The organism is Arthrobacter sp. 210 2 (assembly GCF_059093025.1).
Genome location: NZ_JBNHIE010000011.1, coordinates 114,446 through 170,700 on the forward strand (window position 1 = coordinate 114,446; position 56,255 = coordinate 170,700).

49 protein-coding genes, 1 pseudogene and 3 riboswitches (1 of these 53 cut by a window edge) are annotated in these 56,255 nt (G+C 65.6%); of the genes and pseudogenes, 17 read left to right on the top strand and 33 right to left on the bottom strand.

What is annotated here, in order from left to right:
• A protein-coding gene (locus AC5RWA_RS18360) for an ABC transporter ATP-binding protein (RefSeq protein WP_494058596.1) crosses the window boundary here: on the bottom strand, positions 1–186 show its 5' portion. Its footprint begins 1,728 nt before the window's first position; the window shows 186 of its 1,914 coding nt (coding positions 1–186); the start codon lies at positions 184–186; its stop codon lies beyond the left edge, outside the window.
• A gap of 46 nt (positions 187–232) precedes the next feature.
• Positions 233–1,888 carry an ABC-F family ATP-binding cassette domain-containing protein gene (locus AC5RWA_RS18365; RefSeq protein ID WP_494058597.1) on the bottom strand — a complete coding sequence of 552 codons (1,656 nt, stop codon included), beginning with the start codon at positions 1,886–1,888 and terminating at the stop codon, positions 233–235.
• A 251-nt stretch (positions 1,889–2,139) separates the two neighbouring features.
• Between AC5RWA_RS18365 and AC5RWA_RS18370 the strand changes: the two genes are divergently transcribed.
• Both AC5RWA_RS18370 and AC5RWA_RS18375 read left to right on the top strand, forming a co-directional pair.
• Positions 2,140–2,877, top strand: a complete 738-nt coding sequence (locus AC5RWA_RS18370) for a hypothetical protein (protein ID WP_494058598.1) — start codon at positions 2,140–2,142, stop codon at positions 2,875–2,877.
• Positions 2,874–3,611: a hypothetical protein gene (locus tag AC5RWA_RS18375; RefSeq protein ID WP_494058599.1), complete on the top strand. Its 738-nt coding sequence runs from the start codon at positions 2,874–2,876 to the stop codon at positions 3,609–3,611. The genes AC5RWA_RS18370 and AC5RWA_RS18375 overlap by 4 nt, the downstream gene beginning before the upstream one ends.
• Before the next feature lie 202 nt (positions 3,612–3,813).
• On the opposite strand, the pseudogene AC5RWA_RS18380 reads toward AC5RWA_RS18375, so the two are convergent.
• The 11 genes and pseudogenes from AC5RWA_RS18380 to AC5RWA_RS18430 all read right to left on the bottom strand — a co-directional run bounded on the left by AC5RWA_RS18380 (position 3,814) and on the right by AC5RWA_RS18430 (position 16,158).
• Positions 3,814–4,949: pseudogene (locus AC5RWA_RS18380) on the bottom strand (LLM class flavin-dependent oxidoreductase).
• 22 nt (positions 4,950–4,971) lie between these two features.
• Entirely contained in the window at positions 4,972–8,004 is a 3,033-nt protein-coding gene (locus AC5RWA_RS18385) for an alpha-mannosidase (RefSeq protein ID WP_494058600.1), read from the bottom strand.
• Positions 8,005–8,128: 124 nt separating this feature from the next.
• A complete protein-coding gene (gene fdhD / locus AC5RWA_RS18390; RefSeq protein WP_079597832.1) occupies positions 8,129–9,007 on the bottom strand; it encodes a formate dehydrogenase accessory sulfurtransferase FdhD in 879 nt (292 codons plus the stop codon).
• A 111-nt stretch (positions 9,008–9,118) separates the two neighbouring features.
• A complete protein-coding gene (locus AC5RWA_RS18395; protein ID WP_494058601.1) occupies positions 9,119–10,495 on the bottom strand; it encodes a molybdopterin molybdotransferase MoeA in 1,377 nt (458 codons plus the stop codon).
• Positions 10,492–10,785, bottom strand: a complete 294-nt coding sequence (locus AC5RWA_RS18400) for a DUF6457 domain-containing protein (RefSeq protein WP_176156879.1) — start codon at positions 10,783–10,785, stop codon at positions 10,492–10,494. The genes AC5RWA_RS18395 and AC5RWA_RS18400 overlap by 4 nt, the downstream gene beginning before the upstream one ends.
• A 15-nt stretch (positions 10,786–10,800) precedes the next feature.
• Positions 10,801–11,460, bottom strand: coding sequence for a molybdenum cofactor guanylyltransferase (mobA, locus tag AC5RWA_RS18405; RefSeq protein WP_494058602.1), 660 nt, complete (start codon positions 11,458–11,460; stop codon positions 10,801–10,803).
• 49 nt (positions 11,461–11,509) lie between these two features.
• Positions 11,510–12,010 carry an HNH endonuclease gene (locus AC5RWA_RS18410; RefSeq protein ID WP_079597834.1) on the bottom strand — a complete coding sequence of 167 codons (501 nt, stop codon included), beginning with the start codon at positions 12,008–12,010 and terminating at the stop codon, positions 11,510–11,512.
• Between the two features lie 284 nt (positions 12,011–12,294).
• Positions 12,295–13,056 (bottom strand): NlpC/P60 family protein, encoded by a 762-nt coding sequence (locus AC5RWA_RS18415; RefSeq protein WP_079597835.1) that lies wholly within the window; start codon positions 13,054–13,056, stop codon positions 12,295–12,297.
• Between the two features lie 159 nt (positions 13,057–13,215).
• Complete coding sequence (locus tag AC5RWA_RS18420; RefSeq protein WP_494058603.1) at positions 13,216–13,896, bottom strand: C40 family peptidase; 681 nt, start codon at positions 13,894–13,896, stop codon at positions 13,216–13,218.
• Between the two features lie 70 nt (positions 13,897–13,966).
• Positions 13,967–14,137, bottom strand: a riboswitch (cyclic di-AMP (ydaO/yuaA leader).
• Positions 14,138–14,273: 136 nt separating this feature from the next.
• The gene (locus AC5RWA_RS18425) at positions 14,274–15,092 is read right to left on the bottom strand and encodes a M23 family metallopeptidase (protein ID WP_494058639.1); all 819 of its coding nucleotides are present in this window, start codon (positions 15,090–15,092) and stop codon (positions 14,274–14,276) included.
• Positions 15,093–15,102: 10 nt separating this feature from the next.
• A riboswitch (cyclic di-AMP (ydaO/yuaA leader) is annotated at positions 15,103–15,315 on the bottom strand.
• Between the two features lie 147 nt (positions 15,316–15,462).
• Positions 15,463–16,158, bottom strand: a complete 696-nt coding sequence (locus AC5RWA_RS18430) for an iron-dependent transcriptional repressor DtxR (protein ID WP_494058604.1) — start codon at positions 16,156–16,158, stop codon at positions 15,463–15,465.
• A 282-nt stretch (positions 16,159–16,440) separates the two neighbouring features.
• Here AC5RWA_RS18430 and serC point away from each other — a divergent pair, with 282 nt between their 5' ends.
• Complete coding sequence (serC, locus tag AC5RWA_RS18435) at positions 16,441–17,571, top strand: phosphoserine transaminase (RefSeq protein ID WP_494058605.1); 1,131 nt, start codon at positions 16,441–16,443, stop codon at positions 17,569–17,571.
• A 106-nt stretch (positions 17,572–17,677) separates the two neighbouring features.
• Here serC and AC5RWA_RS18440 read toward each other — a convergent pair whose 3' ends face one another.
• Both AC5RWA_RS18440 and AC5RWA_RS18445 read right to left on the bottom strand, forming a co-directional pair.
• Entirely contained in the window at positions 17,678–18,334 is a 657-nt protein-coding gene (locus AC5RWA_RS18440; RefSeq protein ID WP_494058606.1) for a DUF3027 domain-containing protein, read from the bottom strand.
• Between the two features lie 6 nt (positions 18,335–18,340).
• Positions 18,341–18,724 (bottom strand): cold-shock protein, encoded by a 384-nt coding sequence (locus AC5RWA_RS18445; RefSeq protein ID WP_009358151.1) that lies wholly within the window; start codon positions 18,722–18,724, stop codon positions 18,341–18,343.
• A 207-nt stretch (positions 18,725–18,931) separates the two neighbouring features.
• Between AC5RWA_RS18445 and AC5RWA_RS18450 the strand changes: the two genes are divergently transcribed.
• The 8 genes from AC5RWA_RS18450 (at position 18,932) to AC5RWA_RS18485 (ending at position 29,076) form a co-directional block, all read left to right on the top strand.
• Positions 18,932–19,165: a hypothetical protein gene (locus tag AC5RWA_RS18450; protein WP_079597841.1), complete on the top strand. Its 234-nt coding sequence runs from the start codon at positions 18,932–18,934 to the stop codon at positions 19,163–19,165.
• 10 nt (positions 19,166–19,175) lie between these two features.
• Entirely contained in the window at positions 19,176–21,674 is a 2,499-nt protein-coding gene (locus AC5RWA_RS18455) for a helicase-associated domain-containing protein (RefSeq protein WP_494058607.1), read from the top strand.
• Between the two features lie 13 nt (positions 21,675–21,687).
• Positions 21,688–23,334 (top strand): DNA repair helicase XPB, encoded by a 1,647-nt coding sequence (locus tag AC5RWA_RS18460; RefSeq protein ID WP_494058608.1) that lies wholly within the window; start codon positions 21,688–21,690, stop codon positions 23,332–23,334.
• Between the two features lie 50 nt (positions 23,335–23,384).
• The gene (locus AC5RWA_RS18465; RefSeq protein WP_494058609.1) at positions 23,385–23,885 is read left to right on the top strand and encodes a DUF427 domain-containing protein; all 501 of its coding nucleotides are present in this window, start codon (positions 23,385–23,387) and stop codon (positions 23,883–23,885) included.
• A gap of 449 nt (positions 23,886–24,334) precedes the next feature.
• Positions 24,335–26,302: an MSCRAMM family protein gene (locus AC5RWA_RS18470; protein WP_494058610.1), complete on the top strand. Its 1,968-nt coding sequence runs from the start codon at positions 24,335–24,337 to the stop codon at positions 26,300–26,302.
• Between the two features lie 186 nt (positions 26,303–26,488).
• Complete coding sequence (locus tag AC5RWA_RS18475; protein ID WP_079597846.1) at positions 26,489–27,199, top strand: response regulator transcription factor; 711 nt, start codon at positions 26,489–26,491, stop codon at positions 27,197–27,199.
• Positions 27,200–27,201: 2 nt separating this feature from the next.
• Entirely contained in the window at positions 27,202–28,680 is a 1,479-nt protein-coding gene (locus AC5RWA_RS18480; RefSeq protein ID WP_494058611.1) for a sensor histidine kinase, read from the top strand.
• A 108-nt stretch (positions 28,681–28,788) separates the two neighbouring features.
• Positions 28,789–29,076, top strand: a complete 288-nt coding sequence (locus tag AC5RWA_RS18485) for a WXG100 family type VII secretion target (protein WP_079597847.1) — start codon at positions 28,789–28,791, stop codon at positions 29,074–29,076.
• Positions 29,077–29,189: 113 nt separating this feature from the next.
• Here AC5RWA_RS18485 and AC5RWA_RS18490 read toward each other — a convergent pair whose 3' ends face one another.
• The gene (locus AC5RWA_RS18490) at positions 29,190–30,239 is read right to left on the bottom strand and encodes an RNase H family protein (RefSeq protein WP_494058612.1); all 1,050 of its coding nucleotides are present in this window, start codon (positions 30,237–30,239) and stop codon (positions 29,190–29,192) included.
• Positions 30,240–30,486: 247 nt separating this feature from the next.
• Between AC5RWA_RS18490 and AC5RWA_RS18495 the strand changes: the two genes are divergently transcribed.
• Entirely contained in the window at positions 30,487–31,806 is a 1,320-nt protein-coding gene (locus tag AC5RWA_RS18495) for an ABC transporter substrate-binding protein (RefSeq protein WP_494058613.1), read from the top strand.
• A 145-nt stretch (positions 31,807–31,951) separates the two neighbouring features.
• Here AC5RWA_RS18495 and groL read toward each other — a convergent pair whose 3' ends face one another.
• The 5 genes from groL to AC5RWA_RS18520 all read right to left on the bottom strand — a co-directional run bounded on the left by groL (position 31,952) and on the right by AC5RWA_RS18520 (position 36,561).
• Positions 31,952–33,580, bottom strand: a complete 1,629-nt coding sequence (gene groL / locus AC5RWA_RS18500; RefSeq protein ID WP_079597850.1) for a chaperonin GroEL — start codon at positions 33,578–33,580, stop codon at positions 31,952–31,954.
• A 288-nt stretch (positions 33,581–33,868) separates the two neighbouring features.
• Entirely contained in the window at positions 33,869–35,140 is a 1,272-nt protein-coding gene (locus tag AC5RWA_RS18505; protein ID WP_494058614.1) for an ABC transporter substrate-binding protein, read from the bottom strand.
• Complete coding sequence (locus AC5RWA_RS18510) at positions 35,137–35,343, bottom strand: cold-shock protein (protein WP_015936110.1); 207 nt, start codon at positions 35,341–35,343, stop codon at positions 35,137–35,139. The genes AC5RWA_RS18505 and AC5RWA_RS18510 overlap by 4 nt, the downstream gene beginning before the upstream one ends.
• Positions 35,344–35,512: 169 nt before the next feature.
• Positions 35,513–36,172: a LytR C-terminal domain-containing protein gene (locus AC5RWA_RS18515; protein ID WP_494058615.1), complete on the bottom strand. Its 660-nt coding sequence runs from the start codon at positions 36,170–36,172 to the stop codon at positions 35,513–35,515.
• A 47-nt stretch (positions 36,173–36,219) separates the two neighbouring features.
• Positions 36,220–36,561, bottom strand: coding sequence for a DUF3263 domain-containing protein (locus AC5RWA_RS18520; protein WP_079597854.1), 342 nt, complete (start codon positions 36,559–36,561; stop codon positions 36,220–36,222).
• Between the two features lie 140 nt (positions 36,562–36,701).
• Between AC5RWA_RS18520 and AC5RWA_RS18525 the strand changes: the two genes are divergently transcribed.
• Positions 36,702–37,472: a uracil-DNA glycosylase gene (locus tag AC5RWA_RS18525; protein WP_494058616.1), complete on the top strand. Its 771-nt coding sequence runs from the start codon at positions 36,702–36,704 to the stop codon at positions 37,470–37,472.
• A 14-nt stretch (positions 37,473–37,486) separates the two neighbouring features.
• Positions 37,487–38,326 carry a siderophore-interacting protein gene (locus AC5RWA_RS18530; protein ID WP_494058617.1) on the top strand — a complete coding sequence of 280 codons (840 nt, stop codon included), beginning with the start codon at positions 37,487–37,489 and terminating at the stop codon, positions 38,324–38,326.
• Between the two features lie 53 nt (positions 38,327–38,379).
• Here the strand turns inward: AC5RWA_RS18530 and AC5RWA_RS18535 are convergent, their stop codons facing one another.
• From AC5RWA_RS18535 to AC5RWA_RS18545, 3 genes are all read right to left on the bottom strand, one after another.
• Positions 38,380–39,882: a threonine/serine exporter family protein gene (locus AC5RWA_RS18535; RefSeq protein WP_494058618.1), complete on the bottom strand. Its 1,503-nt coding sequence runs from the start codon at positions 39,880–39,882 to the stop codon at positions 38,380–38,382.
• A 67-nt stretch (positions 39,883–39,949) separates the two neighbouring features.
• The gene (locus tag AC5RWA_RS18540; protein WP_494058619.1) at positions 39,950–41,266 is read right to left on the bottom strand and encodes a peptidoglycan bridge formation glycyltransferase FemA/FemB family protein; all 1,317 of its coding nucleotides are present in this window, start codon (positions 41,264–41,266) and stop codon (positions 39,950–39,952) included.
• 123 nt (positions 41,267–41,389) lie between these two features.
• On the bottom strand, positions 41,390–42,523 hold the full coding sequence (locus AC5RWA_RS18545) for a lipid II:glycine glycyltransferase FemX (protein WP_494058620.1): 1,134 nt from the start codon (positions 42,521–42,523) through the stop codon (positions 41,390–41,392).
• 148 nt (positions 42,524–42,671) lie between these two features.
• Between AC5RWA_RS18545 and AC5RWA_RS18550 the strand changes: the two genes are divergently transcribed.
• The gene (locus AC5RWA_RS18550; RefSeq protein WP_494058621.1) at positions 42,672–43,193 is read left to right on the top strand and encodes a TspO/MBR family protein; all 522 of its coding nucleotides are present in this window, start codon (positions 42,672–42,674) and stop codon (positions 43,191–43,193) included.
• Between the two features lie 33 nt (positions 43,194–43,226).
• On the opposite strand, the gene AC5RWA_RS18555 is transcribed toward AC5RWA_RS18550, so the two are convergent.
• From AC5RWA_RS18555 to AC5RWA_RS18575, 5 genes are all read right to left on the bottom strand, one after another.
• Entirely contained in the window at positions 43,227–44,669 is a 1,443-nt protein-coding gene (locus AC5RWA_RS18555) for an L-serine ammonia-lyase (protein WP_494058622.1), read from the bottom strand.
• A 63-nt stretch (positions 44,670–44,732) separates the two neighbouring features.
• Positions 44,733–45,143, bottom strand: coding sequence for a glycine cleavage system protein GcvH (gene gcvH / locus AC5RWA_RS18560; protein ID WP_494058623.1), 411 nt, complete (start codon positions 45,141–45,143; stop codon positions 44,733–44,735).
• 594 nt (positions 45,144–45,737) lie between these two features.
• On the bottom strand, positions 45,738–46,886 hold the full coding sequence (gene gcvT / locus AC5RWA_RS18565) for a glycine cleavage system aminomethyltransferase GcvT (RefSeq protein WP_494058624.1): 1,149 nt from the start codon (positions 46,884–46,886) through the stop codon (positions 45,738–45,740).
• Between the two features lie 8 nt (positions 46,887–46,894).
• Positions 46,895–49,771 carry an aminomethyl-transferring glycine dehydrogenase gene (gcvP, locus tag AC5RWA_RS18570; RefSeq protein ID WP_494058625.1) on the bottom strand — a complete coding sequence of 959 codons (2,877 nt, stop codon included), beginning with the start codon at positions 49,769–49,771 and terminating at the stop codon, positions 46,895–46,897.
• Between the two features lie 184 nt (positions 49,772–49,955).
• Positions 49,956–50,053, bottom strand: a riboswitch (glycine riboswitch).
• A gap of 92 nt (positions 50,054–50,145) precedes the next feature.
• Positions 50,146–50,682 (bottom strand): TetR/AcrR family transcriptional regulator, encoded by a 537-nt coding sequence (locus AC5RWA_RS18575; protein WP_115524189.1) that lies wholly within the window; start codon positions 50,680–50,682, stop codon positions 50,146–50,148.
• A gap of 83 nt (positions 50,683–50,765) precedes the next feature.
• Here AC5RWA_RS18575 and AC5RWA_RS18580 point away from each other — a divergent pair, with 83 nt between their 5' ends.
• The gene (locus AC5RWA_RS18580) at positions 50,766–52,331 is read left to right on the top strand and encodes an MFS transporter (protein ID WP_494058626.1); all 1,566 of its coding nucleotides are present in this window, start codon (positions 50,766–50,768) and stop codon (positions 52,329–52,331) included.
• A gap of 99 nt (positions 52,332–52,430) precedes the next feature.
• Here AC5RWA_RS18580 and AC5RWA_RS18585 read toward each other — a convergent pair whose 3' ends face one another.
• Positions 52,431–52,910, bottom strand: coding sequence for a Dps family protein (locus AC5RWA_RS18585; protein WP_079597866.1), 480 nt, complete (start codon positions 52,908–52,910; stop codon positions 52,431–52,433).
• Between the two features lie 223 nt (positions 52,911–53,133).
• Here AC5RWA_RS18585 and AC5RWA_RS18590 point away from each other — a divergent pair, with 223 nt between their 5' ends.
• Positions 53,134–54,687, top strand: a complete 1,554-nt coding sequence (locus tag AC5RWA_RS18590; RefSeq protein ID WP_494058627.1) for an APC family permease — start codon at positions 53,134–53,136, stop codon at positions 54,685–54,687.
• A 107-nt stretch (positions 54,688–54,794) separates the two neighbouring features.
• Here the strand turns inward: AC5RWA_RS18590 and AC5RWA_RS18595 are convergent, their stop codons facing one another.
• The 3 genes from AC5RWA_RS18595 to AC5RWA_RS18605 form a co-directional block, all read right to left on the bottom strand.
• Positions 54,795–55,346 carry an AMIN-like domain-containing (lipo)protein gene (locus AC5RWA_RS18595; protein WP_115524187.1) on the bottom strand — a complete coding sequence of 184 codons (552 nt, stop codon included), beginning with the start codon at positions 55,344–55,346 and terminating at the stop codon, positions 54,795–54,797.
• A gap of 273 nt (positions 55,347–55,619) precedes the next feature.
• Positions 55,620–55,922 carry a DUF4193 domain-containing protein gene (locus tag AC5RWA_RS18600; protein ID WP_079597890.1) on the bottom strand — a complete coding sequence of 101 codons (303 nt, stop codon included), beginning with the start codon at positions 55,920–55,922 and terminating at the stop codon, positions 55,620–55,622.
• 113 nt (positions 55,923–56,035) lie between these two features.
• Positions 56,036–56,218, bottom strand: coding sequence for a hypothetical protein (locus tag AC5RWA_RS18605; RefSeq protein WP_494058628.1), 183 nt, complete (start codon positions 56,216–56,218; stop codon positions 56,036–56,038).
• Between the last annotated feature and the right edge of the window lie 37 nt (positions 56,219–56,255).

Below are 56,255 nucleotides of genomic sequence, written 5' to 3' on the forward strand. Positions count from 1 at the left end.
GACAGGAGTGGCCACGGCCAGGAAAGCCATCACGATCGAGAGCGCCACGAAGGCCAGCAGCTTGCCGCGGTGCGGGCGGGCGAAGGCCAGGACCCGTTTCAGGGTGTCTTTGGAGAACGGCTTGGAACCGCTCTTGGCCCGGGTGATCTTGTACAGGGAGTTCCAGGCGACGCCTTCCATGCTCATAGCTGCTGCTCCGCGCTCACATTACTGCCCATACCGTCGTTTCCGTTCAAATACTGCTGCCGATGCGCTGCTCGGTGACCGTCCCGCTGTCCACATCCCAACGTACATCCAGGCGCACGTTCTCCAGCAGCCGCCGGTCGTGGGTTACCAGGAGCAGTGCGCCGTCGTAGCTGTCCAGTGCCTCTTCGAGCTGCTCGATGGCCGGCAGGTCCAAGTGGTTGGTGGGTTCGTCAAGGACCAGGAGGTTCACACCGCGCGCCTGGAGCAGGGCCAATGCGGCGCGGGTCCGTTCTCCCGGCGAGAGGGAGTCAACCGCCCTGGCCGTGTGATCCGCCTTCAGGCCGAATTTCGCCAGGAGGGTACGGACCTCCGCCGGGGTCTGGTCCACCAGGACGGCCTCGACGGCGTCTGCCAGGGCAAGGTGCCCCGCCAGCAGCCCGCGTGCCTGGTCAATCTCGCCAATGGCAACAGAGGCGCCCATCGAGGCGCTGCCCGAATCCGGTTCGGCCGCGCCCAGGAGCAGGCGAAGCAGGGTGGACTTGCCGGCTCCGTTGGGGCCGGTGATGCCGATCCGCTCCCCCGCGTTGAGCTGCAGGTTGACCGGTCCCAGGGTGAAGCTTCCCTGCCGCAGCACGGCGTCGCGGAGGGTTGCCACCACGGCGCTGGAGCGGGGGGCCTTGCCGATGGAGAACTGGAGCTGCCATTCCTTGCGCGGCTCTTCCACCACGTCCAGCCGGGCAATGCGGGATTCCATCTGCCGGACTTTCTGGGCCTGCTTTTCGGAGGACTCGGTGCTGGCTGCCCGGCGGATCTTGTCGTTGTCGGGGCTCTTCTTCATGGCGTTCCGGACGCCCTGCGAGCTCCACTCGCGCTGCGTCCGCGCACGTGAGACAAGGTCTGCCTTGGTGGTGGCAAACTCCTCGTACTTTTCGCGGGCGTGCCGCCGCGCGACGGCCCGCTCTTCCAGGAAGGCGTCGTAGCCGCCGTCGTAAACGGCTACCGCGTTCTGTGCCAGGTCCAGTTCCACCACCGTGGTGACGCAGCGGGCCAGGAACTCGCGGTCGTGGCTGACCAGGACCACGCCGCCGCGGAGGCCTTTGACGAAGTCCTCCAGCTTGGCGAGGCCGGCCAGGTCAAGGTCGTTGGTGGGCTCGTCCAGGAGCACCACGTCGAACCGGCTGAGCAGCAGCGCCGCCAGGGCGACACGCGCGGCCTGGCCGCCGGAAAGTCCGGTCATGGGTGCTTCGGGGCCCGCCTCCAGTCCCAGGTCGGCCAGGACGGCGGGGATGCGGTCGTCAAGGTCCGCGGCGCCGGAGGCCATCCACCTGTCGAAAGCGTGGGAGTAGGCGTCATCGGCACCCGGCGCGCCTGCGCCCAATGCTTCTGCCGTGGATTCCATCTCCGCGGTGGCCTGTGCGCAGCCCGTGCGCCGGGCGATGTATCCAGCCACCGTCTCGCCCACTACTCGTTCATGTTCCTGGGGAAGCCAACCAACGAACGCATCGGCGGGAGCAAGGCTGACGCTGCCTTCCTGCGGCTGGTCGACGCCGGCGAGGAGCCGCAGCAGGGTGGATTTGCCCGCGCCGTTGGCACCCACCACTCCCACCACGTCACCGGGAGCAACCGTGAGGGAAAGCCGGGAGAAAAGCTGGCGGTGGTCGTGGCCGCCGGCGACGTCCTTGGCAACAAGGGTTGCAGTCATCGATCCGTCCTTTCACCGGCGCATCCGCAGCCGGTTTCCTGCCGGAACCGTGCCGGCATTGCCCGTGCGGAACACCAGGGAAAATGCCGCCGGGCCGCAGGACATAAAAGAACCCGCTGGTCCGGACTTGGGGGGTGTACGGACCAACGGGCTCGACCATCAAGCATAGTCGAAACACCACGGGCGGTAAAATCGGCTCCGCATCGGCGCGCTAAAATCGAGTCAACCGTCCGTTCTGCAGAGAGCCCTTCATGACCCTTCCCGCCAAGGCGTTCCAGCGCTGGCTGCAGGGCATCGCCCCCGATGCCAGCACGGCAGATGTCTGCAGGGTCTCCGGGATCAAACGGACCACCCTTGCGCAGCAGCTGGTCCGGGGCAAGGTCTCCGTCAGTACCGTGGTCAGCATCAGCCGCGCCTACAACATCAATCCGGTGGCGGCCCTGGCGGACTTCGAGCCGTACCGGGAACTGGCCGGGCCTCCGCGTCCCCCTACGCGCTGTGAGCTGGTCAGCCAGATCTCGACGCCGGACCTTCTCCGGTCCCTGCTGGCCAGGCAGGCGATGGACCCTGCGCGGCGATCCCGGGAGAAGCCCCCCGCGCTGAGCCCGGCACCGCACGCCACCTCCGTCAAGAACTGGGTGGATGCCATCGACGACGGCGAGGTGCGGCACCGGGTCTCGGCCGCCACAGGAGTTGCGCCGCAAAACTATTCCGCGCAGTTGACCGCCAACCGGCTGTCCCCCGAACTCGCGGTAGCCACGGCGCTGGCGGCCGGGGTGGGACCGGCGAGTGGCCTGGTTGCCACCGGCCTTATCACCGAGGAAGAGGCCGGGTGGCCTTCGGATGCCCGGCAGGCGGCGCTGGACAGCATGTCCGACGGCGACCTTACTGCCCTTGCGGGCGACAGGCTGCAGGCCCTGGGCAAAGTCCTGCGCCGGCAGGAGCACGACCAAGCGCAGACGGAAAAGATCTGGGAGAACCTGGGATGATTGCAATTCTTCAGTGGACCACGCTGGCCGTCTGCGGCCTGATTGCGGTGGCCCGCGTACCCAGTGCGCTGCGCGGGAAGAACAGGTCGCTGTTCTACATCTTCGCCCTGATGACCCTGGCCATCCTCCTCAGCATCGAGGCGCCCTACGTTGCCATCGACCAGGCCCTGGGCGGCAGCAACATTGCCAACCTGCTGCTGCGCTTCGTCATCTTCGCCGCCATCTACTTTGTGGGCGTCCGGGTCACGAAGGGGTTTGGTGCCGAGGGTGCCTACCGGCTCATCACGGGAAGGGCCGGAATGGCCGTCCTGCTGCTGATCTCCCTGGCCATGGTGGCGGTGTTCTTCATGATGGACACGGCAGGCTCCTCGGCGGGGCTTGTGGGCCCGGCCAGGAAGGATTCCCGGAACGGCCTGCTGGTGGAGTACTACGGCGCGGCCGGCCGGGCGTATCCCTCCTATGTTTCGCTGGTTCTGCTGCCAGCCATGGTCCGCGCCGTGGGAAGCCGGTTGCCGGGCCTGGTGCGCGTCGCTGCCGGACTGCTGGCAGTGGGCGGGATCGCCATCGCCCTCACCCTGCTTTTCCCGGTCATCCCGCGGGACTGGGCCGCGGTTGAGTTCGTGGTGAACTATACGGCGGTGCTGTGTTTTGTGATTGGTTTGGCGCTGATTTGGGCGGCGAGGGTGAAAAACGGCAGGACTGCCGGGGGCAGGGAGACATATACCGAAAAGTAACTCCCTAAGCGCTTTCACAAAATCATTAGAATGTGAAACAATCATGAATGTGTGAAGGTGGGGCGCAGGGCGTTTACGAACGGGGATAAATTCTTGGACGCTCCCGCCCCGGGGGCCTTCACACGACATTGGGGGGATGAGTGGTGGCGGCCGTTGGGGACCGCCCCCACTCAGCCTATTTAAGCCCGGTATTGCCTGCGTGTCAGGCCTGAGCCGCATTCACCGCAGCTGCGGATCCTCCCGGCGCCGCGGCACCCAGTTCCTTCCTGACCAGCGGCAGGACTTCCGTTCCGAGCAGCTCTATGGACTCAAGCACCAGGCGCTGAGGTACCGATGAAAAGTCCAGCTGGAAGATCTGCCGGTGCTGCTGCATGTGGCCGTGCATCCGGATGATCTTTTCCGCCACCTGCTCAGCGTTGCCCACGAAGAGCGAACCGCCAGGGGCAGTCTCCATGTTGTACGTGAGTCCGCTGGGTGTGGGAAAGCCCCGCTCGGCAGAAAGCCGGCGCATCGTGTCGAGCCAGTAGGGCCGGAAGGTTTCCTTGGCCCTGGCCACGCCGGATGTCCCGTCGCGGAGGACAAGCCCCGGCGTACTCACGCCAACTTTCAGCCCTTCCGGCGCATGCCCGTGCCGGGCCGCCGTCTCGCGGTACAGCTCCGCGTGGCGTTCAAAATTGCGGACTGAACCACCCAGCAGGGCATACATCACGCTCTTGCCCAGCTCAGCTGCCCGGACGGTGGAGTGCGGGGTACCGCCCGTGGCGATCCAGATGTCCAGTGCCCGCTGCCCGTCCGGACCGGGATAGGGCCGGGGCAGGATGAGTGCATCGTCCAGGGGCGGCCGGAACCTCCCATTCCATGTAACGCGTCCGGCAGCATTGAGCTTCAGCAGCAGGTCCAGCTTTTCCTCGTAGAGCGCGTCATAGTCCTCCAGCTTCGCCCGAAGAGCGGGTACGACTCGATGAAGCTGCCGCGGCCCGCGGTGAGTTCCGCCCTGCCTTGGCTAATGAGGTCGAGGGTGGCGAATTGCTGGAACACCCGCACGGGGTCCTCGGTGCTGAGCACCGTCACGGCACTGCCGATCTTGATGTTCCGCGTCTGGGCGGCCGCTGCGGCCAGTACAACCGACGGCGCGGAAACCGAGTAGTCCGGGCGGTGGTGCTCCCCTACGCCAAAATAGTGGAGCCCCACCTGGTCCGCCAGCCGTGCGCGCTCGAGCAGGTCAAGCGTATTTTGCTCCGGGGAGACAGCCGCCCCGCTGACGGGGTCCGCGTGGATATCGCCGAAGGTAAAGATTCCCAGTTCCATGCCGACTACAAGCATTGGATGCATTTGCATATTCCCGCGGCGGGAAGGCGGACTACGGGCGGACGAACCTCAGGGTGACCAGCTGGAAGGGACGCAGGTGGAGTGTTGCGCCCGTTTCATCCGCCTGCACCCCCGGAGCCGGAAGACCGCGCTCCAGGAGATCCACGGGCTGGATGGCCCCCACCTCGAAGTTTGCAGTGATCCTGCCGGCCGAGCGTTGCCCCAATGATTCGTACAGCCGGACGATCACGTCGCCCGAACCGTCCTCGGCAAGCTTGACGGCTTCAATCACCATCCCGGGATTAGACACGGCAACCAGTGGTTCAACCGGGGAGGCGCCGCGGACCAGGCGTGGAGCCAGATTGGTGCGGTAGCCCTCCTGGACAGCGTCGGCGATATCGGCGCCGGGACGGATGGTGACCGTCAGTTCGTGATCGCCGCGGTCCGCTTCCGGGTCCGGGAACTTGGGGGCGCGCAGCAGCGACAGGCGCACAGTGGTGGTGGTGCCGCCGTCGGAAGCCCTGACGCTCCTGCCCACGTCGTGCCCGTAGGTGGACGCATTGGACACCGCCACCCCGTAGCCGGGTTCAGCCACGTGGATCCACCGGTGGGCGCAGATCTCGAACTTGGCAGCTTCCCAGGAGGTGTTGGTGTGCGTCGGCCGGAAAACATGTCCGAACTGGGTTTCGGCGGCGGACCGGTCCGCGCGGACGTCCAGGGCGAAACCGAGCTTCAGCAGCTTCTCGCGTTCCTGCCAGTCAACGGCAGTGGTAATGGACAGCGAGGGGCTTCCAGGCTCCAGCGTGATGCGCTGTGTGAGCGGTGAGGTACCGGCCAGCCGCTCCACCACCACGACGGCGGCGCTACCGTGCTCTTCAAGGCTCACGGACAGTGCGGTGGCCAGGGCCGTGACGTTGCGCCGGTAGAACTCATCGATATCCCAGGCGTCCCACTCGTTGGGGGTGTCCCGGTGCAGTTCCAGCAGGTTGCCGTGCTCGCCCGGGGCAATCGCTTCGCGTCCGCTGGCGTAGTCCACCAGCGAGGTGAGCAAGCCATCGGCGTCCAGGACGGCGCGGATGATGCCGTTGTCCAGGATGTAGCCGCCGGCATCAGCTGTGGCACACACAGCCTCAGGATGGGTGGCGCGTTCCGCCGCTGCCAGCGCCGGCACGCCGTCCCGCGGGTGGGGTGCTGCATTCAGCAGGAACTGCCGCTCCCCCGGACCGAGCACAGCGGCAGCGGCCTGGCCGATGAGTGTTTCCAGGGCGGTTTCGATCGCCTGGTAGTTGCGCTCGGCATCCTGGTGGACCCAGGCGATGGAGCTGCCCGGAAGGATGTCGTGGAACTGCTGCAGCAGCACCAGCCGCCACAGGCGCTTGAGTTCTGCCGCCGGGTAGGCGTAGGCGCCGTTTGTCCGGACGGCGGCGGTGGCGCACCACAGTTCCGCTTCCCGCAGCAGGTGTTCGCTGCGCCGGTTGCCCTTCTTGGTCCGGGCCTGGCTGGTGTACGTGCCGCGGTGCAGCTCGAGGTACATCTCGCCCACCCACACGGGCAGGGCCAGGTAGTCTTCCTCCGCCTGTTGGAAGAAACTCTCCGCCGATCCAATCCGGACTTTCGGGGAGCCTTCCAGGTTGGCAGTGCGGGCTGCTGCGGCCAGCATTTCCCGCGTAGGCCCGCCGCCGCCGTCGCCATAGCCGAATGGCACCAGCGAGACTGTTCCCCGGCCGTGGTCGCGGTAGTTCCGCTCGGCATGGGCGAGTTCGCGTGCGCTCAGTTCGGAGTTGTAGGTGTCCACCGGCGGGAAGTGGGTGAAAAGCCGGGTGCCGTCGATGCCCTCCCAGTTGAAGGTGTGGTGCGGCATCCTGTTGGTCTGGTTCCAGGAGATTTTCTGGGTCAGGAACCAGCGGCTGCCGGCGGATTTCACGATCTGCGGCAGGGCTGCGGAGTACCCGAACGAGTCGGGCAGCCAGGCTTCCCGGCATTCGATGCCGAACTCGGCCAGGAAGAAGCTCTTGCCTTCCACGAACTGCCGCGCCATGGCTTCGCCGCCGGGCATATTGGTGTCCGATTCCACCCACATGCCGCCCACGGGAACGAACTGGCCCGAACGGACCTTTTCCCGGATCCGGCTGAACAGCTCAGGGTAGAACTCCTTGATCCAGGCAAGCTGCTGCGCCGAGGAACACGAGAAGACGAAGTCCGGGTTCTCGTCCATGAGGGACACCACGTTGGAAAACGTCCGGGCGCATTTGCGCATTGTTTCCCGGACCGGCCAGAGCCAGGCGGAGTCGATGTGCGCGTGCCCGGTGGCGACCAGCTGGTGGGCGGACGCGTAGGCAGGCCGGGCCAGGACCCCGGCGAGCGCATCGCGTCCTGCTGCGGCGGTTCCGGCAACATCGTCCGGATCCATCACGTCCATCATGCGTTCCAGGGCCCGGAGGATTTCATGGCGGCGGGGCAGCTCCAGGGGCAGCTGCTCCATCAGTCCTGCCAGGGTCCAGACATCCTGCTGCAGCTCCCACACGGTCTGGTTCAGCTCGGCGATGGCAATGGGTCCCAGCCGGTATTGAGGGGCTGTTCCGGCGGTGGATTTGTCACCGTACGGCGTGGCGGCGAAGGTCCAGCCCTGGGCCACATCCGGATTGGCGGCGGCCTCCACGTAGAAATCCACGGCCATGCCCCCACCCAGCAGTTTCAGGGGAATGTACTGGTTCCGCGGTGAGACGGCCTTGATGATGGTGCCGTCCGGCCGCCAGGCAATGCCCTCGCACTGGAAGCCCGGGGTTTCGATGGTGAAGCCGAGGTCCACCACAACTTCCACGGTGGTGTCAGGTTCGGTACCCCACGATTCGGGGACTTCGCCCTGCAGGCGGAGCCATTTGGTGCCCCACGGCTTTCCCCATGGGGCGCCGTGGTCCTGCGGCCGGAATTCCTGCCGCATGGCCTCCAGCGCGGGGACCGGTTCGTCCGGCACATCCCAGCTGCTCAGGGCAAGGGGAAGGCTCCTGCTGTACACGGCGGGGTTGATGCGCTCACGCACAAACCTCTCCAGGCGGACTTCCGTGATCCGGCGGTCGTCATGCAATATGGGCCTTCTTCAAAGTATGAAAGTGGACTATCGTGTCCATTCGATGGACAAATCTACCCGCTAGTAGCCTGATATCCAACCCCTTCTGCGAGCGTGCCCGGAAACTCCCGGCGGGGAAAGCTCACGCAGACGGCACGGGAACCACCGGCCCGGTGATGCGGGCGTTGCCGGCGTACACGTTCAGGCTGGTACCCCGGCTGAATCCCGCCAGCGTCACTCCGCCGGCCTCGGCCAGTTCAGCGGCCAGGCTGGAGGGAGCGCTGACGGCGGCCAGCACGGGAATTCCTGCCATGGCGGCTTTCTGGACCAGCTCGAAGGATGCCCTGCCCGATACCTGGAGGATCGTTCCGCGCAGCGGGAGAAGGCCTTCGCGCAGCGCCCAGCCCACCACCTTGTCCACGGCGTTGTGCCGCCCCACGTCCTCGCGGAGGCACAAAAGCTTTACACCGCCGTCGTCCTCCACCTTGAACAGGCCGGCCGCGTGCACTCCCCCGGTGTCGTCAAAGAGGCGCTGGGACTGGCGGAGCAGTGCCGGCAGCGAGGCAAGGACCTGGGCATCCACCGTCACGGGATCGGACTGGGGGCTGTAATGCGAGGATTTGCGGACCGATTCTATGGAGTCCGTACCGCAGATGCCGCAGGAACTGGACGTATACACGTTGCGTCCGGTGGCAGGAAGCGGGACGTCCGGCCGCAGCTGCGCCTCCACCACGTTGAATGTCTGGACTCCGTCTTCGTCTTCGCCGGCACAGAACCGCAGGGAAACGAGCTGTTCAGCAGACCAGATGACACCCTCGGACACCAGAAAACCGGCCACCAGGTCAAAGTCGTCGCCTGGTGTCCGCATGGTGACGGAGAAGGAGAGGGATCCCAAGCGGATCTCCAGCGGTTCCTCGACAGCCAGGACGTCCTCCCGGTACCGGACGGGGAACTCGATGGCGTTCGGTGAGCCGTCCAGAACATACTTGTGCACCTTGCGGCGCTGGGTTACGCGTCCCATGTCCCACCTTGCCTGTTCATAACTCCATCATGACAACCGCGGGGACCCGGCTCAACCAGGTGCACCGCTGAACCAACCCTCTTAACCCTGCACGATAACCCTGCGCGCCGCTCAGCCAAGAAGGGCACTCCAGTCCACCGGACCGTCCGCGGGTTTGGTGCCCGTCCGTGCAGTCCGGCCCGCACTGCGGGGCTTGGCCTTGGCCGGGCTTTCAGCGGGGGCGGGAATTGGCGGACTCCACGGCAAGGCGAAAGCCGGCACCGGCTCACCCAGTTGCACGCCGTGTGGCGGCACCACCATGACGCCGTCGGCAGAAGCCAATCCCCGCATCATCCCCGGCCCCGTGTGCTGGGCCGGGGATGCCATGCCGTAGAGGAGGCGGAAAGGCATCAGCCGGGTGCGCCCGGGATCGGGTTCGATCATTGTTCCGCACGGCACCTCCTGTACGGAGGGCATGGTGCCGTGGCCCAGGGCAGCCAGCAGGGGGGCACCCACCGTTGACAATGCCATCATTGCCGCCAGCGGATTTCCCGGCAGGCCCAGCACGAACCTGCCGTCCGGCAGCTCAGCCAGGACGGCGGGATGCCCGGGGCGCATGGCCACGCCGTCGATGACCAGCCGCCCGCCCAGCTCGGCAACCGCGCGGCGCAGGTGGTCCGTGCCGGAGCGTCCGGTCCCGCCTGTGGTGATCACGACGTCGGCCGGCAAGTCGGGTGCGCCGGGCGCCTCCGGGACCACATCCTCCAGGCCGGCGAGCCATTCCTCGTAGGAATCGCCGATTTTCTGCTGTCCCCCGGCAATGCCGCCCAGCATTGCGACCACTGCCGGCAGTTGGGGACCGAAGGTGTCGCGCACCTGGCCCGGAACCGGAAGGCCCTCCGCCACGACCTCGGAGCCGGTCAGCAGCAGCCGCACCAGGGGTTTGCCCTGGACGCGCACCTCATCGTGGCCTGCCAGGGCAGCGAGTGCCAGATGCGCGGGATTCAGCTCCACCCCGGCTTTGACCAGGACGTCCCCTTCCCTGGCTTCTTCCCCCGCCTTCCGGATGTGCTGGCCGTTGCGCGGCTCCCCCGGTCGCGCGGTTCCACCGGTTTCCAGGATGGGGAGCCCGTCGTCGTCCTTGCCCAAAACCGCGCTCTCGCTGCGCAGTATCGCCTTGCCGCCGGGCGGAATCAGGCCGCCGGTCACGATGGGGCTGGCCTGGTGCGGCGCCAGCCTGGCCCCCGGCTCAACCAGGATCCACGGGCCGGTGCCGTTGACAGCCCATCCGTCCATGGCCGAGGACGCATAGTGCGGCATGTCCTGCAGTGCCGCAATGTCCTGGTCCAGGCGGCGGCCCAGGGCAAGCTCCAGGGCCACCGGGCCGGCAGGAATCGGCGTGGCAGCATCAAACGCTGCCTGCCGTGCTTCCTCCCATGTGTGGGCAAGGTGGTGCGGGGTGTCCTGCCCTTCGGGTCTACCTGCTTCTCCCTGGGGTTCCCCGGTCATTCGCCGGGGGTCCCGGCGGCTTCAGCGTCGTAGTCGGCAGCAAGTGAACGCGCCACGGCCAGGGCAGAGTCCATGGACGCGGCATCCGTTGTGCGGCCGGAGCCGGAGGCCAGGCCGGCGGCAAAGCCGGCAATGAACGTGGTGAGCGGAGCAGCCGGGCGGACCACGGAGTGGGCTGCTACGCCGGCAAGGGACAGGATGGCGTTGACGTCTACCTGGACGTCCTCGAGTTCATAGGCCTGGAGCAGGGACCTGCACCATTCCTCCAGCGTTTCATCCTGGCTCTTCATGAACTGCCTCCCACGTTAACTGCGGCCGGGACGGCCATGGTCCTTGTCCTGGTTGCCGGCGGCAATCCCTAGTGCGGCGGCATCGTCCCACGTATCCACGTCTGCTGTGGACGCGGCGGGGACGCTGACAAGCTGCACGTCCAGACTAGCAAGGAGCGAGCGGACAGAACCGTTAATCAGGGCTCCCCGGGACGCAAGATCCTGCGCAGCCTTTTTTAGCGCACCTGTGCGGTAAAAACCGGCCAGTGGCTGGATCCGGCCTGCCGGTGTGCCGTCTTCAGTCCGGGCCAGGACTGCGTCCGCCCCCGTTCGTTCCCCGGCTGCCAGGGACGCCTGGAGCACACTGACCGCGTCGGTCACCAGCGGCATGTCGCAGGCGAGCACCAGAGTGTAGTCGGACCCCGCCCCCGCGCCGGCGAGGGTGTCCAGACCGGCGGCAATCGCGGCTGCCGGCCCGGCGAACTCGGGCTGTTCACGGCAGGACAGGATGCCCTCCGGAATCAGCCCGGGCGGACCCACCACCACAATGCGCCGGGCCGCTGCAGCGGCAGCAAGGGAGCGCTCCAGCAGGGTGGCACCCTGGAATTGCAGGTTCTGCTTCGGCACTCCGCCAAGCCGTGCGGACCGGCCCCCAGCCAGGATGAGGGCATCAAAGGACGGCATGTTCGATTCCACGGTCCCAGCCTACCGGCGGTCACGGATGTGGCGGGGTGCGGAAGGCAGGTCAGGCAGCGCGTTCGGGCAACAGGAACGGATCCCACGCCGGCGTGGGCTTTTCCAGTTCCTTAATCTGCCAGATGGTGCCGTGCGGAGGCTCCGGCACGAACCGCAGCTTCCAGCCCATTTCGGCCGGGGTATGGTCCCCTTTGGCGTTATTGCAGCGGAGGCAGGCGGCTACCAGGTTCTCCCAGGAATCGGCACCACCGCGGGATTTTGGATGGACATGGTCAATGGTGTGGGCCGCTTTTCCGCAGTACGCGCACTTGTGCCCGTCCCGCCTGAGCACACCCCGCCGGCTGACGGCGGTGGCGTGGTTGTATCTGGGACGGATGTAGCGGTTCAGGAGTATCACGGACGGGCGGCCCAGGATCTCCTGGGGACCCACCACGGGATCGTCCCCCTCAGCCACCACGCTCGCCTTGTTGGTCAGCACAAGCACCAGCGCCCGGCGGAATGAAATAACCGCCAGCGGTTCATATCCAGCATTCAGAACGAGAGTGCGCATGCACGTACCTCTTCACGGCCGCACCCGTCAGGGGCACGAGGGCCGGCTGCCCTCGGCATGGTCCGGGCTATGGATCGACACCACAAGAGTAAACAAAGAAGTCCACTATCGGCTAATCTGCCCGGCATCGCCCTCCTGCATCATGGGGGCGCAGGGCGGGCCACAGGGTGCGCCCAGTCCGTTAAAGCGAACATGACCCCTGCCACAAAGGCAGGGGTCATGTTCCTTCAAGCGGACAGTCCGTCAGGTCAGCCGGGGATCAACCAGGCGTCCCGTCGGGAACATCAGTTCACGCGGATGAATACCGGGCCGGATCCTACGTTGGCGCTGAAGACAACCGTCTGGTTGCCGTTGTAGCCGCCGTGCACGGCCTGGCCGTTGCCGGCGTAGACAGCAACGTGGGCCATGCCGGCACCGCCGTCGGCGTAATAGATCAGGTCGCCGGGCTGGGCTTCGGCGGCGCTGACCGTGCGGCCGAGGGACAGGTAGCCTGCAGGCCAGTCGTGGAAGTTGATGCCCACGGCTGCCAGGGAGTTGGTCACCAGCATGGTGCAGTCCTGCATAACACCCAGCTGGGCGTAAGCGGCGGACAGGATGGCCGCACCCTTGCCGCTGGCTGACGCCGGAGCTGCGGGGGCGGGAGCAGCGGTAACCGTGGCGGTGACCTTCGGAGCTGCAACAGGCTGGGCTGCCGGAGCGGCTTCCTGAACCTCAACCTCGGGCTCTTCCTCGACAACAACCGGGGCCGGCGTAGTGGTCACGGCGGGCTTTTCGTAGGTGATGGCGATGGTGGAAGCCGCGGAGATGGGGGCTTCAACAGCGGACTCGACTTCCAGCGTCGAGGCGGAAGCGGAATCCCGCTGGATGTTGGCATCAGCAGCGTTGGCTGCAATGCCGCTGGTCAGGACCAGGCCGGAAGCGGCGGCAATAACCGCGGCCTGGCGGCCCACGCCGCCGGCGTTATCGCCGACAGCCTTGGCAATGACGGCGATTGAGTTGGTTTTGGTGACCTCGGCGCGGTGCCGTGCGGTAGCACGAGTAGTCATCAGTTCTCTCTTTCGATTTCCTCGGGGCCTGTGGGCAGCCCGAGAGTTTTGGACGCGCCGGCATCTTGGGGGTATGTCGGCGCGCCCCGAACGGGGATGTGTGATCTAGCGAAAAACAGGGGGCAAAGAAATAGTTCCCGGGGCCGAAGCGCCCAAGAACTATTTGCCCAGGGTGTAGAACGAGGAGGTTCCGGTGGCGGCCACGGAGTGCAGCAGGGTGCCCTGGGAAGGGTTGAGGGCGCTGATCATCATGCCGTTGCCGACGTAGATGCCCACGTGTGCGCCGCCGTTCTGCATGACCAGGTCGCCCGGCTGCGGGGTGGAGGTAGGCGTCATGGCCGTCCAGGCGTTGACGCGCGGGATGCTGATGCCGGCCTGGGCGTAAACCCACTGGGTGAAGCCTGAGCAGTCCCAGCCGTTGGGGGTGGTGCCGCCCCAGACGTAGGGGCTGCCGATGCCGGTGTAGGCGATAGCCGCGAGGCCGGAGGTGGCTGCTGAGCTGACCGCCGCCACTGCCTTTTCTGCGGTGGATGCAGTGGTGGCCGCAGCTGAATCATCGTCGGCTTCGTCGGCGTCGGTGGACTGGGCACGGACCGGCTCGATCTTCGGCGCAGCGATGGTGGTCACCACGGGGCGTTCGAAGGAAACGGTTGCGGTGGGCTCGGCGGTGACGGCAAGGGCGGTCTGCGCGGAACCCGACTCGGTGGAAGCGGAGACACCAGCGGTGGTGTCCGCTGCAGTGGCCGGCAGTCCCATACCAAGAACAAGACCGGAAGCAGCTGCGACAACTGCTGCCTGGCGACCTACTGTCCCGGCATTGGCACTAACAGCCTTGGACATGGCGTCCAAAGGGTTGGTACGAACCGTTTGTGCACGGTGGCGCGCAGAATTATGGCGTGAAGACACGAAGGTAGCCTCTCCCAATGCCTGCGAGGTGAGCTGTCGGATTCGGATGGGAGTCACCCGGCCGCGCGGCTTCCAAGGAAGCTTTGCGACTTAACCCCAAGGCCTTCATGAAGAAGGCCAAAATTGGTTCCCCCGCCCCTGCCAGACGATGAAATGCGAACGGACCTTGAGCGGTGGCAGAGCTAGGCAATCCACTCAAGAGCGTCAACTTCGGAAAAGTTGACGCGAGTTAGACGGTACAGGAGTTTTGCAGCAATGTCACATTCAGGTCACGGCTGGTAACACCCAAGTGAGACATTGCACTCATTTGACTAAAGCCAGCGCGTGGGATCGACAACTTCGCCGTTGACCTGCACCTCAAAGTGGAGATGGCAGCCGGTGGAAGCTCCGGTGGTCCCGCTCAGCGCGACAACGTCGCCGCGGGAGACCGTCTGGCCTTCTGTCACATTGAAGGACGACAGGTGGTTGTAGGTGGTCTCCAGGCCGTTGCCGTGGTCCACCACAACGCGGTTTCCACCGCCGTACTGGTGCCAGCCAACAAATGTCACGGTGCCGGTGGCAGCAGCGAGGACGGAGGTGCCGCACTGTGCCACATAATCCTGGCCCCGGTGGAAGTCGCCCGAGCCGCCGGTGATGGGGCTGACACGGTAGCCGAAGGGGGATGCAGTGGACATGGCGGCGAGCGGGGCACCAAGGCTCCCGGCAGAAGCGGCGCTCGAGACGGCGCCGGCAGACTGGGCACTGAGGAGCTGCTTAAGCTTGCCGTCCGGGTCAGCCTGCGTGACAACCGCCGAGCGGCTGAAGTCAATCTGGGCTCCCGCCTCGGCTGTGACAGCCGGCTGGGGCGTAACTGCCGAGGCAGCGACAGGTGTGCCTCCGGCGTCGGTGGCCATCACGGGGCTGGTGGCCGGAACAGTCACGGTCAGCACCAGGCCGGTGGCGGCAAGGGCAATACCGGCTTTTTGGCCGATGCCGCTGGCGGAGGCAAACTCGGTGATCTGCTGGAAGGGACCCCGACGGCGGCGCGCATCACGGTGGAGATCGCGGGGGCGCTCCGTGTGGATGACTTCGACGACACGCGGTGTCGAAGCGGGGCTGGCCGCGCGGCGGCGCCCCCTGGAGGTCTGCATGGACAAGAAGGATTCCTCTCTGAAAGCCTGCGAAGTTAGCTGTCGGATTCGGGTCAGAGAGTTCAAAGACCCGGTCCGCCGTAGGCAAGCTTCGGCACAGAGATATCCCCGGAAAGGGTTCCTTCGCTGGAAGAGGCTTGCTGCTGACGGACTTCACCCCAAGGCAGTCCCCCGCTGCCGCTTGTGGTTCCCCCGCCTCTGCCAGTTATTGCTCGTGCACCTGGTCCGCTGGCAGAGCTCGGCTCCGGATCAGGTAACGCTTTAGTATCAACGCTCGCGTTCAACTATAGAGGCTTAAACCCCAAAGTAACAATTCCGTTATCTTTGCCTAAATGCCATTCGATAGGGTAATCGCGCCCGGGCGGGTCGTCTACCGGACCGCGACAAACACGTGGGCGGCCACTTCCGGAGGAAGCTCCAGCGCACCTTCGATGCCGGGTACCCGCACGGAGATGTAGTCCCCCACCCGTTCGAGCGACACGGTGGCGCCGGGGCGGATGCCGCCCTCATCAAGCTGGACCAGCAGTTCGGGCTCCACCTGGATGGGTTCGGCCAGCCGGCTGACGGTGACCGTCGACGCAGGACCGTACGTTTTCATCGCTTCCAGCAGGCTCACGGCTCCGTCGGAACCGCCCGGCAGGGGCTGGCCGCCCAGGGCAGCGAGTCCCGGGATGGGATTGCCGTAGGGCGACTCCGTGGGGTGGTCGAGCATCTCGTAGATGCGCCGCTCCACCCGTTCGCTCATGACGTGTTCCCACCGGCAGGCTTCGTCGTGCACGTACGCCCAATCGAGTCCGATGACGTCGGCCAGGAGCCTCTCGGCCAACCGGTGCTTGCGCATCACTTCGGTGGCGCGCTTACGGCCGGTTTCGGTGAGCTCAAGGTGCCGGTCGCCGGACACCACCACCAGCCCGTCCCGCTCCATCCTGCCGATGGTCTGGGAGACCGTGGGTCCCGAGTGGCGGAGCCGCTCGGCAATACGGGCCCGCAGGGCAATAATGTTCTCTTCCTCAAGCTCCAAAATGGTGCGAAGGTACATTTCCGTAGTGTCGATCAGATCCGTCATCCAGCTCAGCTCCTCGAGCGCAGTACCTTGCGTTGTCCCACCGTATCGCCTATCACTGCGACGTAGTCCGGTGGCAAGCTTAGCCTATTTTGACTTTGTCCGAATAGTTCGCGGTTGCCCCCAGGACGTCTCAATGGCTGGACTATGACGGGTCCGGTTCCCGCCGAAACAGCTGTTCAGGCAGAATGGGAAAGGCCTCAGTTGCAGTCATTGCCGACTGCCGGCCAGCGACCATCCACCCGTTCGGACCAAAGCCACGTCCACGCCGAAATTGGAGCCCCTGTGAGCGAACCCAGCATCACTATTCCCGCCGACCTCCTGCCTCAGGACGGGCGGTTCGGCGCAGGACCTTCCAAGGTCAGGCAGGAGCAGATTGATGCGCTGTCCGCGGCATCAAAGAACATCCTGGGTACCTCCCACCGGCAGGCCCCGGTCAAGAACCTCGTTGGCTCGGTCCGCGAAGGCCTGAGCCAGTTCTTCCGCGCACCCGAAGGTTATGAAGTAGTCCTGGGCGTGGGCGGCTCTACGGCATTCTGGGATATTGCCAGCTTCGGACTCGTGGAGAAGAAGGCCCAGCACCTGTCCTTCGGTGAGTTCGGGTCCAAGTTTGCGGCCGCAACCAACAAGGCTCCTTTCCTGGATGCCTCCTCAATCATTAAGTCCGAGCCGGGCACCCGCCCTGTGCCCACGGCCGAAGCAGGCGTGGACGTTTACGCCTGGCCCCAGAACGAGACCTCCACGGGTGTTTCCGCTCCCGTGCAGCGGGTGGCAGGTGCCGATGAGGGCGCGCTGGTGCTGGTGGACGCCACCTCGGCTGCCGGCGGCCTGGACGTAGACGTTGCAGAGAGCGACGTCTACTACTTTGCACCGCAAAAGAACTTTGCCTCCGACGGCGGACTGTGGCTTGGCCTGTTCTCCCCCGCTGCCGTGGAACGCGCCGCCCGGATCAAGGCCAGCGACCGCTGGATCCCGGATTTCCTGGACCTGCAGACCGCCATCGACAACTCGCGCCTGAACCAGACTTACAACACCCCGTCGCTGTCCACCCTGGTGACCCTGGATGCCCAGGTGCAGTGGCTGAACTCGAACGGCGGCCTCGAATTCGCGGCCAAGCGCACGGCGGACTCTGCTGGCCGCATCTATTCATGGGCTGAGGCTTCGGAATTCGCCACCCCGTTCGTCGCCCACCCGGATGAACGCTCCAACGTCATCGCCACCATCGACTTTGACGAGTCCGTGGACGCCGCCTTGGTGGCCAAGGTCCTGCGCGCCAACGGCATTGTGGACACCGAGCCGTATCGGAAGCTTGGCCGCAACCAGCTGCGCATCGCAACATTCGTTGCCATCGAGCCCGCTGATGTTTCCGCATTGCTGGCAAGCATCGACTACGTGGTGGGCGAGCTGCGGAAGTAGGCCGCAGGGACACCTTTAACGTTCGACGGCGCCGCCCGGGTCCTGCCCGGGCGGCGCCGCTTGTATGTCCCCGCTTTGCATGTCTCCCGTTGGGAGACGTCGGCACTTACGGTGTGCCGGCGTCGTCCCCGGCAGACTGCTCCCCAAAATCAGTGTCCGCTGGATCAGAGTCCGTTGCCTCGAGATCCGTGGCCTCCACCTCCGTAGGCTCCACGTCCTGGCCGGTACCCTCATACCCTGACGGTACGCCGTCCAAAACCGGTCCGGCGGCGTCCGCCGGCGCCGTCTCCTGTTCCGAAGCCTCCGCTTCCTGGTCCTGCGCGTCCTCAGGCCGGACCCGCTCCGCCCACGGCACCCACTCCGGGGCCAGGATGGAATTCTCGGACGGCAGCAGGCCCAGCTCGCTGACGGTAACTACTTTCGAACGGGAGTTGCGGGTAAGAACCGCGTACCACTGCCACCCTCCGTAGCCGGCAAGCTTCGACTCGAACAGGTGCGTCACCAGGCGGTCGCCCTCGCTCTTGGCTGCCAGGTGGGGCCCGATGTCGGAGGCAGCGGTGATGCCCTCCAGGGCTGCGCGGGCAGTGTCGACGGCGGCAGCCAGGAAGGCATCAGGCTTGCCGGTCCGCCACACCGGCACACCTGCCGGCGGGCGCTTTGCAATGCTTTTCGCACCTGCGGGGGCTGCGGTCCCGGCCTCCCCCGGAGTGGGACCTGCCTGGTCCTGCGCCTGTGCCGCCGGCTGTTCAGCTTCCGGACTCATCGGTGCCTAAACGTCCAGCTCGTCGGCAACCTTACGCAGGGCAGCGGCGATGGCCTTGCCCTTGTTGCCTTCCGGGTATTTGCCTTTGGACAGGGTGCCGGACAGGTTGTCCAGCACGCTCACCAGGTCCTGGACCAGCGGAGCAAGGTCCCTTGCGCTGGGCCGCTTGGCCTTGGCGATGGACGGCGTCTTGTCCAGGACACGCAGGCCCAGGGCCTGCGCACCTTTCCGGCCGTCGGCAACGCCGAACTCCACGCGGGTGCCGGCCTTGAGCTCCGTTACACCCTCGGGCAGCGACGATTTGGGCAGGAAAACCTCCTGGCCGTCCTCGCCTGCGAGGAACCCGAAGCCCTTGTCCTTGTCATACCACTTGACCTTGCCGGTAGGCACGTAATCAACCTTCTTCGTTCTGCTGTCGTGAGACACGGCCGGCCGCCACCGCATCCGCAGTGTTGTGCGGGTTCAAGGTATGGCAGCTGCAAACCGTGTTGGTCTGTATCTTTCAAGGTTATCCTGCCCGGTGCCCGAATCCTGCTTTCAACGGCGTCAGGTAACGCCGTTCACGCCCGCCGCCGCAGGGGCTGTAGCGTTACGTCCATGACACCCTCGCGCTACCGGCGGCCCATCATGATCGTCGCCGCAGTCATTGCCGTGCTCTCCCTGGCCGCCGTGGGAGCCGTCATGGCGCTTGCCTTCGCCGGCTCGGTGGCGCCGGCGTGGGTCACCTATTCCGCACTGTACGGTTTGCCTGTGGCGTTCCTCCTTATGCTTTTCCTTGTTCTGGACAGTGTTGCCGGGCGCCGCCGGGCAGGAAAGCCTGACCAGCGGTAACGTTGGACTGATGTCCCTTATTCGCGCGCTCAGCAAGGACCTTGAGGCACGCAGCGATGACTCGTTGCGGGCGCTGTTCGACGCGCGGCCGGACCTCATCTCCCCCACTGTTCCGGATTTTTCCGCCCTCGCCGCACGGGCAAGTGCACGGGTCAGCGTCCAACGGGCCCTCGAACGGCTCAACCGGCCGCAGATGCAGGTCCTCGAAACCCTCCATTTGTGCACCAACACGGACACTGAGCACAGCGCCTCGGCGGCCGGTCTCAGGAAAATGATCTCCGGCGCCACGCTCGCCGCAGTTGAACGGATCCTGGCAACGCTGCAGGAACTGGCCCTGGTACACCGGGCATCGCCGCCGCACGGAACCCCGTCCTCCGCCGCCAGGCAGCGCTTCTACCTTCCGGTGGGCTGCCTCAAGGACGTGGTGGGCCTTTACCCGGCAGGCCTGGGCAGGAGCTACACCGAGCTGGTCCGCCTCCAGCCGGCGTTCGCGCAGCGGGCGGTCCAGCTGGTCTCCGAACTGCACCGCAGCGGCGTCGCCATCCACGACGCCACCACCCCCATGGAGGCAGCCCTCGCCCTCCAGCACTGGACCTCTTCCCCCGAGGCGCTGCAGGAGATCCTCGCCGGAGCCCCTGAGCGGACGACGGCGTTGCTCGCCAGGTTCCGCAACTGGGCCATGGGTGCCGTCCCCCAGGCGCAGCGCAAAGCCTCCATCACCACGGAGGGGTCCGACGTCGGGCCCGTTGACTGGCTTCTGGCCCGCGGCCTGCTGGTGCCGCTGGATGCTGCACACGTCGAGCTGCCGCACAGCGTAGGGGTGTCCCTGCGTGGCGGAGCCATCATCAACGATTTCACGCTCTCACCGCCCATCCCGGAACTGGGCCGGACCACCGCACTGCTGCGCAGGAACGCGGCGATGAGTGCCATCTCGGAAACCCTGCGGCTGGTGGGTGAGCTGCTGCATGCCGTACGGGAGCAGCCGCTCGCCACGCTGCGCAGCGGCGGGGTGGGGGTCCGGGAGATGCGCCGGCTCGCCGACGAGCTCCGGGTGGACCAGGCACGCGTGGGGCTGCTGCTGGAACTGTGCGGACTCGCGGGCCTGATCCGGCTCGATGTCGATTCCTCCTCCTGGGTCCAGCCCCCGCAGCTTGAGTGGCTTGTCCTCCCCCGCCAGGAACAGTGGCTGTGGCTGGTGAACGCCTGGCTGGCCAGCGAACGCGTCCCGTCGCTGGTAGGCCAGCCCGTCAATGGGGCCCAGGGGGCTGGAGGGCACCGCACGGCCTCCGGCAGCACCATCGTGGCGTTATCCGCCGAGCCCCAGCGCCCCGACGCTCCCGTGATCCGCAAGCGCATCCTGGAAATCCTGCACCAGCTCACCACCGAAGCGGCAGCGCCGGACGGCACCGCGCCGGTGCTGGACGCCGCCGCGGTCCTCCAGCGTGCCGAGTGGGCCCAGCCACGCATGGCGCGGCGGTTCAGTTCGTTGATCCGGGGCGTCCTCGCCGAAGCCGAACTGCTCGGCCTGGTGGGATCCGGCGCCCTGAGCCAGCTGGGCAGCGCCTTCGCCGAAGACCGGCCCGATGCCGCCCTAGACATCCTGGGCGAGCACCTGCCTGCCGCGCTGAACCACGTCCTCCTGCAGGCCGACCTGACCGCCGTCGCGCCGGGCTACCTGGCCCCTGAACTGACCGAAAAGCTTCTGGTGATGGCCGATGCCGAAGGCCAGGGCCCCGCCACCATCTACCGGTTCTCGGACAACTCCATCCGGCGCGCCCTCGACGCCGGCTACGACGCCGCCGGCCTGTTGGACTTCCTGCGGGAACACTCCGCCACCGCCGTTCCCCAGCCGCTTGAATACCTCGTGGAGGACACGGCGTCGCGGCACGGCAGGCTGCGGGTAGGTGCGGCCGCCAGCTTCATACAGAGCGACGACGAATCAGCCCTTGCCGAGCTCCTGTCCGGGCCCAAAGCAGCCCGGCTGGGCCTGGTCCGCATCGCGTCCACTGTTGTGATATCCACTGCGCCGCCGAGGGAGGCAGCCCAGGTCCTGCGGAGCCTGGGCCTCTCCCCCACGGTCGAAGGAACAGAAGACCCCGCAGTCCGGCTCCGCAAAACTCCTGCCGCCCAGGAAAGCCTTCGGCCGGTCTACACGGCACCGCGCACTGCGCCGGCAGCCGAGGACGTGGACGCCCAACTGGCCGTGCTGCGGCACGCCGCTCCCGCCGTCGGACGCCATGCCCACGGCGGCCAGGCCCCGTCAGGGGACCAGTCAGGCGAAGCGGCCACCCAGCTGGGGCTTGAGGCCCTGCAGCGTGCCATCAGGCTGAAGCAGCGGATCAGCATGAACGTGGTGGACAGCCTGGGGAATGCCAACCTGGAAATCGTTGTTCCCTTATCGGTGAGCGGCGGACGCGTGCGGGTGTTCGACCCCGCAAAGGAAACGGAACGCGTCCTGTCCATCCACCGCATTATCGACATTGAGGCTGCAGAAGAACTGCACCAGTGAAGGACTCCCCCGCGTGAACGACGGACCCCTGATTGTCCAGAGCGATAAAACCATCCTCCTGGAGGTGGACCATGAGCTGGCCACCGAGGCGCGGCACGCCATTGCCCCTTTCGCCGAGCTGGAACGGGCCCCCGAACACATGCACAGCTACCGGCTGACGCCGCTCGGACTGTGGAATGCCCGCGCCGCCGGCCTCGACGCCGAGAGGGTCCTCGATACGCTGTTGAAGTACTCGCGGTTCCCGGTGCCGCATTCGCTGCTGATCGATGTCGAGGAAACGATGTCACGGTACGGCCGGCTGCGCCTGGAAAAGGACCCCCAGCATGGACTGGTCATGCGGACGGACGACTATCCGGTCCTGGAGGAAGTGATCCGGGCCAAGAAGATCCAGCCCCTGCTGGGGCCCCGGATCGACGGGGAAACCGTGGTGGTGCACGCCTCCCAGCGCGGACAGCTCAAGCAGCTCCTGCTCAGGATCGGCTGGCCCGCTGAGGACCTGGCGGGCTACGTGAACGGCACCCCGCACCTGATCGCCCTGAACGAGGACGGCTGGAAGCTGCGGCCCTACCAGCAGCTGGCCAGCGAGAATTTCTGGGCCGGTGGCAGCGGCGTGGTGGTGCTTCCCTGCGGGGCCGGCAAAACCCTGGTGGGGGCAGCGGCGATGGCCACGGGATCAACCACCACCCTGATCCTGGTCACGAACACCGTGGCCGCCCGGCAGTGGAAGGACGAACTGCTGAAGCGCACCACCCTGACGGACGACGAGATCGGCGAGTATTCCGGCGCGGTGAAGGAAGTCCGTCCGGTGACCATCGCGACGTACCAGGTCCTCACGACCAAGCGCGGCGGGTTGTATCCGCACCTGGAGCTGGTGGACGGCCACGACTGGGGCCTGATCATCTACGACGAAGTCCATCTCCTGCCGGCGCCGATTTTCCGGATGACAGCGGACCTCCAGGCCCGGCGCCGGCTGGGGCTCACCGCCACCCTGGTCAGGGAGGACGGCCGGGAGGGCGAGGTGTTCAGCCTGATCGGACCGAAGCGCTATGACGCGCCGTGGAAGGACATCGAGTCCCAGGGGTACATCGCCCCGGCCGACTGCGTGGAGGTCCGGGTGGACCTGCCGAAGGACGAGCGGGTTGCCTACGCCATGGCCGAGGATGCGGACAAGTACAGGCTGTGTTCCACCTCCGAATCCAAGACCCTGGTGGTGGAGGAGCTCGTGGCCAGGCATGCCGGTGAACAGCTGCTGGTGATCGGGCAGTACATCGACCAGCTGGACGACCTCGGCGCGCGGCTGCAGGCACCGGTGATCAAGGGGGACACGTCGGTGAAGGTGCGCCAGAAGCTCTTCGATGCCTTCCGGGCCGGCGAGATCCAGACGCTGGTGGTGTCCAAGGTTGCCAACTTTTCCATTGACCTGCCGGAGGCCTCGGTTGCCATCCAGGTGTCCGGTTCCTTTGGATCACGGCAGGAGGAGGCGCAGCGGCTGGGCAGGCTGCTGCGGCCCAAGAAGGACGGGCGGGCCGCCCGCTTCTACTCCCTGGTGGCCAGGGACACCCTGGACCAGGACTTCGCCGCGAAGCGCCAGCGATTCCTTGCCGAGCAGGGCTACGCGTACCGGATCATGGATGCCAAGGATGTGGGGCAGCCCGGCTAAGTGCGCACCGCAGGCCCCATCGGCCACGCCATGGGTGCACACTGGGAGGCATGCGTCCGAAAATACGTCCGGTCATTCCGTTGCCAGGCCAGGAGTCGGTCTGGGACTACCCCCGTCCGCCGCGCGTCGAGCCGAGCCGGGAACGGATCAGGATCATTCTGGGCGGGGAACTGATCCTGGACACCACGGATTCCCTCCGTGTCCTTGAGACTAGCCATCCTCCCGTCTACTACGTGCCCCGTTCCTCGTTCATCCCGGGAGCCCTGGAGCCTGCGCCCGGAAGCAGCTTCTGCGAGTTCAAAGGTTCAGACCGCTACCTCACTGTCCGGGGCGGCAGCGCGGTAGCGGAAAGGGCGGCCTGGTTCTACCCCGAGCCCGTCGCGGGATACGCGGACCTGGCAGACCGTGTGGCGGTCTACCCCGGCAGGATGGACTCCTGCGAGGTGGACGGCGAGCGCGTGCGTCCGCAGGCCGGCGGCTTCTACGGCGGCTGGATCACGGACCGGGTGGTGGGTCCGTTCAAGGGAGACCCGGGAACCATGGGCTGGTGACCCGCGGATTTCCTACCTGCCGTGTCCAAGCAGCATAACGACTTGGGAAAGGCGGAGACTGCGGGAAACCGCAAAGAGTTGATGAGGACATTGTTCGCGCACTTTCCCGGCAGTACGTTCAGATCGCTGGGTTACATATAGGTAACAGGTTCCGAACTCAGATCGGGACTTGAGGGCTGGGCTCACGGCCTGGTCCGCTTCGTAGAACGCTGCTTCACATGCGCAGATCGACCATCCTTTGCCCCGGCCCACAACCAGCAATGACCGCTGGCTTCGTGCTGCCTAACCGACTCCGTTACGCGACGAAGCGACGACAGGAGTAGTCCGGCCGGGCCCCCCTGCGCGGGCCACTGCCGATCAAACATTGGGGAGATGCTGGGGATTTCGCCGGCGCAGGTCATCTGCCTGCTCCGAAACATCATTCGCCACTCTGAAGTGAGCACACACCCATGAAAAACATTACGCGCGCCCGTTGGGGCGCGGGAATCGCCTGTCTGGCTCTAATCCTTTCCGGCGTTACATCGGCACAGGCAAACCTGCCCGGTAGTCCCTTCGACGCCGGTGACGGCAACCTGTTGGTGAATGGCGTTGAGGACGACTGGGCCAATGCGGCGATCAGCTGCACCGGCACAATTGTTGGTTGCGGCCTGGACCTGCCCACAGGCCAACAGGACAACTCGTTCGGACAGGGAACCAAGGAAGACACCCCTGTACCGACTGTCGTCTCAGGCCAGGTCCCAAACAACAAGAGCGATTTGACGCGCTTCTATTCGAAACTGAAGACCGAAGCCAACGGCAAGGACTACGCCTACTTGGCCTGGGAGCGGGTCCAGGAGCCCAACGGCACCACCAACATGGACTTCGAGTTCAATAAGTCCGCCGCTGTTTCCGCCAATGGCGTCACCCCTGTCCGCAGTGACGGTGATGTCCTGATTAAGTATGATCTTGCCCAGGGCGGCGTTACTCCTGTGCTCGGCTACCATCTGTGGACGACTACGGGCGCCCCGGCTTCAGTTTGTGAAGCGTCGAATACTGTTCCTTGCTGGGGCAAAGTCCAACCCCTCGACGGGAACTTCGAAGCGTCCATCAACACGGAAGCGGTGGTAGATCCGATCAACCCTGACGCTCCCCGCAGCCTCAGCGTGCGCACTTTCGGCGAAGCAGCCATCAACCTGACTGATTCCAACATCATTCCTGCAAATACCTGCGAAACGTTCAGCGGTGCATATCTGAAGAGCCGTTCCTCGGACTCTTTCACCGCAGCGCTGAAAGACTTCATCGCCCCTGTGCCGCTCAACTTCTCCAAGTGCGGCTCCATCAAGATCCGTAAGGCTACAGTGGGCGGCGATGGAACTTTCGGTTACACCACTACCGGCGGTTTAACTCCCGCCACCTTCACCCTCAGCAACGGCGGCCTTCGCGACTACGGCTCGGCCCTCCAGCCCGGTTCCTACACCATCACCGAAAACAGCCTTCCTGCAGGGTGGGACCTGACGAGTATCAGTTGTACGGTGACGGGCACGGGGACCTCTGCGGCACAATCAGGCACCAGCGCAACCATCAACATCACGCTCGGCTTCCAGGGCACCGTCGACTGCACTTACACCAACACCGCCCGCGCAACCATCATCGTGGAGAAGCAGACTGTTCCTGACGGAACGGCAGGAACGTTCGCCTTTACGAGTGATGTTGCCGGGCTGAACGGATCCATCAGCGACGGTCAATCGTTGACAGCAGCAGGCATCCTGCCCGGCACGTACACGGCGACGGAAACCGACCCGGCGCCGGGGTTCGACCTCACAGGAATCGCTTGCGACGACTCCAACAGCACCGGCAATGTGTCAACACGGACGGCCACGTTCGTCGCAGCGGCCGGTGAGACGGTCAAGTGCACGTTCACGAACAGCCAGAGGGGACGCATCAATGTATTGAAGACCGATGACGACACTCCCGGCGTTCCGCTCGCCGGTGCTGTCTTCACTCTGTACGCCGATGCCGCACCTACCGGTGGTACAGGGCCTGGCGCCGAAGACGCGGCAACGGCATTCACCTGCACGACGACGGAAGCTGGCACCTGCTCGTTCCTGAACATTGTCCAGGGCAGTTACTGGGTGGTTGAAACGACGACTCCTGCAGGACATGACACCGCAACTGCTCAACTTGCGACTGTGGGCGCCGGCGGGACTGTGTCCCTCACGTTCGTAGATCCGCGCGACTTCAAGATCATCGTGCTGGTCTGCAAGGAAGCCGACAACTCGTTGTACTCAAGCACAGTGACCGTGGACGGTGAGGACAAGACCTCCCTGGGTACGACCCCATCGGGGCTTACCTCCGCTCAGCTGTGTGCCTTGGGTGGAGCCACCTATGGCGACAAGAGCTACGGTAATCACGATTCGAATGTGAACATCCCTCAATAGACGCGTTGTGACGATGGGTCAAGCCCCGGGCTCGACCCATCACGAATGGAGTACTGACAGGCAGGGTCCGCGGCGTACTGGCCGCGGACCCTGCCTTGTGCGTGGTACGTCGCCTGTCCGTTGGCGTCCATAAAACATTCATCCTGCATCCAGACAACTCCCAGAGACTGGGAGCATGATGGGAGCATGAACAAGAACGGCCCAGAAGCGAAGCTCCTCGTTGTCGACGACGAACCCAACATCCGCGAGCTGCTGTCCACCTCGCTGCGGTTCGCAGGGTTCGAGGTGGTTTCGGCGGCCAACGGCCGGGATGCCCTGGCGGCTGCGGATACGCACACCCCCGACCTGGCCGTGCTGGACGTCATGCTTCCGGACATGGACGGGTTCACCGTCACCCGCAAGCTCCGCGCATCGGGCAAGCACTTCCCGGTGCTGTTCCTGACCGCCAAGGATGACACCGAGGACAAGGTCACCGGCCTCACGGTGGGCGGGGACGACTATGTCACCAAACCCTTCAGCCTCGACGAAGTGGTGGCCCGGATCCGCGCTGTCCTGCGGCGCACCCAGCCCCTGCTGGACGACGACGCCGTCATCCGCGTCGGCGACCTGGAACTCGACGACGACGCCCACGAGGTCCGCCGCGGCGGCACCGTCATCGAGCTCTCCCCCACCGAGTTCAAATTGCTGCGCTACCTCATGCTGAACCCCAACCGTGTGCTGTCCAAGTCCCAGATCCTGGACCACGTGTGGGAGTACGACTTCAACGGCGATGCGTCCATTGTGGAGTCCTACATTTCCTACCTGCGCCGTAAGGTGGACATCGATCCCGAGGCCCCGGCACTTATCCAGACCAAGCGCGGCGTGGGCTACGTGCTGCGGACGGCAGAAAAGCGCTGACCTTGCTGGAGCGGTGGAAGTCGTCCTCCCTCAGGACGCAGCTGGTGGCCATGATCATGGCCCTGCTGATCGTGGCGCTGACGGTGACCGGTGCGGGCACCCTGGCGCTGCTGCACAGCTTCCTGCAGGGACAGGTCGATGACAAGCTGAATGCCGCCGTGCGCCTCGCCGAAGAGCAGGGTTCCTTCACCCAGCTGCAGGCGCCCAACCCGAGGGTTCCCACCGATTACTCGCTGACGCTTTTTGTTCCCGATGAGGAGCCCTTCCCACTCAGCCGGGACACTGACGGGGGCGGTCCTGATATCAGCTCCATGTCGGTGGAGCAGGCCCAGTTGCGTGGCGGTTTGCCTTACCAGGTGAGGGGCACGGACGGCGAGAACTGGCGGGTGGTCGCCGTAAGGGTTCTCGCCAACAACCGTCCCGCCGTCGTGGTTATTGGACTGCCGCTCCAAAGCGTGGATGATGTCCTCAAACACGCCACGCTTGTGGTCATCGGCGTGGGCCTGCTCACGCTCCTGCTGGCCTCTTTGATTGCGAGCTGGACCGTCTCCCGGTCCTTCCGGCCCCTGGCGCGGGTGGAGAAAACGGCAGCCGCCATTGCTGCCGGCGACCTGTCCCGGCGTGTGGAGGTGGAAAATCCGGCTACCGAGCTCGGCCGGCTCAGCAGTTCGTTGAACGCCATGCTCGCCCACATCGAAACTGCCTTCGCGGCTCGCACCGCATCCGAGGCAAGGATGCGCCGTTTCGCCGCCGACGCTTCCCACGAACTGCGCACCCCGCTGGTGACCATCCGCGGCTTCTCCGAGCTGTACCGCCACGGGGCATTGACAACGGACGAGGATGTGGCCACGGCCATGGGCCGGATCGAAAGCGAAGCCAAGCGCATGGGATCCATGGTGGAGGATCTGCTGCTTCTGGCCCGGCTTGATGAGCAGCGCCCGCTCCAGCAGAAGCCCGTGGACCTGCAGCTGGTTGCCCACGATGCTGTGGTCGATACCAAGGCCGGCGCCCGCTCGCGGGTAATTTCGTTGACCGGGCTCGACGGCGGGACTGCCACTCCGGCCCCGGTGCTGGGCGACGAAGCCAAGCTCCGCCAGGTGGTGGGCAACCTCGTGGGCAATGCCTTGCGTTACACCCCCGAGGGCTCGCCCATTGAACTTGCGGTGGGGGTGCGGACCGTGGACGGGGAAGCCCGCTCCATCATCGAAGTACGCGACCACGGGCCGGGCATTTCCGACGAGGATGCGTCCAAGGTCTTTGAGCGTTTCTACCGGGCAGACACCTCCCGGACCCGGGAAACGGGCGGCAGCGGACTGGGCCTGGCCATTGTGGCTGCGATCGTGGGATCCCACGGTGGTTCCGTGCGGGTGGAAACCACCGACGGCGGCGGCGCCACCCTTGTGGTCAGCCTCCCCTACCGCGGCGACCCGCCGGAGCGGGCGGACGCCCAAGGCAGCGACGGCGAGGTTATCCACATATAGCCTCCGCGCGTGGCTGGGGCAACAGGCGCGTCCATAGGCTCGTTGCAGCAGCCCGGAACAGCCGGGCAGGGAAGCGCACCGCTGCCCATCTCAGCGAAAGGCACTGCCATGAGCATCATTTCCGTCGATACCGAACTGCTTCAGCTGAAGTCCGCGAACGTGCAGGCAACAGTGGACAGGATCAGCGCCGATGTCCAGGCCATGAAGTACGGCCTGGACGAACTGCAGGGCTCCTGGCGGGGTTCGGCAGCCACCACCTTCCAGGCTTTGATCGCCGAGTGGACCCTCACCCAGGGCAGGGTGGAGGCATCTTTGGCTTCCATCAACGCGGCGCTGGCATCGGCCGCCGCCACCTACGTGCAGGCGGAGCAGGGCAACACCCAACGCTTCAGCTGAGGGGCTGCCGGGCCCGCACCATCCTCAGCGGCGGCACAGGACAATGACGGCACAGGACAATGGCGGCACAGGACAGTGGCGACGCAGCACAGTGGCGGCGATGCCAGTACCGGCTACGCTTCGGGTGTTCCCTGGTGGAACCTCAGCCGCCACCGGTTGCCGTCAAGGACCCACAGGGAGCTGCGGAGGGTGGTGCCGGACCGGGCAAAGCTCCGGTATGTCAGCAGGACGGCACCCGTGCCGATGCGGTCCACCCCCAGGATTTCAATGTCTGTCCGTTCCCCGGGTTCCTCTTCCAGTGCCATCATCATGGCGTCACGCGTCCAGACGCGCCCTGAGCTGCCGATCTCCATGAAGTCGGGGTGCAGCAAAACAGCTGTCCGCCCGATGTCGCCGCGCACCAGCGGCCCCAGGAGTTCGCGCTCCAGCTCCTCTACCAGGGCTTCAGGCGAGGGGGCCTGCTTCTGCGCGTCCGCGACGTCGAAGGGGTCGGTTTCCAGCTGGCTGAACAGGTCAAGCTCGTCCGGACCCGCGGCGGACGGGACGTCTGCGGTCCGGGTGGCGGTTGTCCGGGTGGCTGTTCCAGGGGTTGTTGCCCTGGCGGCTGGTGCCTGGGGCATTTCTGCCGCCCGCTGTGTTGCAGCAGGGGCAGCAGCGGGCACTCCACGTGCATCATGGCCAGCCGCAACCACGTGGGAGCCTGGAAACCCGGGGCCGGACCGCGCGGCAACGCCTTGCTGGTAAGCGGTGGCAGCAGCCCGGGCGCGCTCGTCCGCCGCTTCGTTCAGTTCATGGCCAGCGTGCCCCTTGACCCACTCGAAGCTGTACTTCCGGCCGGCAAGCTCCCGGTCCAGTTCCTTCAGGAGCTCCACATTCAGGACCGGCTTCCCGTCAGCCTTGCGCCAGCCCTTGCGCTTCCACCCCGGCATCCACTTGGTGATCGAGTTGATGACGTACTGGCTGTCGCACAGGATGCGCAAGTCCTCCTGCGGGAGGTGGGCGGTGGCCCGGAACAGGTCCAGGACAGCCATCAGTTCGCCCTGGTTGTTGGTCCCGTGGGGCCACCCGCCGGCGCGCCAGCAATCATCATTCACGTACCAGGCCCAGCCGGCCGGGCCCGGGTTTCCCAAGGCCGAACCGTCAGCCGCTGCAGTAATCGTCACCGGTCCATCCTGCCAGACCTGGACCACAATGCGGGCGTTTGCTGCCAGATCGCCCGCAGCCCCAAGGGAGGCGCCCGGGCTTGTCCTGCCCTCGCCTATGCCCAACAATCGGGAAAGCGGTTACCGAAAGTTCTTGACGGAAGGAATGAATCAGGGAACAATCGCTCTTATTGAAATGAGAAAACGCTTTCTCAGGCGGCGGTACGGATGCCGACCTGCCGGGAGGCGGTACCAGGAAGGCACATCAATGACGATTCGGACTGTAAGCCGGCGCAAGTTCCAGCTCGGCGCAGCGGCCCTGGCCCTCTCCATCCTGGCTACAGGCTGTGGCGCCTCCGGGGGAACCGGCGGGTCAGGCGGTAATGAGCAGGTTACCCTGCGGTTCGCCTGGTGGGGCAACGAGTACCTCAACGGGCAGACCGAAAAGGTCATCGCAGCCTTCGAGGCGGAGCACCCCAACATCAACATCGAATCCGAGCCCGGCGAATGGGGCAGCTACTGGGACAAGCTGGCCACAAAAACGGCCGCCAACGATGCTCCCGACGTGATCCAGATGGACCAGAAGTACATCGCCGAGTACGGCGGCCGGGGGGCGCTGCTGGATCTGTCCAAGCAGGACGGCATCGACACCTCCAAGCTGGACAAGGAGGCCTTGGCTTCAGGGCAGTACGACGGCGCGCAGTACGGGCTCAGCACGGGCCAGAACGCCTACGTCATTATGGCCAACACGAAGGTCTTCGAGGCAGCGAACGTACCTGTCCCGGATGACACCACGTGGACCTGGGACGAGTTCATGGAAACGGCGTCGAAGATCAGCGCTGCCGGTGACGGAAAGAACTACGGCGCCGCCTACGGCAGCAACGAAGCTGACTTGATCATCTGGCTGCGGCAGCACGGCGAGGACCTGTACTCCAGCGACGGCAAGCTGGACTTTGACACCGCGACGGCGGCGTCCTTCTGGGAGCGGCTGAAGGAGCAGCGGGACTCGAAGGCCAGCCCGCCGGCAACGGTGGCCACGGAGGACTCGGGGGCCGGCCTGGAGGAAAGCCTGTTCGGAACCAACCGGGTGGGCATGGCCTGGTGGTGGACCAACCAGCTCGGCTCGCTGGAAGCCACCACCGGCAGCAGCATCCAGATGCTCCGCGCACCAAGTGTCGACGGCTCGGCCGCGAAGAACGGCATGTACTACAAGCCCACCATGTTCTGGTCCGCCTCGTCGCGCTCAAAGCACCCCGAGGAGGCTGCGACTTTCATCAACTACCTCACCAACAGCCCGGAGGCCGGCAGCATCCTGATGACGGACCGCGGCGTGCCCACCAACCCGGAGATCGTTAACAGCATTACTCCTGCGCTGAAGCCTGCGGACACCACCGTCGTGTCCTTCCTCAAGGACATTTCACCTGACATCCAGGAAGCACCGCCGGTTCCGCCGGTAGGGGCCGGCAGCGTGCAAAACGTGATCAAGCGCTACACGGATGAAGTGCTGTACGACCGCCTCACCCCGCAGGCTGCGGCGGAGGCCTTCAAGAAGGAAGTCGAGGGGATGCTGTCCAGCGCCAGGAAGTAGCAAAGGCACTGCACAACCGGACCACCAGGCAGTGCCGGACCACCACACCGTACGGCAACCGCTGACCGCATAAAAGACAAATGCGGCCCCCTCCGCAGAGGGGGCCGCATTTGTCGTATCAGCGGGACAGGTCCCGGCAGGAAGGCTAGAAGCCGCCCATGCCGCCCATGTCGTCGCCGCCGCCAACGGGAGCGGCGTTCTTCTCGGGCTTGTCGGCCACAACTGCCTCAGTGGTGAGGAACAGGCCGGCAATGGAGGCCGCGTTCTGCAGGGCAGAGCGGGTTACCTTGACGGGATCGTTGACGCCGGCAGCCAGCAGGTCGACGTATTCGCCGGTGGCTGCGTTCAGGCCGTGGCCTGCGGGCAGGCCGCGAACCTTGTCAACAACAACGCCCGGCTCGAGGCCGGCGTTGAAGGCGATCTGCTTCAGCGGAGCGTCGATGGCAACACGGACGATGTTGGCGCCGGTTGCTTCGTCGCCGGACAGCTGCAGGTTGGCGAATGCCTTGGCGCCGGCCTGGATGAGGGCCACGCCGCCACCGGCGACGATGCCTTCTTCAACAGCAGCCTTTGCGTTGCGCACTGCGTCCTCGATGCGGTGCTTGCGCTCCTTGAGCTCAACCTCCGTGGCGGCACCGGCCTTGATGACTGCAACGCCGCCGGCCAGCTTGGCCAGGCGCTCCTGCAGCTTCTCGCGGTCGTAGTCGGAGTCGGAGTTCTCGATCTCGGCGCGGATCTGGGAAACGCGGCCGGCGATCTGGTCGGCGTCGCCTGCACCCTCGACGATGGTGGTCTCGTCCTTGGTGACAACAACCTTGCGTGCCTTGCCCAGGAGTTCGAGGCCCGCGTTCTCCAGCTTCAGGCCGACTTCCTCGGAAATGACCTGGCCGCCGGTGAGGACGGCGATGTCGGCGAGCTGTGCCTTGCGGCGGTCACCGAAGCCGGGGGCCTTGACGGCCACGGACTTGAAGGTGCCGCGGATCTTGTTGACGATCAGGGTGGCCAGGGCCTCGCCCTCGATGTCCTCGGCGATGATCAGCAGCGGCTTGTTGGACTGCATGACCTTTTCCAGGACAGCAACCAGTTCCTTGACGTTGGAGATCTTGGAGTTGACGATCAGGATGTACGGGTCCTCAAGGACCGTTTCCTGGCGCTCTGCGTCCGTGACGAAGTAGGCGGAGATGTAGCCCTTGTCGAAGCGCATGCCTTCGGTGAGTTCCAGCTCCAGGCCGAAGGTGTTGGATTCCTCGACCGTGATGACGCCTTCCTTGCCGACCTTGTCCAGGGCTTCGGCAATGAGGGCACCGATTTCGTCGTCACCGGCGGAGATCGAGGCCGTAGCGGCGATCTCTTCCTTGGTTTCGATTTCCTTGGCGGAGTTCAGCAGCTCGGCGGTGACGGCCTCAACGGCCTTCTCGATGCCGCGCTTGAGAGACAGCGGGTCGGCGCCGGCAGCAACGTTGCGCAGGCCTTCCTTGACCAGGGCCTGTGCCAGCACGGTAGCCGTGGTGGTGCCGTCGCCTGCGACGTCATCCGTCTTCTTGGCAACTTCCTTGACCAGCTCGGCGCCGATCTTCTCGTAGGGATCGTCCAGCTCGATCTCCTTGGCGATGGAAACACCATCGTTGGTGATCGTGGGGGCGCCCCACTTCTTTTCGAGGACGACGTTGCGTCCACGCGGGCCGAGGGTGACCTTAACGGCGTCGGCGAGGGTGTTCAGGCCCCGCTCAAGGCCGCGGCGTGCCTCTTCATCAAATGCAATGATCTTGGCCATAACGGCAGTAGTCCTTTCGGGACAGTCGTTAAGATTGAACCTTCGCTGCAGTGCCCGCGACGGACGATCCTTTGCCGGCGGCCTCTGTACGCCTCCGGGTGGGGATCTCACTCCAGTTAGGTGTTTCTTCGCTCCTCGACCGCTGCCGTGCGCCGCCCGGCGGAACCAGGCCTTGCTTTAGCAGTCGGTACGTCAGAGTGCTAACTCAATAATTAGCACTCCCCACGTGAGAGTGCAAGCGAAAGAGGCCCCCAACCGGCAGTCCGCCCTGGTATTCGCCGAGGGCGATCAGCTCGCGGCGCGGCCCGCTGTCTCCCGGCCGCTGGGCGCGGGAATGTTGTCGGCCCCGTATATAAACACCATGAAGTTGGCCGTGGTGATGTCTCCGTTGTCGTCAAACGCGACCGGGCCGGATTCGCCGTCGTAATTTATGACGCCCGCCGATGCCAGTCCGGCCAGGCATTCCTTGTAGGAGGCGCAGGCAGCAGCCGCGGGGGCCTGCGCCCCAGCCACTCCCCCGGACACGCTGATCAGGTTCGCCGTGACGGAGCGGCCTGCATCATCCTCCGCCCTGGCGGCGGCCAGGGCAGCAAGGGTAACGGCGTCGTATGTCTCGGCCGCGAACGATACGTCCTTCAGTTTTCCGTCGACGGCCAGCAGCCGCTCCTGGAATCCCGCGGAGGGAAGCTGCCCCGGAACCACCGCGCGGGCGCCGTCGAGTGCCCTGGCGCCCAGCGTGGACCCGTACCGGGCGAAGGCGCCGTCGCTGATGATGATGCGGTCCCCGGCTACTCCGGCATTGTTCAGTTCTGCCAACGCGCCCTGCGCACCCTCGCGTGCAATCAGGATCACCGCATCGGATGCAGCTTTCGCTGCCTCACCGGCGGCTCCGGCGGCCTCCCCCGGCGTGAACCCCTCCGTCGCCGCAACGTTGAGTCCGGACTGCCCGGCGGCGTCGGAAACAGCCGTCGAAACGTCCTTGCCGTAGGAGCCCTCCTGGTACAGCACGGTGACAGTGGGGGCGCCGGCATCCTTGGCGAGTTTGACCAGGACGGGAGCCTGGGCCACATCCGCGGCCGCTGTCCGGAAGTAGTAGCCGCCGGAGTCGGTGCCGGTGAGGCCCGCCGCAGTGTTGGCCGGTGAGATCAGCGGCGTGCGTGCCCTGGACAGGACGTCGATGGTTGCTTCGGCGTTGCTGGAATCGGTGGGCCCGATCACCACGTCGGCCTTTCCGGCTACCAAGGCGTGCGCCTGGGCTGCCGCGTCCTGGTCCGTGGCGACGGGGAGGAGCTCCACGGGCCGGCCCTTGTGGCCGCCTGCGTCGTTGATGTCCTTGACTGCGAGCCTGGCCGCTGCCAGCTGGGGTGCGTTGAGGAAGCTGCTGTCACCGGTGTTGTCCAGGACCAGGCCCACGCGCAGGATGCCATCCCCGGACGCCTCCGCTGCTTCGACGCGCGCATTGCCGGTCACGCCGGAACACGCCGTCGCGGCCAGGAGGGCGCACAGGGAGAGGGCAAGCGCCGGACGGATCCGGGCGGCGGGGCGGAACAGCGGCTTCACTCGGCTGGCCGGACGCTTTCGGCCTGGGGGCCTTTCTCGCCTTCGCCGACTTCGAGCTCCACCCGCTGGCCCTCGTCGAGTGCACGGTAGCCCTCACCCTGGATGGCGGACCAGTGGACAAAAATGTCGTCCCCGGACCCGTCCACGGTGATGAAGCCGTAGCCCTTCTCCGCGTTGAACCACTTGACGGTTCCCAGTGCCATGATGACCAACTCTTTCCGTTGAGACCGGGGAAACCGCGCTGCTGTCTGCTGCCTGGCCCCGGAACGAAGCCTGAATTTCACTCTAGCCAATGCCGGGACGGCGCCGCAGTCAGCGTGGAGCAGGTTCGGCAAACGTTACTGATGCGTGACCGGTGCCACAGAAAATGCCCTAGCGGTAGCCCGGACCCAGCACCACAACCAGCGGCACCTGGAACTCGGTGCTGCTTACCAGGGTGGGCACTCCCAGCAGTTCCGCCAGCGCCTGGGCGTTCGCCAGCTGGCCGGCACCGGAGTAGAAGATGGTGGACCCCTGCTGCGGCGCACCGGTCCAGTTGCCCACCTGTCCGAGCGTCCAGCCGTCCGCCTGGACCGTACCGCCCACGCGGCTTGCCAGCCCCGCCGTGCCGGCCGCGTTGTAGACGGCTACCGGCTGGGTCCTGTCCAGGAAAACCGGTGCAACGGCCGAGGGAGTGGGCTCAGGTTCGGCCTCGGCGCTGGGCGAGGGCTCGTTCGAGGCGGACTGCACAGCTTCGGCGGAGGGTGTTGCGTTGGCGGAGGGCTCTGCCGGGCTTTCCTGGGCGGCGGGTTCCGTTGTGCCGGTGTCCGCCAGCGGGCTGGCCGCCAGGCTTGACGCCTGGCTGCCCGTACCGCCGAAGCCCATCTTGGGAAGGATCAGGAAGGACACCACGCCAATGGCCAGTGCCACGAGACCCACCGCCAGGATGGGCCACAGCCGCACCCGGGCCGGGGCGGAAGCCGTGCGGTGGACACCTTGGCGCGACGAGTTCTCGGGGACCTTGTCGAATTCATCGCGGGCGTATTTGGTCATGGTGGAAGGACATCCTTGGTGATTGCTGCTGAAGGGCGTGGGGCGTCCTAGGCGTCGGACCCCAGGCGCCGTGCGGTGCGTGCACGGTGGCGAGACGTACGTAGTCTACGCAATCTCTTGACCAGCATGGGATCGTGGGCCAGGGCATCCTCGCTGTCGATCAGCGCGTTGAGCAGCTGGTAATAGTGGGTCGCGGAGAGGTCGAAGAGCTCGCGGATGGCCTGTTCCTTGGCTCCGGCGTACTTCCACCACTGCCGCTCGAGGGCAAGCATCTGCTGCTCGCGCTCACCCAGCGGCGAGTCCCGAAGGGTGAAATCGGCCAGGAGCTGGTTCCGCGGCTCCTGCTCCGGCACATGTCCGGGCATGTGTTCCCGGGCCGGTTCCGCCACGGCACACTCCTCCGCTGGTAGGGGCAAATGTCTTACCCCCATGCTACGGACGAATAACAGCGTTGTCATTTGCGCCCGGGTCCAGGCAAGGAAGCAACGCGACAACCATCCCGGCGGCGTTCCCCTGCAAGAATGGGACGGTGTTTGAATCAGACGCCTTGTTCGAACTGGAGCGTGAACCCGCCGACGCCATCGGTTTTGCCGGGCTTGCGCAGCGCCCGCTGGCAGACCTCGTGGCGCCCGACTGGGCTGACGCGCTGGCCGGCGTGGAAGGTGACCTGCGGGAGGTCCTTTCCTTCCTGGCCGCAGAAGTCGCGGCGGGGCGCCAGGTCCTGCCGTCGCCGTCGAACGTCCTGCGCGCCTTCCGCCAGCCCTTGGCCGGCGTGAAAGTCCTGGTGGTGGGGCAGGATCCCTACCCGACGCCGGGCCACGCCGTGGGCCTTTCCTTTTCCGTGGACAAGCGCACGCGGCCCATCCCCCGCAGCCTGGCCAACATCTACCGGGAGCTGGAGGATGACCTCGGCATTCCGGCGCGGGTCCACGGCGACCTGTCCGCGTGGGCGGAGCAGGGGGTGCTGCTGCTGAACAGGGTGATGACGGTGCGTGCCGGGTCGGCAGGTTCCCACCGCGGCAAAGGCTGGGAGAAAATTACGACGGCGGCCGTCGCCGCCGTTGCCGGCCGCCGCTCTCCGGACGGGTCACCCGTGCCCCTGGTTGCGCTGCTGTGGGGGAAGGAAGCCGAATCGGTCCGCCCGCTCCTGGGCGGCACACCGATTGTGTCCAGCGCCCACCCGAGCCCGCTGTCCGCCTCCCGCGGCTTCTTCGGCTCGCGGCCCTTTAGCCGGGTGAACCAACTGTTGCGGGAGCAGGGTGCCCTGGACGTAACCTGGGAACTGCCGCCGGCCCCTTAGCTTAGGCTTGCCTTATGAGCATTGTTCCCGCAGCAACCAGCGCCAGCAAGAAGACCCGTCCGCAGATCAACCTCGAAGTAGTGCGCAGGGAAGAGCTTTCTCCGCACATGGTCCGGATCGTGGCAGGCGGGGAAGGCTTTGGGGACTTCGTCAACAACGGCTTCGTGGACCGGTACGTCAAGATCGTTTTTCCGCAGCCCGGAGTGGAATACCCCGCGCCCCTGGACCTGTGGACCATCCGGGAGACCATGCCGCGCGAACAGTGGCCCTATACCCGCACCTACACCCTCCGCTGGGTTGATCCGGCGGCCCGCGAACTGGCCATCGACTTTGTGGTCCACGGCGATGAAGGGCTGGCAGGCCCCTGGGCGGCCAAGGCCCAGCCAGGCGACGCGCTGACCTTCACCGGTCCGGGCGGAGCCTACAACCCCAACCCGGACGCCGACTGGTACCTGTTTGCCGGCGACGAGGCGGCACTGCCGGCCATCGCGGCGTCCTTGGAAGCCCTGCCGCCGGAGGCCACCGGCCTGGCGTTCCTGGAGGTGGATTCCGACGCCGACGTCCAGCTGATTGCCGCACCGGCCGGGGTGCAGATCACCTGGCTGGCCCGCAACGGCGTCCCGGCAGGTTCCAGTGACCTGCTGGTCAAGGCGGTAGCGGACGCCGAATGGCCCGATGGAACGGTGGACGTTTTCGCCCACGGTGAGCGCGGCTACATGAAGGCACTGCGGGACGTTTTCTTCACGCAGCGGGGCCTGGAACGCCGGCAGGTGTCGCTGTCCGGCTACTGGGCGCAGGGCCGGGTGGAGGACGCCTTCCAGGCCGAAAAGAAACTGCCGGTCGGGCAGATCTGACGCGTCCGCCGTGGAACCGGCCACGGCAGTGCGACAGCGCCGCCGAAGTATGCCTAGCGGCGGCGGGCGCGGCGCCGCTCGTTGCTGGCCAGGCTCCTGGTCAGCGGCCGGGCGAGTGTGTCGCCAAGGACAATGCCTGCCGCCGTGCCCAGGACGATCGCACCGGCGCTCAGCATGTTCCCGGCACCAACCAGGATTTCCGACTCTTCAACCGTGAGCACGTACATGGACCGGAAGATGGTGAGGCCCGGCAGCAGGATCAGCGCAGCGGGGACCGCAACCACCAGCTGGGGTGCGCCCATCCGAAGCGCCACGACGCGCGCCAGCAGCCCAATGACCACGGCGGCGAGAGCAGGCGAGAACCGGTCGCCGATGCCCAGCAGGCCGCCGCCGAGCAGGACGAGGTAGCCTGCGACGCCCACGGCCGCCGTGGGCAGCAGGAGCTGCCAGCTGGTCTGTTCGGTAATGCCGATGGCCATCACGGCCACGGCCACGAAGATGATCAGCACCCACAGGTCGTAGGCGGGCGGGAAGGTCTGGGTGACATCGATCCGCTCCATGCCGGTCAGTTCGCCCACCACAAAGGCCACGGCGATGCCCGCCACGATGGCGCCGAACGTCAGCAGCGTCGAAAGGAACCGCCCGGCCGCCGTGACCGGGAAGCCGTTGATGGCGTCCTGGACGGAGGAAACGAGGCGGCCCGTGGGCAGGAGCAGCAGGATGCCGCCCACCACCACGATGGCCGGCGAGGTGGTCAGCCCGAACTGCCAGAGGAGCAGTGCCAGCTGGGTCACCACGAAGGAGCAGCTGGCCGTGATGAAGAAGTCCGGCACCCGCCACCGCCCCAGCTGCCGGGCCAGCAGGCTCACGCCGATGTTGGCCGCAAACGCAATGGCCGACGACACCGGCCCGCCTCCAAGGACGCCCACGAACACGGCAGCGAAAATGCCGAAGGCCACCGTGACCATCCAGCGGGGAAACGGTTTGGGGCTGGTAATGGCCTCGTTAAGCCGCCGGATGGCCTCATCGCGGCCCACTCCCCCGGCCACGATGTCGGTCACCAGCTGGTGCACTTTGGCCAGTCCGGCATAGTTGTTGGTCCAGGAGCGGACGACCCGCAGCAGCGCAATCGGCGTCTGGTCCTTGGGCGCATAGTTGATGCCCACGGACTGGTTGGTGATGTCCACCTCGATGTTCTTCAGTCCCAGCGCGGCGGTGACGGCAATGATGCTGGTCTCCACCTCCAGTGCACCGGCCCCGTACCGGAACATGGTTTCGGCGAGGTGCAGGGCGAAGTCCAGGGTCTTGCGGGCGGACGTGTCCACACCGCCTACCTGGATGGTGGGGTTGGCGTAGGGGCTGCCGGCGAGGCGGTCCACGATGCTCAGCGGCGCCGTCGGAGGGTTCTCGCTCTGGACCAGCCGGCGCAGCATCCTCTTGGCGGCGGCGTTCTGCCTCAGCTGGGCGGGAGTCAGCGGCTCCGTCTTGGGCAGGCCGTTAGTGTGCGGCCTGCCTTTGGGATACCCGGCCCCGGGGTGTTCGGGCAGGTCTGTCATGGTTCCCTCCTCCCAATGCAGGTGAACTGTTCGTTTGTGTGATCAGTGGGCTGGTGCAGGCAGCCGGTCAGGCGGAGCGCCTTCCGGGCAGCTTGCCCAGCACTGTGCGGGCCGCTGCGGCGGCCGCGCGGGCCAGCCGGTTGGCGTGGAACACGGCGGGCCGGACGGGCAGCACGAAGTCGCCCACCAGTTGGACCACCTCGCCGCCGAAGCCCTTCTTGAAGGCGTAGCCGCCGTGGCCTTCCTGGTCCTGCCCGGAGATCCCGAATGTCCCGTAGAAGTTGTAGCGCGGATACCCCTTTTCGAGGGCGTGCAGCATCATGCCCCAGTACAGCGAGGTGGCGCCGTTGAAGTAGATGTAGTCCTGGACGGTGCCGCCGATGACGCACACCACCTCGTCGCCGTAGCAGACGAAGTGGATGGCTGCCACGGTGGCCACACCCACCGAGTCGGGGAAGCGTTCGATGTCCTTCAGGCTGCGTTCGTAGCTGTCCACGAGGTCCTGGACCACCTTGAGCCGGTTGGCCTTCTTCTTGCTGCCCGTCTCCTCCACCTCGCGGCGGAGGTCCGCGGCCGTGGCTGACTCGGCGGCCAGGCGGTCTGTGATCGACTTGCGGTAGGCCGGAATGTCGATTTTGGCCATCATGAGTTTGGTGAACTCGGGTGATGTTGTGCGCAGCAGGTGCTCGTAGTACGCGCGTTCGCGGTACACGAATCCCTTTTCGTCGCCGGCGTGGCTGAGGGCACCGTAGAAATCATCAAGGGTGTCCAGGGTGGCCTGTTCCAGGAACACGCCGTTCTTCTCGGCCTTGCGGATGGCTTTACGGGTGCGGTAGCTGGTGCCCATGATGAGCTCCTCCGCGTCCTGGATGCCTTCGAGGCTCTTGATAAACATCCAGTTCACGTTGACGAAGTTCATGTCCAGGCCCTGGTGCTGGAACCCGAGCCCTTCGAGCCGGGCCAGCAGGGGCCGGTTATCCTCCACCTCGGGGTGTTCCGCGCCGTCCTCGTCACGGGTAATGTATTTGAGGTTCGGCGAGATCCGCAGTTCCGCGGCCTTGCGTTCGCCGGCCCGCTTGCGGAGAAGTTCGACGACGGCGCGCACCAGTTCGGGGTCGTCGTAGTCCATCAGGGGGCCCTTGGCGCATTCACACACCGTGTATCCCAGGCGGGTGGTGGTGAAGTTCAGCTTCCCGGCCGCCACCAGTTCGCCGTCGCGCCGGACTCCGAAGAGTTCCACCTGCTGCCCGCGGGCGCGCTGGAACCGGGCAAAGTCGACGGACTGCAGGAAGCTGTTCTGCGGATGCGTCAGGGCGAAGGCCTCAAAGTCGGCATCGCTGAGGACCGCGAACTCAAGGTCTGTGGCGGTAGGAACTGGAGTCAAGGGAATTACCTTCTTCATATCTCTTTCCGGCCTGCAGCGCAGTCGCGGGGCGGGACGGTGTTCGGGCGGAGCCGCAGCCGCGGTGTGGCTGATCTCCAGGACGGCCTGGGGTTCGGCGTGTGGTCAGTAGAACTGCTGGCCGGTCCGTGCCGTTTCAATCCGGCGGAACACCCGTTCAGCGCCCTTGACCCACAGTCTGTGCCGGAGGGGAGACAGGACGTAGTCGTGGCACCCCACAAAATCGGTCACTGTTTTGGTGAAGCTGGTCTTGAACATCCCCATGCCGTAAAGCGTGTGGCTCTTGTCCTTGATGCGGGAGGACGGCGGCGTCCCGCAGAAGTCGTATTCGGTGCAGCCCAGTTCCTGCATGCGGCGGATGGCCGCCCACTGCACCAGATGCGAATCGCCGTATTGCTTGCGGTTCTGCGTGGAGCCGCCGTCCTTGTAGGTCGCCTTGGCACCGTAGTTGATCACGAAGGCGCCGACGCTGGGTTTCCCGTCCTCGTAGGCAAAGAAGAAGTGCCCCTGGCCGCGGTCGCAGAACTCATCCCAGAACGCGGCGTAGTAGTCGTAGCTGCGCAGCGGCATGGACCCCTTGGCCTTAACAGTGTCCGCCATCAGGTCGTAGAGTGCCCGGTACGTTTCAGGGCCATGTTCCTTGCGGATCACCTCGCAGCCTTCCCGTTCCGCACGCCGGATGGCGTTGCGGGCGCGGGAGGAGATGGCCTTGAAAACGGCTTCTTCAGGCTGGGAGATGTCCAGCAGTGCGGTGGAATCGTTGGACTGGATGTTGGGTGCCTTGACCAGCCCGGCGGCGGCAATCTGTGCCTGGGCATCGCCGGAGTCAATGATGTCCGGTTCCACCTTGATGGTGAAGACGTTCAGTTTGCGGCTGCGGGCAAACGCGGCACAGGCGTCGAGGGCTGCTTTCAGGTCTTCTGCCGCCGCAAGGTCGGGGCCCTTGATGAGGTACCAGAGCCGGCCGAGCACGGGGAACTTCTTTTCCAGCACCAGGTTGTAACTGGCGGTTCCCGGGCTTTCAAGCACGAGGAACCGGACTTTCCAGCCGCTGCCGTTCTTCACCGACGCGTAGGCCGCCGACTGCAGCATATTGCCGCCGTTCGGATTGGCCGTGACGTGCTTGTCCCAGTTTTCAATTTCCTCGGCTGTGGCAAAACGTGCGGTGAATTCTCGCAAGGGGGCCGTGTCCAATCGGGTTGATGCGCGGTTTCGGTACTCGTAGCTGCGTGCGGACATGCAGCCTCAAGTCTAAAGCCTGCGGCGGTCCCGGCTTTCCGCCGCAGACGGATGTGCAGCCTGCCGCGATGTTCCTTAGGGCCCACGCCTTGACTCGGGCAGGGGCGTTCGCAAGGGTGGGAGGATGCAGCCGAACCGGGAACAGTTGATGCCGCTGACTGAAGGAAGCGCCCGGACATACAGCGCCGGAGTCCAGGCGGCAGCCCTGGCCTGCTTCCTGGCGGCGTCCTTCCTGGTTGCCGCCCTGGGTGGACTGGCCACCGTCAACAACGTGGACGGATGGTATGCCACAGCGGACAAAGCGCCCTGGTCGCCGCCCAACGGCGTCTTTGGACCGGTGTGGACCCTGCTGTACACGGCAATGGCGGTTGCTGCGTGGCTGGTGTGGCGGAAACGCACCGGCAGGACAAAGGCCGCGCTGACTGTTTATGGCATCCAGCTGGGCCTCAACCTTGCCTGGACTCCGGTCTTCTTCGGCCTGTATCCCACGCTTGGCCCCGCAGCACTGTGGCTGGCGCTGGCCATCATCCTGGCCCTGATCGCCGCCGTTACCCTCACCGTCCTGCAGTTCGGCCCCATCAGCAGGACGGCCGGCCTGCTCCTGCTGCCGTACGTGGCGTGGCTGGTGTTCGCCACCACGCTGAACTGGTGGGCCGCCGCCCACAATTAAGGTTCCGTCCACAACGGACAGCGGCCCCTGGGATCAGCATTCGACGACGTTGACGGCGAGGCCGCCCATGGCGGTTTCCTTGTATTTGGAGGACATGTCCTTGCCGGTTTCGCGCATGGTGATGATGACCTCGTCGAGGGAGACGCGGTGGGTGCCGTCGCCCCAGAGCGCCATTTTCGCGGCGTTGATCGCTTTCGCGGCGGCGATCGCGTTCCGTTCGATGCACGGGACCTGGACCAGCCCGCCGATCGGATCACACGTCAGGCCCAGGTTGTGTTCCATCGCGATTTCCGCGGCGTTTTCCACCTGCGCCGGGGACCCGCCCATCACCTCGGCCAGGCCCGCGGCCGCCATCGACGACGCCGAGCCCACCTCGCCCTGGCAGCCCACCTCCGCCCCCGAGATCGATGCCTGTTCCTTGTAGAGCACCCCGACGGCACCGGCGGCGAGCAGGAACTTCACCACGACGTCGTCTCGGTCCTGCTGGCCGGCGTTGTCCATGCCCGGGGCGAAATGCAGCGCGTAGAACAGCACCGCCGGGATGATCCCGGCCGCGCCGTTGGTCGGCGCGGTCACCACCCGCCCGCCCGAGGCGTTCTCCTCGTTCACGGCCAGGGCGATCAGGTTCACCCACTCCTGCCAGTACTTCGGGTCGTGGAAGTCCTGGTCCTGCCCGTCACTGTCCGGGGTGTCAGGTTCCAGGCGTGAGCTTTCCTTCTTCAGCCGCTCGTACCAGTCCGGGGCCCGGCGGCGGACCTTCAGCCCGCCCGGCAGCACACCCTCACGCTTCAACGACGTGTGAACGCAGTCCTCCATCACGGACCAGATATGCAGCAGCCCGGCGCGGATCTCCTCCTCCGGACGGGAGGCCTTCTCGTTGACCAGCAGGACATCGCTGATGCCCAGACCGGTTTCCCGGCAGTGCTCCAGGAGCTCGGCGGCGGTGCGGAACGGCAGCGGCAGTTCCTTCTTCGACTCCTCCAGCTCCTGCTGCGCCGCGTCCTCCTCACCCTCACGCACGATGAACCCGCCACCGACCGAGAAGAACGTCGCCGAATGCAGCACCGTGCCCTCGGCACCGGTCACGGTGAAGGTCATCCCGTTCGTGTGCCGCGGCAGGACAGTCAACGGCCGAAGCACCATGTCCTTCACCCCGTACGGCAACGCCACCGCCCCGGCCAACTGCAGCACACCGGTCTCCGCTATCGCAGCCAGCCGGACCTCCACCTCATCAGGCAGGATCAGCTCCGGATGGAACCCCTCCAACCCCAACAAAATCGCGGTCATCGTTCCGTGCCCATGACCGGTCGCAGCCAAAGACCCATACAGATCCACCCGCAACCCCGCCACCTCCGCCAGCACCCCGGAAGCCTTCAACTCCTCCGCAAACACAGCAGCAGCCCGCATCGGCCCCACAGTATGGGAACTCGAAGGCCCGATCCCAATCGAAAAGAGATCAAAAACACCAACAGCCATGACGGAAATCCTTACTAAAACACTGCGATCGAGGAGGTAGCTGACTGTTCTTCCGGTTCAACGCTACGCGCTTGCAACCCCGTCGGCGCCGTCCAGGTCGCCGCCGTTTTTCGACGCGTAGTCCTGCGCGGACAGCAACGGGCCTTCGGACTCCGCGGCCACTTTGAAGAGCCAGCCTGCGCCGTAGGGATCGTTGTTGATCAGGGCAGGATCGTCCACGACGGCCGGATTGGTTTCCACCACTTCGCCGGACACCGGGGCGTACAGATCAGAGACGGACTTCGTGGATTCCACCTCGCCACAGGTCTCCCCCGCGGTCACCATGGAACCAATCTCGGGCAGGTCCACGTACACGATGTCGCCGAGGGCATCCGTCGCGACGGCGGAAATCCCCACAGCCACAAGGTTCCCACCCTCCCGGGCCACCCACTCATGCTCGTCGGAATACTGGAGTTCAGCGGCTACTTTGGGCATCTCTTTTTCCTTACGTAATTTTTCTGGCGAAACTCTTTGGTGGCTGGGTTGGGTGGAGTGGCCCCGGCATCCTCTGCATGCTGCTCCTTCGTCGCTTTGACGCATGCTGCCGGATACCGCGGCCCCTCCCACATCAGGTCACCTTTGAGAGCGCAACAGTTCCAAGGCAACAAACACCCTGCCCAACCGCACATTCTCAATCCGTGTCGAGGCGGGTGGTCCGGAAGAACGAATGAACCAACGGCAGGCGGCACTTCCTAAAAAATTGGGCAGTCCTCCACCCAGGGCCGCAGAGGACTCCGCCCATCCCCAGAACTTAGTGGTTCACCCAGCGCCAACAAGGCACCCATGCAAAAGCCCAAGGTGACGTGCAGGGGCCCCTTCGGGTGCGGCCTCCGGCAGCGTGCTCCCCACCGTCTCCCTAACCTCGCAAGCTCGGCCAGGGAACCCTGACGGCGTGGGCCCATGCAGTGGGGAACCTGCCTCCGAGGGCTGGCTGGCCGGGCTTTTCGAAAGCGTGCGTCAAAGCGACGAAGGAGCAGCACGCGTGAAAAGTCCGGCCTGGCAGCCCGGACCGGGCAAGGACGCGCGGGGCTACTTTTGGCGCTTGTAGAACGGCAGTTCGACGACTTCGAAAGGCTCTGCCTTGCCGCGGAGGTCGATGTCCAGGGCCGTGCCGGGTGCGGTGTGTTCGACGTCGACGTAGGCCATGGCGACGGGGTAGCCGAGGGTGGGTGAGGGCTGGCCGGAGGTCACCTCGCCGACGGTGACACCGTCTTTGAGGACCGGGTAGTGGGCGCGGCCGGCGCGGCGGCCCAGGCCCTTGAGTCCTACCAGGCGGCGGCCGGAGGTGGTGCCGGCGCCGGCTTCCTTCTTGGCTGCCAGGGCCGCCTTGCCCACGAAGTCGCCTTCCTTGGAGAGTGCGACGACGGGACCCAGGCCGGCGGCGAACGGGTCACCCTGCAGGGACAGTTCGTTGCCGTACAGCGGCATCCCGGCTTCAAGGCGCAGGAAGTCCCGGCATGCCAGCCCGGCGGGCGTGAGCTCGCCGTCGTCGGCGATGGCGATGAGTGCCTGCCAGAGGGCGGCCGCGGCGTCGTTGGCCACGAGAATCTCGAACCCGTCCTCGCCGGTGTACCCGGTGCGGGCCAGCAGGAGTTCTTGCCCTGTGCCGGCCACCAGGAATGGCACCTCCACGGCGGCGTAGTACTTCAGCTCCGTGACGGCGCTGTGGTTCGCGGCGGGCACCAGCCGGAGCAGCAGCTCCTGTGCTTTCGGGCCCTGGACTGCGATCAAAGATGTCGCTGCGGACGCATCCCGGACCTCGACATCGAAGCCGGCGGCCCGTTCGGCCAGCGCCGCGGCCACCACTGCTGCGTTGCCGGCGTTGGGGACCACCAGGAACACGTCGGTGCCGTCCGGTGCTGCCGGGCGCCGGTACGTGATGAGGTCGTCGATGATGCCGCCGTCCTCGTTGCAGATCAGCGAGTACTTGGCTTTGCCCACCGGCATGGCGGAGATCCTGCCCACCAGGGCGTAGTCCAGGAACGCGGCCGCATCGGGGCCGGTCACCCAGACCTCACCCATGTGGGACAGGTCGAACAGCCCCGCGCTCTTGCGGACGGCGTGGTGTTCGGCCAGTTCTGAGCTGTATTTAAGCGGCATCTGCCAGCCGCCGAAGTCCGTGAAGGATGCACCCAGTTTTTTGTGCTCGTCGTAGAGAGCGGTGTACTTCTCAGGCATGCTGGTCCTTAGTTCTCGAAGTCTTCAAGCGGCGGGCAGGAGCAGATGAGGTTTCGGTCCCCGGCTGCGCCGTCGATCCTGCCCACAGGCGGGAAGTACTTGTCCTGCTTGAGGTGGTGGACCGGGAAGGCGGCCTGTTCCCGCGGGTAGGCGCGGTCCCAGTCGGAAGATACGACGGCGGCTGCCGTGTGCGGTGCGCGGCGCAGCGGCGAGTCGGCGACGGTGAAGTCGCCGTTCGCCACCTGGTCGATTTCGTGCCGGATGGTGATCATGGCTTCGATGAAGCGGTCCATCTCGGCGAGGTCCTCGGACTCGGTGGGTTCCACCATCAGGGTGCCGGCGACAGGGAACGCGAGGGTGGGGGCATGGAAGCCGAAGTCGATGAGGCGCTTGGCCACATCCTCGGCCGTGACGCCGGTCTTTGCAGTGAGCTCGCGGAGGTCAAGGATGCACTCGTGCGCCACAAGTCCGCCTTCACCGGTGTAGAGGACGGGGAAGTGTTCGTTGAGGCGGGAGGCGATGTAGTTGGCCGCCAGCAGCGCGGACTTCGTGGCCTCGGTCAGGCCCTCGCCGCCCATCAGCTTCACATATGCCCACGAAATCGGCAGCACGCCTGCGGAGCCGAAGCGGGACGCGGAAATCGGTACGTCGTTGCCTTCGGTCCACGACGCCGCGTCACCGGGCATGAAGGGTGCCAGGTGTGCCTTTGCTGCCACCGGTCCGACGCCGGGGCCACCGCCGCCGTGCGGGATGCAGAAGGTCTTGTGCAGGTTCAGGTGCGATACGTCGCCGCCGAACTTGCCGGGTTGGGCCAACCCCACCAGGGCGTTGAGGTTGGCGCCGTCGATGTAGACCTGGCCGCCGGCTGCGTGGATGGCGTCGCAGACCTCGCGGACGTCGGCGTCGTACACACCGTGCGTGGACGGGTACGTGATCATGATCGCCGAAAGCGCGTCCTTGTGCGCGTCGATCTTGGCGTACAGGTCCGCGTGGTCGATGGTTCCGTCGGAGGCGGTGGCCACCACCACAACCTTCATGCCGGCCAGGACCGCGGAGGCAGCATTGGTGCCGTGCGCGGAGGCCGGGATCAGGCAGACATTGCGCTGATCGTCGCCACGGGACAGGTGGTAGCCGCGGATCGCCAGCAGCCCTGCCAACTCACCCTGGGAACCGGCGTTGGGCTGGATGGACACCTGATCATAGCCCGTGATCTCGGTCAGCTGCGCCTCGAGGTCAGCAATCAGTTCACGCCAGCCCTCGGTCTGCGAATCCGGGGCGAACGGGTGGGTCGAGGCGAACTCCGGCCAGGAAATCGCTTCCATCTCCGCCGTGGCGTTCAGCTTCATGGTGCACGAACCCAGCGGGATCATGGTGCGGTCCAGTGCCAGGTCCCGGTCGGACAGCTTCCGGATGTACCGCAGCAGCTGGGTCTCGGAGCGGTGCGTGTTGAACACCGGGTGCTGCAGGTAGCCGCTGGAGCGTTCGACGGCGGGGTCCAGCGCAAAACTGCCGGTAGATCCGACCGCTTCGGCGCCGAAGACGGAAACGACATCGGCGACGACCGCCGTCGTGGTGGTTTCATCAACGGAGATGCCTACGGTGTCGGCGTCGATGCCCCGCAGGTTGATGCCCTTGGCCTCGGCGTCCGCAACGATTTCGGCAGCCCTGCCGGGCACGCGGACGGTGACGGTGTCAAAGAAGGAGGTGTGCAGAACCTCTGCCCCGGCAGCCTTCAGGGAAGCAGCCAGCGTGCGGGCATGGCGGTTGGCGGTCTGGGCGATCGCCTTCAGCCCCTCGGGGCCGTGGTAAACGGCGTACATCGACGCAACAATGGCCAGCAGGGCCTGCGCGGTGCAAATGTTGGAGGTGGCCTTCTCGCGGCGGATGTGCTGTTCGCGGGTCTGCAGCGCAAGGCGGTAGGCGGGGACACCGGCGTCGTCCTTGGACACGCCCACCAGGCGGCCGGGCATGGAGCGCTCGAGCCCCTTCTGGACCGCCATGTACGCGGCGTGCGGGCCGCCGAAGAACAGCGGGACGCCAAAACGCTGGGCGGAGCCGACGGCGATATCGGCGCCCTGCTCCCCCGGCGGGGTGATCAGGGTTAGCGCCAGGAGGTCAGCCGCGACGGTCACGAGCGCGCCGCGTTCCTTGGCTTCACCGATAACGGCGGAGTGGTCGAAGACGCGGCCCGAAACGCCGGGCTGCTGCAGCACGATGCCGTTGATGGCACCGTCCGGCAGGCCCGCGGACAGGTCGGCAATTTCAACCTCGAAGCCGAGCGCCTCAGCGCGGCCCTTGACGATCGCGATGGTCTGCGGCAGGCAGTCCGCGTCCAGGACGGTCTTGCCATCCCTGGCGTCCTTGTTCTTGTTCGCGCGGCGCATCATGAGTACCGCTTCGGCCACGGCGGTGGCTTCATCGAGCAGGGACGCGTTGGCGATGGGCAGGCCAACGAGGTCCTGGACCATGGTTTGGAAGTTCAGCAGCGCCTCAAGCCGGCCCTGCGAAATTTCAGGCTGGTACGGGGTGTAGGCCGTGTACCAGGCCGGGGATTCCAGGATGTTGCGGCGGATCACGGGCGGGGTCACCGTGTCGAAGTAGCCCTGGCCGATCATCTGCACGGCCGTCCTGTTCTTGGCTGCCAGCTTGCGCAGTTCGGCGAGCGCTTCCACCTCGCTCAGGGCCGCGGACAGTTTCAGCGGGGTTTCCTGACGGATGTCCTTGGGGACCGCCGTATCAACCAGGGCGTCCACGGTGTCGAAGCCGACGGCTTTCAACATGGCGTCGACGTCGGCCTGGCGCCGTGCGCCAATATGACGGTCAACGAAGGTGGCAGCTGAGGCCAGGGAGGCGGAGGCCGGAGATACGGTCACGAGGAACTCCATAATTCAGGTGGCGCAGGGTACGCCACATCGATTCGGGTTCCTCCCCGCTCTGTATTGGACCTGAGAGTTTCCGCGTTGCCGTGCTTGCGCATGGCCCCGCTTGCACCGTCGGTGAGCACAACAGTCCTTGGTCTCCCGTAGCCGGGATGGCACAGGCGGACTGCCTGCTGCTTTCCAGAGGTGCCTCGCCGCGGCGGTACATGGGCCTGTGAGATTCCTGGGGAGGGTTTGCTCCTACGGCGCCTGCTTGTACTTTCGGCAGAACTCTCCCGCCGCAGATCAAAGGCTATTCATTTGGATTGCTGAGAACGGCCGGTGAGGGCCTTCACAGCCTCCAATTGTCCTACGCCGCAGCCCCTGGGGCAAATGACGGCCTACCTGCGCAGGCGCTCCAGGGCAGCAAGGAGATTGTCCACATCCGCGGCGGCTCCGCCTTCCGGCACGGGGCCGACGGCCAACATGGCATTGAAGTAGAGCCCGTCCCCCATGTAGAGCACTGCTTTGGCCAGTGCCGGGCCCACATCGGCGGCGATCTCGTCCAGCCAGCGCTGCTGGATGGCGGCGAAGCGGCGGCGCGTTTCCTCGTGCGCCACTTCTGCGAGCCGGGTCGCGGCGACGATTGCCCGGTCCAGCGGGGTGTCAGCCCAGACGGAGGACCTGATGAAGTATGCCGCGGCCCCCTCCTCCGCCTTGGCCATGGCATCGGCGTCGGCTCCGGCCAGTTCGTCCAGCCGGTCCAGCAGCACCTGGATCAGGGCTTCCTTGTTTGGAAAGTGGTAGAGCAGGCCGCCCTTGGAAACCCCGGCCTTCGCCGCGACGGCGTCAAGGGTGGCTGCACGCTCCCCCACGTCGATCAGAAGGGTTTCAAAGGCGTCAAGTACGGCGTCGCGGGCTACGGGCTTGCGGGGCATGCCTCTAATCATGCCTTCCTCCATGCATTATTCCTCAAACCCAGCGGTTCGTAACTATACCGTCCAGACGGTACAGTTATGGCATGACCATTTCCGCTGGCACCACCAGGACCTCTGCATCTGCTTCCGGCAGTCCGCTTTCCCGGGCGCCGTGGCGTGACTGGCTTGCCCTGGGCCTGCTGATGTTCCCGGTGCTGCTGGTCGCGGTGGACAACACCGCGCTGACGTTTGCCCTGCCAGCCATCGCAGGCTCACTGGACCCCTCCGGAGTCCAGCTCCTGTGGATCGTGGATGCGTATCCGCTGGTCCTTGCAGGACTGCTGGTGTCCATGGGAAGCCTGGGCGACCGCATCGGCCGCAGGAAGCTGCTGATCACCGGCAGCATCGGCTTTGCCGCACTGTCCGCCGCCACCGCCTTCGCACCGAGCCCGGAGTGGCTGATCGCCGGCCGCGCATCCCTGGGATTCTTCGGCGCCATGCTGATGCCCTCCACGCTGTCGCTGATCCGCAACATCTTCCCGGAGCCCAACCGCCGCCGGCTGGCCGTCGCCATCTGGGCTGCAGGGTTCTCAGGGGGCGCCGCCCTGGGACCAATCTTCGGCGGCTGGCTGGTGGAGCAGTTCTGGTGGGGCGCGGTCTTCCTCGTCGCCGTTCCCCTCATGCTGCCCCTTCTGGCCTTCGGACCTGTGTTCATTCCGGAATCGAAGGACCCGTCGCCGGGGAAGGTGGACGTTCCCAGCATCCTGCTCTCCCTGCTGGTCATGGTTCCGGTGGTTTACGGAATCAAGGACATTGCCACCGAGGGGCCGGGACCGGCAGGCCTGGGCAGCTTGGTGTTCGGGCTGGTGATGGCAGCCGTCTTTGTGCGCCGGCAGCTGACGCTGGCCAACCCGCTCCTGGACATGTCCCTGTTCCGGAACAGGGTGTTCAGCATGGCCATCGCGGCCAACGTCCTGGCCCTGTTTTCGTTCAACGGCTTTATCCTCTTCCTGGCCCAGCACCTGCAGCTCCTCGAGGGCATGTCCCCCTCCTCTGCGGGGATTGCGATGATCCCGGCACTGGTGGCCACGGTAGTGGCAGGCCTGGTGGTTGTGCCGCTCGTCCGGCGGGTGCGGCCCGGATTCGTGGTGGGAACAGGACTGGCCTTCAGCGCCGCCGGCTACAGCCTTGTCACCTTCGGCAACCACAGCGGCGGCCCGGCACTCCTGTTGGCGGCCCTCCTGATCCTGGCCCTGGGCGTGGGCACTGCCGAGACCATTTCCAACGACCTCATCCTGGGTGCTGCACCGCCCGAGAAGTCGGGTGCGGCGGCAGCGATTTCCGAGACGGGCTACGAGGTGGGTTCGCTCCTGGGCACGGCGGTACTGGGCTCCATCCTGACAGCCTCCTACCAGCACAACCTCCGGCTGCCGGCCGGGCTGCTGGAAGCCGCGCCGCCCTCCGCCGCGCACAACGCCGGCGAAACGCTCGCCGGGGCCATGGAAGTTGCCTCAGCACTGCCCGCTCCCCTGGCGGATGCCGTCCGGGACGCCGCGGCCGCAGCCTTCAACTCGGGGGTTCACATCACGGCCGCCATTGGGCTGGTACTGATGGCGACGGCGGCAGTGCTCGCCGCCGTCGTGCTCCGCAAAGTGCCCAAGGCCGTCTAAGGCGGCGGGCAACATCGGATTAGACAGCGAAAAGGCACCCGGCGCCGGAGCATTGCTCCGACGCCGGGCGCCTTGTGACTGTTGCCTGATCCCGCGGGGCTACTTGGCGTCCGGGGCGGTGACGCTGGCGGTGGGCTTCATGGTTTCGGCGTTCACCATCCAGGCGAACTGCTCCAGCTTGGCGATGAACTCATGCAGCAGGTCGGCACTGGTGGGATCTTCCTCATCCACCTCGTCGTGGACCTTTCGCATGGTTCCCACGGCAGCCTCAAGGGCTGCGACGATCCGCTCAATGGCGTCCTTGGTGCTGATCAGGCCCTCGGGGAACTGCGCCAGGCTGGTGGCTTCGGCAACCGTGGAGCTGCGGCCGTCCGGAAGCGCGTGCAGTGCACGCATGCGCTCCGCCGTGTCATCGGCGAACTGGCGCGCTGCGTCCACGATTTCATCCAGCTGAAGGTGGAGGTCCCGGAAGTTGGTACCCACAATGTTCCAGTGGGCCTGCTTGCCCTGGAGGTGCAGTTCGATCAGGTCCGTGAGCACGGCCTGCAAATTGTTGGTCAGTGTCGGTGAAGCTTTCATGCGTCCTCCTCATTGGTCCAGTAATCCCGAACCTACCAGCCCCTGCAGAGCGCGGCGGCGGGGACGGGGGCAGTTTCTCAGTGAGCTTACTAATTTGCGCTGAACGGACATAAACGAACGTGATTCATATTTCCCCTTGCGTAGGCAGCTCCGCACCCTCATACTAAATGAACGCCATTCATATAGTGACCGTCGTCATAATGTCTTCCCAGAAAGTGGTGCCATGACAGAGACAATCCGCACCAGCACGCCCTCCCCCGGCCCCAGCAGCAACACTTCCGCCGCCGGCATCAGCGCCAAAGGACTGAAAGGCGGGCAGCTCGGGCTCCTCGCCGTCGTCGTCCTTGGCATTTCCACCATTGCCCCGGCCTACACCCTCACCAGCGCACTGGGCCCCACCGTCAACGAAGCCGGACTCCAGCTGCCCGTCATCTTCCTGATCGGTTTCATTCCCATGATCCTGGTCTCGCTCGCCTACCGGGAGCTCAACGCCGACTCCCCGGACAGCGGGACCACGTTCACGTGGGTCACCAAGGCCTTCGGACCCTGGGTGGGCTGGATGGGTGGCTGGGGCCTGCTGGCCGCCAACATCATCGTGCTGTCCAACCTCGCCGGCGTTGCCGTCGATTTCTTCTACCTCTTCCTGTCACAGCTCACCGGAGCCCCGGAACTGGCAGACCTGGCGGCCAACAAAGCCTTGAACGTGCTGACCTGCTTTGTATTCGTGGCCCTGGCCGTCTGGGTCAGCTACCGCGGGCTGCACACCACCAAACGGGTGCAGTACGGCCTGGTGGGGTTCCAGCTGCTGGTCCTTGGTCTCTTCGTGGCCATGGCGTTCGCCAACTGGTCGAGCTCCGAAACGGCCATCCCTTTCAGCTGGGAATGGTTCGATGTCACCAAGATTGAAACCTTTGGCCAGATCGCCGCAGGAATTTCACTGTCCATCTTCGTGTACTGGGGCTGGGACGTCTGCCTCACCGTGAACGAGGAAACGGCGAACGGCAAGAAGACCTCCGGCTTGGCCGGCACCCTCACCGCCGTCATCGTCCTGGCCATCTACCTGCTGGTCAGCATCGCCACCATGATGTTCGCCGGCGTGGGCGATACCGGCAACGGCCTGAACAACACCGAAATCCACGAGAACATCTTCACGGCCCTGGCCTCCCCCATCATGGGCCCCTTCGCCATCCTGATGTCCCTTGCAGTGCTGTCCAGCTCCGCCGCGTCCCTGCAGTCCACGTTCATGTCGCCGTCGCGGAGCCTGCTGGCGATGGGCCACTACGGTGCCCTGCCGGAGCCGTTCAGCCGGGTCAGCAGGAAGTTCGCGACGCCGGGCTTCGCCACCATCGCGGCGGGCGTCATGTCGGCGGGGTTCTACGCAGTGATGCACGTGGTCAGTGAAAACGTCCTCAATGACACCATCCTGGCCCTGGGCCTGATGATCTGCTTCTACTACGGGCTGACCGCCCTGGCCTGCGCCTGGTACTTCCGGCACAGCGTCTTCAGCAGCGTCCGCAACTTCGTCCTGCGGCTCCTGTGCCCGGTGCTCGGCGGAGTAGGCCTGTTCGTGGTGTTCGGCCAGACCGCCGTGGACAGCCTTGCTCCCGAGTTCGGCAGCGGTTCCGAGGTGTTCGGCGTCGGGTTGGTCTTCGTCCTGGGCATCGGGATCCTGGCCCTTGGCGCCGTGTTCATGCTCATCATGGCCCGGGTCCGGCCCGGCTTCTTCCGGGGCGAGACCCTGAAGCGGGACACCCCCGCACTGGTGGTTCCGGAGTAGGCCAAGGCCTCCATGGCACTGCCCCCGCACAAAAGGTGCCGTGCCCCCGCGATCCGGGGGCGCGGCACCTTTCAGTTGTGTGCCGGCCTTGGGCAGCCGGCCCGATGTCACCAGAAGTGCGCTACGTCAATCACAAGGCGGGAGCCGGCACCCGGACCGTCCAGGGTGAAAACCCGGAACGGCAGGCGGGCACGGACGCCCAGGCCAACGTTGGTGTAGCCTTCAAAGCTTCCGGCCCAGGCAACCTGGCGGAAGGTCTGGTAACCCGCAACGTTGGCAAGTTCTGCCTGGTTGCGGGGCTCATACGTGGGCCTGCCGCTGTTGTTGTCGTAGGCCGGCGCTGTGAGAGTGACCTGCAGCCGTGCGCCGCCACGGACCGGGACGGTAAAGCCGGACCCGTCCTGGACAATCCGCGGTACGTAACGCACGGTGTACCCGGCGGCCGGGCCATTAAGGTCCACCACCATCCGGTCAAAGCAGTAGTGCTGCCCAGTCCGGATGTTGGTGACGGATGCGGTGGTGGGGTTTTCACTGGTTTTAGCCAGGGATCCCCAGCCCAGCCCGCAATACGATGTGGTTGCCGAGGCGGGCCCCGGAACCAGGAGTCCCAGCCCAACGGCCATGAGGATAGCCGTGAGCCAGATGGAGAGTTTTTTCATTGTGGTGCCACCCATGGAAGGAGCGATTGGATAGCTCAAGCCTAGGAGCGTCAAGGCCCCGAAACGAGGGCTGTGGCCGCTTCGGCGCGCAACCGTTAGGGTGCTCCCGCGCGCATCACGCCGCCATAAAACGAGGGGCGGATTTCGGCCTTTCTTGACCCTTTTGGTGCCCTTTCTGCATCCGTCCGTTACCGCTGGTAACGACGCCGGCGGGAGACGAAGAAGCGCCGGCCACCCTGGGAGGGTGCCGGCGCCGGGCTTCGTACTGGAGGCCTAGCCTTCGCAGTCGCGGCAGTACTTCATGCCGTTCTTTTCCCGCGCAACCTGGGAACGGTGGCGGACCAAAAAGCATGACGAGCAGGTAAATTCATCGGACTGCTCAGGAACAACGATGACCGTCAGTTCCTCGTTGGAAAGGTCGGCGCCGGGCAGGTCGATGCCTTCAGCAGTGTCGTTCTCGTCAAGGTCAATGACCGCGGTCTGGGCGTTGCCGCCACGTGACGCCTGAAGGGCCTCGAGCGAGTCCGCCGGAGTCTCTTCTTCCTGCTTGCGTGGAGCATCGTAATCGGTAGCCATAGCGTGTTCACTTTCGTTGCTGCGCAGCGCCATCTCAGGCACCTCAGTGAAGCAGTTTAGGGCATGATCCCGTAACGGACGCAAGAGTGTGTGCAAGCAGACACCGCGCGGGGTTAGAGCTCCTGGCCGGTGTGGTGCGCACGGGCGTGCCCCGCCCCCACCGCCACTCCGCTCAGGGCCGGAAGCCAGCCCCAGCGGGTGGCGTCGGCCATGGCATCGGCGGCCTCGTCCGGGGACTCATAGGTGAAGGTGTCGGTGAGCCATGCACGGAGCCGGCCAAGGAAATCAGCGGTCATCCCTGAAAGGTATGCGGTGATTGTTGTGGGCGCGTTT

What these genes read in the sequence shown, in the direction of transcription:
- AC5RWA_RS18365 (WP_494058597.1), bottom strand. Translation starts at nt 1,888, where the DNA reads ATGACTGCAACCCTTGTTGCCAAGGACGTCGCCGGCGGCCACGACCAC.
- AC5RWA_RS18370 (WP_494058598.1), top strand. Translation starts at nt 2,140, where the DNA reads ATGACCCTTCCCGCCAAGGCGTTCCAGCGCTGGCTGCAGGGCATCGCC.
- AC5RWA_RS18375 (WP_494058599.1), top strand. Translation starts at nt 2,874, where the DNA reads ATGATTGCAATTCTTCAGTGGACCACGCTGGCCGTCTGCGGCCTGATT.
- fdhD (WP_079597832.1), bottom strand. Translation starts at nt 9,007, where the DNA reads ATGGGACGCGTAACCCAGCGCCGCAAGGTGCACAAGTATGTTCTGGAC.
- AC5RWA_RS18395 (WP_494058601.1), bottom strand. Translation starts at nt 10,495, where the DNA reads ATGACCGGGGAACCCCAGGGAGAAGCAGGTAGACCCGAAGGGCAGGAC.
- AC5RWA_RS18400 (WP_176156879.1), bottom strand. Translation starts at nt 10,785, where the DNA reads ATGAAGAGCCAGGATGAAACGCTGGAGGAATGGTGCAGGTCCCTGCTC.
- AC5RWA_RS18410 (WP_079597834.1), bottom strand. Translation starts at nt 12,010, where the DNA reads ATGCGCACTCTCGTTCTGAATGCTGGATATGAACCGCTGGCGGTTATT.
- AC5RWA_RS18415 (WP_079597835.1), bottom strand. Translation starts at nt 13,056, where the DNA reads ATGACTACTCGTGCTACCGCACGGCACCGCGCCGAGGTCACCAAAACC.
- AC5RWA_RS18420 (WP_494058603.1), bottom strand. Translation starts at nt 13,896, where the DNA reads ATGTCCAAGGCTGTTAGTGCCAATGCCGGGACAGTAGGTCGCCAGGCA.
- AC5RWA_RS18425 (WP_494058639.1), bottom strand. Translation starts at nt 15,092, where the DNA reads ATGCAGACCTCCAGGGGGCGCCGCCGCGCGGCCAGCCCCGCTTCGACA.
- AC5RWA_RS18430 (WP_494058604.1), bottom strand. Translation starts at nt 16,158, where the DNA reads ATGACGGATCTGATCGACACTACGGAAATGTACCTTCGCACCATTTTG.
- AC5RWA_RS18440 (WP_494058606.1), bottom strand. Translation starts at nt 18,334, where the DNA reads ATGAGTCCGGAAGCTGAACAGCCGGCGGCACAGGCGCAGGACCAGGCA.
- AC5RWA_RS18450 (WP_079597841.1), top strand. Translation starts at nt 18,932, where the DNA reads ATGACACCCTCGCGCTACCGGCGGCCCATCATGATCGTCGCCGCAGTC.
- AC5RWA_RS18455 (WP_494058607.1), top strand. Translation starts at nt 19,176, where the DNA reads ATGTCCCTTATTCGCGCGCTCAGCAAGGACCTTGAGGCACGCAGCGAT.
- AC5RWA_RS18465 (WP_494058609.1), top strand. Translation starts at nt 23,385, where the DNA reads ATGCGTCCGAAAATACGTCCGGTCATTCCGTTGCCAGGCCAGGAGTCG.
- AC5RWA_RS18470 (WP_494058610.1), top strand. Translation starts at nt 24,335, where the DNA reads ATGAAAAACATTACGCGCGCCCGTTGGGGCGCGGGAATCGCCTGTCTG.
- AC5RWA_RS18475 (WP_079597846.1), top strand. Translation starts at nt 26,489, where the DNA reads ATGAACAAGAACGGCCCAGAAGCGAAGCTCCTCGTTGTCGACGACGAA.
- AC5RWA_RS18485 (WP_079597847.1), top strand. Translation starts at nt 28,789, where the DNA reads ATGAGCATCATTTCCGTCGATACCGAACTGCTTCAGCTGAAGTCCGCG.
- AC5RWA_RS18495 (WP_494058613.1), top strand. Translation starts at nt 30,487, where the DNA reads ATGACGATTCGGACTGTAAGCCGGCGCAAGTTCCAGCTCGGCGCAGCG.
- groL (WP_079597850.1), bottom strand. Translation starts at nt 33,580, where the DNA reads ATGGCCAAGATCATTGCATTTGATGAAGAGGCACGCCGCGGCCTTGAG.
- AC5RWA_RS18510 (WP_015936110.1), bottom strand. Translation starts at nt 35,343, where the DNA reads ATGGCACTGGGAACCGTCAAGTGGTTCAACGCGGAGAAGGGCTACGGC.
- AC5RWA_RS18515 (WP_494058615.1), bottom strand. Translation starts at nt 36,172, where the DNA reads ATGACCAAATACGCCCGCGATGAATTCGACAAGGTCCCCGAGAACTCG.
- AC5RWA_RS18530 (WP_494058617.1), top strand. Translation starts at nt 37,487, where the DNA reads ATGAGCATTGTTCCCGCAGCAACCAGCGCCAGCAAGAAGACCCGTCCG.
- AC5RWA_RS18535 (WP_494058618.1), bottom strand. Translation starts at nt 39,882, where the DNA reads ATGACAGACCTGCCCGAACACCCCGGGGCCGGGTATCCCAAAGGCAGG.
- AC5RWA_RS18545 (WP_494058620.1), bottom strand. Translation starts at nt 42,523, where the DNA reads ATGTCCGCACGCAGCTACGAGTACCGAAACCGCGCATCAACCCGATTG.
- AC5RWA_RS18550 (WP_494058621.1), top strand. Translation starts at nt 42,672, where the DNA reads ATGCCGCTGACTGAAGGAAGCGCCCGGACATACAGCGCCGGAGTCCAG.
- AC5RWA_RS18555 (WP_494058622.1), bottom strand. Translation starts at nt 44,669, where the DNA reads ATGGCTGTTGGTGTTTTTGATCTCTTTTCGATTGGGATCGGGCCTTCG.
- gcvH (WP_494058623.1), bottom strand. Translation starts at nt 45,143, where the DNA reads ATGCCCAAAGTAGCCGCTGAACTCCAGTATTCCGACGAGCATGAGTGG.
- gcvT (WP_494058624.1), bottom strand. Translation starts at nt 46,886, where the DNA reads ATGCCTGAGAAGTACACCGCTCTCTACGACGAGCACAAAAAACTGGGT.
- gcvP (WP_494058625.1), bottom strand. Translation starts at nt 49,771, where the DNA reads ATGGAGTTCCTCGTGACCGTATCTCCGGCCTCCGCCTCCCTGGCCTCA.
- AC5RWA_RS18575 (WP_115524189.1), bottom strand. Translation starts at nt 50,682, where the DNA reads ATGCCCCGCAAGCCCGTAGCCCGCGACGCCGTACTTGACGCCTTTGAA.
- AC5RWA_RS18580 (WP_494058626.1), top strand. Translation starts at nt 50,766, where the DNA reads ATGACCATTTCCGCTGGCACCACCAGGACCTCTGCATCTGCTTCCGGC.
- AC5RWA_RS18585 (WP_079597866.1), bottom strand. Translation starts at nt 52,910, where the DNA reads ATGAAAGCTTCACCGACACTGACCAACAATTTGCAGGCCGTGCTCACG.
- AC5RWA_RS18590 (WP_494058627.1), top strand. Translation starts at nt 53,134, where the DNA reads ATGACAGAGACAATCCGCACCAGCACGCCCTCCCCCGGCCCCAGCAGC.
- AC5RWA_RS18595 (WP_115524187.1), bottom strand. Translation starts at nt 55,346, where the DNA reads ATGAAAAAACTCTCCATCTGGCTCACGGCTATCCTCATGGCCGTTGGG.
- AC5RWA_RS18600 (WP_079597890.1), bottom strand. Translation starts at nt 55,922, where the DNA reads ATGGCTACCGATTACGATGCTCCACGCAAGCAGGAAGAAGAGACTCCG.
- AC5RWA_RS18605 (WP_494058628.1), bottom strand. Translation starts at nt 56,218, where the DNA reads ATGACCGCTGATTTCCTTGGCCGGCTCCGTGCATGGCTCACCGACACC.